This is a genomic window from Pseudomonas sp. NBRC 111130 (assembly GCF_001320485.1).
Classification (GTDB): Bacteria; Pseudomonadota; Gammaproteobacteria; order Pseudomonadales; family Pseudomonadaceae; genus Aquipseudomonas; species Aquipseudomonas vlassakiae.
On record NZ_BCBG01000004.1, the window covers coordinates 1 to 53,175 of the forward strand.

Sequence of the window (53,175 nt, forward strand, 5' to 3'; positions counted from 1 at the left end):
GCGAAGAGGCTGGCACAGGCAATGAATTTCTTCAGGCCTTGCGCGGGTTGAGTATCAGCAAGGTCAACACCCCCGCCACGATCCCCCAGAACGCCGAGCCGATCGAGAACAGGGTCAACCCCGAAGCCGTCACCATGAAAGTAATCAGCGCCGCCTCGCGCTCCCTGGCCTCGCTCATGGCCACGGTCAGCCCGTTCATGATCGAACCGAACAGCGCCAGCGCCGCAATCGACAGCACCAGCTCCTTCGGCAGCGCCGCGAACAAGGCCGCCAGGGTGGCGCCGAACGTGCCGGCAATGCCATAGAAAATCCCGCACCACACCGCTGCGGTATAGCGCTTGCCCGGGTCTTCATGGGCGTGCGGCCCGGTGCAGATCGCCGCACTGATCGCCGCCAGGTTGACCCCGTGCGAGCCGAACGGTGCCAGCAGCAGCGAAGCCAGACCCGTCGTTGAAATCAGCGGCGAGGCGGGTACCTGGTAGCCGTCCGCGCGCAGCACCGCCACGCCCGGCATGTTCTGCGAAGTCATGGCCACCACGAACAGCGGAATGCCGATGCTGATGGTTGCGGCCAGCGAGAAGCTTGGCGTGGTCCACACCGGGGTAGCCACCTCCAGCTTGAAGCCGCTGAAGTCGAGCAGGCCGAGGGCGCCGGACAATGCCGTGCCCACCAGCAAGGCGGCCAGTACGCAGTAGCGCGGCGACAGGCGCTTGACCAGCAGGTAGCTGAAGAACATGCCGAGCACCAGCAGCGTGCGGTGCTGGGCGGCCACGAAGATTTCGCTGCCGATCTTGAACAGGATCCCGGCCAGCAAGGCCGAGGCCAGCGACGCCGGGATGCGCTTGACCAGGCGCTCGAAGCTGCCGGTCAGGCCGCAGATCACCACCAGCAGCGCACAGGTGATGTAGGCACCGATGGCCTCGCCGTAGCTGACCCCACCCAGGCTGGTGATCAGCAGCGCCGCACCGGGGGTCGACCAGGCTACGGTGATCGGTGTGCGGTAGCGCAGCGACAAGCCGATACTGCACACCGCCATGCCGATCGACAGCGCCCAGATCCACGAAGAGATCTGCGCATTGGTCAGGCCTGCTGCCTGGCCGGCCTGGAACATCAGCACCAGCGAACTGGTGTAGCCAGTCAGCATGGCGATGAAGCCGGCGACCACCGCCGACGGGGAGGTGTCTGCCAGGGGCCGCAGGCGTGCGGAGGTGGCATCGGTCATTGGGTTGGGTCCTTGTCCATGTGTAAGCAGTTTTTTCAGACTAACGCGAGCCGAATTGATCCTTGCCATACAGCAGGCATTGCTTTTAGCCGTACAGTCGCCAACTATTGGGCAAGTTTTCGCAACTGCATGGGGAGGGGACGGGCGATGGTCAAGGTGTATGGTGATTACCAGTCAGGCAACTGCTACAAGGTCAAGCTGATGCTCAGCCTGCTTGACCGCCCGTATGAATGGCAGTCGGTGGATATCCTCAAGGGCGAGACCGAAACGCCAGAGTTCCTGGCCATGAACCCCAATGGCAAGGTGCCGGTGCTCAAGCTTGAGGACGGTACCTGCCTGTGGGAATCGAATGCGATCCTCAACTACCTGGCCGACGGCAGCGAGTTCCTGCCCAGCGAGCCGCGCCTGCGGACCCAGGTGTTGCAGTGGCAGTTCTTCGAGCAGTACAGCCATGAGCCATACATTGCCGTGGCGCGGTTCATCCAGTTCTACCTGGGGCTGCCGGACGAGCGCGTGGAGGAATACCGCAAGCTGCACAAGGGCGGGTACAAGGCGTTGAAGGTGATGGAGCGGCAGTTGCAGATGACGCCGTATCTGGTCGGGGACCAGTACTCGATTGCCGATGTGGCGCTGTATGCCTACACCCATGTGGCGCATCAGGGCGGGTTCGTCCTGGCCGATTACCCGGCGGTGCGCGCCTGGCTTGAGCGGGTGGCCAGCCATCCGCGGCATGTGCCGATGGTGGATTGAACACTGGGACTGCTTTTTGTGGGAGCGGCCTTGTGTCGCGAAAGGGCCGCAAAGCGGCCCCAGTAATATCAGCGTAAGTGCAAATACCCTGGGGCTGCTGCGCAGCCCTTTCGCGACACAAGGCCGCTCCCACAAGAGCCGCGCAGGGCTTACGCGAAGCGCTTGTCCAGATAGGCAATGATGGCCTTGGATTCATACATCCAGGTCACGTTGCCCGCTTCCTCGATGCGCAGGCACGGCACTTTCACCCGGCCGCCACCTTCGAGCAGCGCCTGGCGATGCACGTCGTCGTTCTTGGCATCACGCAGCGCCACCGGCACATTCAGGCGGTGCAGGGTACGGCGGGTCTTCACGCAGAACGGGCAGGCATGGAACTGGTACAGCGCGAGGCTCTTGGCCTCTTGCTCGACACGCGCCTGGGCCGCTGCATCACGCTTCTGCTTGGCCGGGCGGCTGATCCAGTCGCCGAACACGATGAGCTGGCCGAGGCCGACCCGCAGGGCTTTGACGATCATGGGCTACTCCTGAAATGAAAAAGCCGACCCCTGGGGGGCCGGCTCGGGTCATGCGCCGATCACTTGATCAGGCTGAGGAACTCGCTGCGCGTCGCGGCGTTTTCACGGAACTCACCCAGCATTACCGAGGTGAGCATGGTCGAATTCTGCTTCTCCACGCCACGCATCATCATGCACATGTGCTTGGCTTCGATGACCACCGCCACGCCAGCGGCACCCGTCACCTGCTGCACGGCCTCGGCGATCTGGCGGCTGAGGTTTTCCTGGATCTGCAGGCGGCGGGCGAACATGTCGACGATGCGCGCCACTTTCGACAGGCCCAGCACCTTGCCCTTGGGCAGGTAGGCGACGTGGGCCTTGCCGATGAAAGGCAGCATGTGGTGTTCGCACATCGAATACAGCTCGATGTCCCGGACCAGCACCATCTCGCTGTTGTCGGAGGTGAACAGCGCGCCGTTGGTGACTTCTTCCAGCGTCTGCTCGTAACCGCGGCAAAGGTACTTCATGGCCTTTGCAGCCCGCTTGGGCGTGTCGAGCAGGCCCTCACGGGAGACGTCCTCGCCAAGTTGGCTGAGGATCTCGGTGTAGTTCTGTTCCAGGGACATGTATCTACCTGTGGGTAAAAATCGCAAAAAGGAAGGGTACGGCGCCGCGCGCGGCGCTGCAAGCACGGCGTTACTCGTCGCGGCCTTCCATCATGGTCCGCTTGAGCATCACATACACCGCGCCAGTACCGCCATGGCGGGCCTGGCACGAGGTGAAACCGAGCACTTGCGGGTGCTGGCGCAGCCAGGTGTTGACGTGGCTCTTGATCATCGGACGCTTGCCGTCCAGGCGTGCGGCCTTGCCGTGGGTCACCCGTACGCAGCGGACTTCGAGCTTGGTGGCTTCGGCGATGAAGGCCCACAGGGTCTCACGGGCCTTCTCCACGCTCATGCCATGCAGGTCGAGGCTGCCCTCGAAGGCGATCTGGCCGAGCTTGAGCTTGCGGATCTGGCTTTCCTGCACGCCGTCGCGGCGCCACATCAACTCGTCCTCGGCGCCGACGTCGATGACGAACTGGTCGGACAGGCCGTCGATCACCAGGGCCTGGTCGCTGCGGATGGTTGCCGCCTGGCGCAGGCCCGCCAGCTGCTTGCGGTCGGTTTTCGGCTTGCCCACATCAGCGCGGTCGTGCTTGATCGGCTTGACGCCGCGCACTTCAGCGCTGAACAGGGAAAAATCGTCGTCTTGCATGGTGCCTCCACGTGGGCGGCGTAGTTTACGCGATCAACCCAGTGTCGTCAGTACCGGCCTCTTCGCGGGCTCGCCCGCTCCCACAGGATTGCATCGAGGTTGAGTGTTGCGCGGCCCCTGTGGGAGCGGGCGCGCCCGCGAAGGGCCGGCAGCACAAACGACTAATCATGCTTTTTCATCAGGTGTGGCGACAGGTTCAGCTCGCGCCCGCGGCGCAGGCGGATGCGGCTGCGCCGCCAGAAGCGCACGCCAAGGTACAGCAGCAACAGCCCGACCACGGCCACGATGCTGGCCAGCGGGCGGTTGGCATTGAGTTCGGCCAGGGCGGGGTAGTTGCCGAGCAGCCCGGCGATGCCGGCCATGGCCAGCAGCACGCCGAGCGTGGCGATCAGGGCCGACAGGCCGGCGGCAATACGCGCACCCCAGTTACGCGGTTCACGCGGGCGCAGACGCTTGGCGTCGAAACTGCCTTTGAGCTTCATTCCAGTTTCCTCTGTGGACATCCGGAATTCGACCTGGGCCCGGCCCTTGGGTTCCGCCCGGCTGCCGGGCGGTCATCGCAACGTCAGCTCAGATCAGGCTGGCGGTAGGGGCGACACAGGCGAAGTTGTCGGCCATCACGGCCATTTCGCACGCGTGGATCTGCGCGGCGGGGATCACCTGGTCCTTGAGCGCCAGGTCGCGAGTTGCCGAGGCGTCTTCCACCAAGGTGCAACGATAACCATAGTCCTTGGCGCGGCGCACGGTGGTGCTGACGCTGGAGTGGCTCATGAAGCCGCACACGATCAGGTCCAGGTGCCCCAGCTCCTGCAGGGTGTCGTGCAGCTTGGTGTTCTTGAAGGCGTTGGGCATGCGCTTTTCGATGACGATTTCACCTTCGCGTGGCTCCAGGCCGGGGATGAACTGGCCGGCCGGCCCCTGTGGGTCGAAGCGCCCGCCAACGGTACCGAGGTGGCGAACGTGGATGATCGGACGGCCGGCCTTGCGGGCGGCGTCGAGCAACCGGGCGATGTTGGCCACGGCCTCGTCCATGCCCGACAGTTGCAGAGGACCGCTCAGGTATTCCTTCTGCGCATCGATGATGATCAGGCTGGCTTGGCTCAGCTTGGCCGGCGGGTAATCGCGGCCAGTGAGGCGGAACATCGTGGTTGGAACGGACATCAAGGGCTCCTTGGGTCAGGGCTTTTGTATACCTATTCTCCCTTGCCTTGGCGCCAATGGGAATGGTTGACATCGCAAGCGGCATGTTTACTGGCCTGTGGCTTGCCGTCGAGGCATAGCGGGGAACAAATATGCGGGTGGGGCTGTTAGACTTTTGTACGGTCTGAATTAGGAGTACCCCGTGATCACATCTCGTCTGCGCACGTTGCGCGACCATATCCGCTGGGCGGTCAGCCGCTTCCATGAGCACGAGCTGTTCTTCGGCCATGGCGCCGACAATGCCTGGGACGAAGCCCGCCTGCTGGTGCTGGGCGCCGTGCACCTGCCGTGGGAAATCGCCGATAGCTACCTGGACTGCCAGCTGGAGGATGACGAGCGGGTACGCCTGCAGCACTTGCTCAAGCGCCGCATCGAGGACCGCGTGCCAACCGCCTACCTGCTCGGCGAAGCCTGGTTCTGTGGCATGTCGTTCATCGTCGACGAGCGCGTACTGGTGCCCCGTTCGCCGATCGGCGAGCTGATCGAAAAGCGCTTCGAACCCTGGTTGGCGCAGGAGCCGGCGCGCATCCTCGACCTCTGCACCGGCTCCGGCTGCATCGGTATCGTGGCTGCCGAAGTGTTCCCCGAGGCCGAAGTGGTGCTGGCCGACCTGTCGTTCGACGCGCTGGAGGTGGCCAACCAGAACATCGAGCGCCATGGCCTCGACGAGCGCGTGTTCACCGTGCAGGGTGACGGCTTTGCCGGCCTGCCGGGGCAGCGTTTCGACCTGATCCTGTCCAACCCGCCGTATGTCGATGCAGAGGACTTCGGCGACATGCCGGCCGAATATCACCACGAACCGGAAATGGGCCTGGCCTGCGGCAACGACGGCCTGGACCTGGTACGGCGGATGCTGGCCGAGGCAGGCGACCACCTGACCGACAAAGGTTTGCTGATCGTCGAGGTTGGCAACAGCCAGGTACATGTCGAGGCGCTGTACCCGGAAGTCGACTTCGCCTGGCTGGAGTTCGAGCGTGGCGGGCATGGCGTGTTCATGCTTACCGCCGAGCAGTGCCGTCAGCACCAGGAGCTGTTCAAGGCTCGCGTCTGACGCTGGATTGCCGGGGCTGCTGTGCAGCCCTTTCGCGACACAAGGCCGCTCCTACAGGAGTACGCGTTTTTCTGTAGGAGCGGCCTTGTGTCGCGAAAGGGCCGCAACGCGGCCCCAGCTGTTTACCGGGTAGCGATCCAGATCAGCAACCCCGCCTGGAACACGGCAAACGCCACCAGGCAGGTGATGGTGAAGCGCAACCCGCTGTCCTCACGCCGGTACTTGGCTACCCGTTCATCCCGTTCGCGCAGTTGCCCCTCTTTCTCCAGCAACTGTTGCTCGGCCTGCTGCAACATGCCCGCCGCATCCAGCATGCTCAACTGCTGCACCTTCTCGGTATTCCAGCCGCCCTTGAGCTGGCTCACCGTGGTGTCGAGGGTGCGACCCTTGAGGTGCTGCGGATCGGCGTATTCCACTTCCAGGCCGCTGGCGGTAATGAAACGGTCGCGGCGCAGGCGAGTGTCTTCGTTCAGCGCATCCTTGTTCGGCAACGCCATGCCTTCGACCCGGTAGTTCGACCAGCGACGCTGCAGCCACTGCACGGCCTGGCCGAGCATGAAGCGGCCGAGGCCACGGTTCAGCGGCTCCAGTTGCAGGCCGCTGTCGCTGCCGAGGGTCACCAGGCGCTCGGCGTGGTCTACCCGCACATCCAGTTGGTTCTGTTCCTTGCGTACCTTTTGCCCCGGAAGGCGGATTTCCATGCGCAGCAGGCTGTGGGCCTGGTCATGGCGCTCGGCGTAGGCGAACTCGACGAAGCGCAATGGCCGCGCACCGCTGTTGCGGTCGGTGGGCAAAGGCGCCAGGCGCAGCAGCTGGAAATGTTCGACGGCAAGGTCGGCCCAAGGCAGGGCAGCAGGTTCCGGAGCGTGCGGCTCTTCGGCCGGTTCGACGGCGGCAGGGGCATCGGTCATCTAGGCGTTTCCTCAGATACGGGCGGGTGCTGAAAAGGACCGAAAAACGCTCCCATTCAGCACCAATACCGCGTTATCGGCAGGTTTAGCCGATGTTTGAGGGTCAGGCCGAAGGCAACTGGTGAATGAAGCTGACCACCCGCTCGCCAAGCTCCCGGGCCAACGGCAATTCCGGGTTGAGGTAGCTGTCACGCTGCTGGTGCATGTCCTTGGGGCTGATGCGCAGCATGTGGTTCATGCCGTCGATCAGCACCAGCTGGGCGTCTGGCTTGGCCGCCTTGAGGCGTTCGGCGTCAGCCACGTCGACTTGCACGTCATTGCGGCCCTGGACGATCAGCGCCGGCATCGGCAGGCGGGCGAAGGCCTGCGCCGGGTCCTGCTGGAGCAGGGTGATCAGGTAGGGCTGCACGCTGGGGCGGAACACCTGGCGCAGCGGTGCTGGCACGTCCAGGCTGGTCTGCCCGGCCTGCAGGCGGTCGAGCAGGGCGCTGCCACCGGCCAGTAAAGCAGGCGACATGCGCTGGGCCAGTTGTTCGCGCAGCACGTCCGCCAGTGGCCGGCCCATGCCGGCCAGGGTGATCACCGCGCTGGCGCCGGCACGTTCGGCGGCCAGGCTGGCGATGAGCGCCCCTTCACTGTGGCCGACCAGGATCAGCGGGCCGAAGCGTGGGTCAGCCTTGAGCTTGCGGCTCCAGGCCACCACGTCGTCGACGTAGCGCTGCACGCTGAGGTCGCGCTCATCGGGCGTAGCCGGCTGGCTGGCGGCCACCCCGCGCTTGTCGTAGCGCACGCTGGCGATGTGCTCGTTGGCCAGCACCAGGGCCAGGCGCTTGAGGTTGTCGACGCGCCCCGAGGCCGGGTTGTTGCCGTCGCGGTCGGTGGGGCCGGAGCCGGCGATGATCAGCACCACCGGCGGTGGCGTGGCCTGTTGCGGCAGCAGCAGGCTGCCATGCAGCACGCCTTGACCGGTATCGAGGTCGATGGGGCGTTGCAGCACGGTGGGGGCAGCGGCCTGGGCCAGGCCCGTGCACAGCAGGAGGAACAAGGCGACGAGGCGCGACATCATGCGGTACTACAGTGGGGAGATGACGGTTCGACCCAATGTTTGCGGGAAGGTTCGCCAGTTGTATGTGGCAGGTCTGGCCTTTTCATGGGTAAACCTGCTGCAGGCTTTGTGCAGTCCCCGTGGCAGCGGGTCATCGAGGCGCCGAACCGCCGCGAAGACGTCAGCACAGGCAAGCAATCCATCTGTATACTGCCCGCTTTCGTTCATCTCAGGCAGATTTCGCGGAGCGTCCATGTCCGGCAATACCTACGGCAAGCTGTTCACTGTCACCACCGCTGGCGAAAGCCATGGCCCGGCGTTGGTCGCCATTGTCGATGGTTGCCCTCCTGGCCTGGAAATCTCCCTCGCCGACCTGCAGCATGACCTCGACCGGCGCAAGCCCGGCACCAGCCGGCACACTACCCAGCGCCAGGAAGCCGATGAAGTGGAGATTCTCTCCGGCGTATTCGAAGGCCGTACCACTGGCTGCTCGATCGGCCTGCTGATACGCAACACCGACCAGAAGTCCAAGGACTACTCGGCGATCAAGGACCTGTTCCGCCCGGCCCACGCCGACTACACCTACCACCACAAGTACGGTATCCGCGACTACCGCGGCGGTGGTCGCAGCTCGGCGCGGGAAACCGCCATGCGCGTGGCCGCCGGTGCCATCGCCAAGAAATACCTGGCCACCCAGGGCATCCAGGTGCGTGGCTACATGAGCCAGCTGGGCCCGATCGAAATCCCGTTCAAGAGCTGGGATTCGGTGGAGGACAACGCCTTCTTCAGCCCTGACCCGAGCAAAGTGCCGGAGCTCGAGGCCTACATGGACCAGCTGCGTCGCGACCAGGATTCGGTCGGGGCCAAGATCACCGTGGTGGCCGAAGGCGTGATGCCGGGCCTGGGCGAGCCGATCTTCGACCGCCTCGACGCCGAACTGGCCCACGCGCTGATGAGCATCAACGCGGTGAAGGGCGTGGAAATCGGCGCCGGTTTCGCCAGCGTTGCCCAGCGCGGCACCGAACACCGTGACGAACTGACCCCGGAAGGTTTCCTCAGCAACAACGCCGGCGGCATCCTCGGTGGTATCAGCTCGGGCCAGCCTATTGTCGCCCATCTGGCGCTGAAGCCGACCTCCAGCATCACCGTGCCTGGCCGTTCGATCGACGTCGACGGCAACCCGGTCGACGTGATCACCAAGGGCCGTCATGACCCGTGCGTCGGCATCCGCGCCACCCCGATCGCCGAAGCGATGATGGCCATCGTGCTGATGGACCACCTGCTGCGCCACCGTGCGCAGAACGCTGACGTGAAGGTCAACACCCCGGTGCTGGGCCAGCTCTGATCTAGCCAGGCCCGGCCTCTTCGCGGGCGCGCCCGCTCCCACAGGATCACCACAACCTTCGATATTGTGCGGTCCCTGTGGGAGCGGGCGAGCCCGCGAAGAGGCCGGAGCAGGCTCACACAAGGCCCACTCCATGTTCCCGATCCCCTACTGGCGCCTGTCCAGCTTCTACCTGTTCTACTTCGCCCTGCTGGGCTCCACCGCCCCGTTCCTGGCCCTGTACTTCGACCACCTGGGTTTTTCCCCGGCCCGCATCGGCGAGCTGGTGGCCATCCCCATGCTGATGCGCTGCGTTGCTCCCAACCTGTGGGGCTGGCTCGGTGACCGTAGCGGCCAGCGCCTGCTGATCGTGCGCTTGGGCGCCTTGTCGACCCTGGCCACCTTCTCGCTGATCTTCTTCGGCAAGAGCTACGCCTGGCTGGCGCTGGTCATGGCGCTGCATGCGTTCTTCTGGCACGCGGTGCTGCCGCAGTTCGAAGTCATCACCCTGGCCCACCTGCACGGGCAGACCTCGCGCTACAGCCAGGTGCGCCTGTGGGGTTCGATCGGCTTCATCCTCACCGTGGTCGGCCTGGGGCGGCTGTTCGAATGGCTGAGCCTGGATATCTACCCGGTGGCCTTGGTGACCATCATGGCCGGCATCGTCGCCGCCAGCTTGTGGGTGCCCAACGCGCAGCCGGTGGAGCAGGGCGAGCGACGGGAGGCGGGCGGTTTCCTGCGCCAATTGACCGCGCCGGGGGTGATCGCCTTCTATATCTGTGTGGCGCTGATGCAGCTCAGCCACGGCCCGTACTACACCTTCCTTACCCTGCACCTCGAACACCTGGGCTATAGCCGCGGTGCCATCGGCTTGCTGTGGGCCCTGGGGGTGGTGGCCGAAGTGCTGATGTTCATGGTGATGAGCCGCCTGTTCGCCCGCATCAGCGTGCAGCGGGTGTTGCTGGTCAGCTTCCTGCTGGCGGCGCTGCGCTGGCTGCTGCTGGGCAACCTGGCAAGTGAGCCCGCGGTGCTGGTGTTCGCCCAGTTGCTGCACGCGGCCACCTTTGGTTGCTTTCACGCTGCGTCCATCGCCTTCGTGCAGGCCAGTTTCGGTGCCCGCCAGCAAGGCCAGGGCCAGGCACTGTACGCGGCGCTGTCGGGTACCGGTGGTGCGCTGGGCGCCTTGTATTCAGGCTACAGCTGGAAACTGCTGGGGCCGTCCTTCACCTTTGGTATGGCCAGCGCCGCAGCGTTGGCGGCAGCCGTTATCATTGCCACTCGTTCGAAATCGACCAGGACCAGCAGCCGATGAGCATCCTCTGTGTTTTCCACCCGTCCAGCCCAGGCTTGCCGAACAAGGTGCTGACCCACCACGACGACATTACCGCGACCCTGGCCGAGCAGGGCGTGTGCTTCAGCCACAGCCCGCTGGCGCTGCGCGTGCGCCCCGGCAGTAGCGAGGCTGAAGTGCTCGAGGCCTGCCGTGAACACCTTGACCAATTGATGACGGCCCACGGCAGTGCGGCGTTCACGCTGCTCAACCGTGATGGCCTCGACGCGGCCCAGGTGGATGTACGTGACGAGCATGTGCACGCCAGCGACGAAGTGTTCAATGTGGTAAGCGGCCGCGCGCAGGTTGGCCTGCGCCTGGGCGAGTTTGTATATGCGGTGCTGTGTGAAAAGGGAGACCAGCTTGTGGTGCCGGCAGGGACGCGGCGCTGGGTGGAGCTGGGCGACAATCCGTTCTGCCTGGCGTTGCGCCTGTTTGGCAGTGAGCAGGGCGTGGAGCCGCGGTTTACCGGCGATGCGACTGCTCGGGCGTTTCTCGGGATCGACGAGCTGTAATGCCTGTCCCGGCCTCTTCGCGGCTAAAGCCGCTCCCACATGAACCCCGCCATCCCTAAGGGCAATGCAGTACCTGTGGGAGCGGCTTTAGCCGCGAAAGGGCCGGTGCAGACAAACGCTTAACGGTAGGTCGGCAGCGCAAACCGCTGCTGACTTTGCAGCATGGAAATCACAGGCAGTTCACTGGCCTGCTCGGCCAGGTCACGGCGGATGGCACTGATGGCCCAAGAGAGCTGCTCGGCACTGTGCAGTTGGCCGTAGGTCAGCACGCGGCGGGTCACTTTGCCATCGGCGGCGCGCAGGGTCAGCAGCACGCCACCGTCAGGGCGGGGCTGGGTAGCGACCTGGTAGGCCGGGAATACCGAGACGAATTTTTCCTGAATGAGGTCCATATCAACTCCTGACTGTTTGGGGGTGCAGACGTGAGTTGATTGTTGCAGTGACCGTGCCAGAAATTGAGAGTGGGAAAAATCTAGTAAATACAGTGAGTTAGGTAATTTTTCCACCAGCGATATCGTGCAGGCTGCATGGTCGTGCATTTTGCATAGTGCATTTTGCACGGCGCGGGTTGTTCCTATTGGCCCGATAGAATCTGAACCTTTGACCGCAATGGCATGCCTGACAAAGACTTGGGCAATCATTTATGCCAGGAGGTTCCCGATGTCCGCTCAACCCACCGCCACCGCCATGACCGAGGACGAGACCGCCGCGTTTGCCGAGCAGGTCTTCGAGCGTGCCCGCCAGGGCGACGCCGAGATGCTTGGCCGCCTGTTGGCCAGCGGCCTGCCGGCGAACCTGCGCAATCACAAGGGCGATACCTTGCTGATGCTGGCCAGCTACCACGGCCATCATGAAGCGGTGCGGGTGCTGTTGGCCCAGGGGGCCGACCCGTTGATCGCCAACGACAATGGCCAGTTGCCCATCGCCGGTGCGGCATTCAAGGGTGATCTGGCGATGATTCGCCTGTTACTGGAAAGCGGCGTCCCTGTGGATGCTGCTGCGCAGGATGGGCGCACCGCACTGATGCTGGCGGCGATGTTCAACCGCACAGAGATTGTCGACTATCTGCTGGCCCAGGGCGCCGACCCGGCGCACCAGGACGCCCGTGGCGCCACGGCGCTGATGGCGGCGCAGACCATGGGCGCGGTTGACGCTGCCGCACGCCTGCAAGCGCTGGCCGGCTAACCGCCCGGGGGCATTTGCGGCTATCCTTGGCGACTTTTCACCCGTCGCAGGCCCCCTTTCATGAAAAACCAGTTGCTCGAATTCATCAGCCTCGTCGGCGCCGGCTGCATGCGCGATGAGGATATCGAGCGCATCGCCGACGAGGCCGCCCAGGCCTACGCCGACCCCGCTGCCTTTCTCGCCGCCAACCCGGACATCAACTACGACGACAGCTTCCCGATCCCGCTGGGTGAGTGGGTCGTGCTCGGCAGCCTGCCAGACACCGTGGTATTCCAGGCCGACAGCTACCAGGAGCTGTTCCAGCGCATCAGCGATTCGTTCGACCAGAGCGTGCCGTTCACCCTCAAGCCCAAGCAGCTGGCGCGCACCGAGCCGCTGACCGCACTCAACCGCATCCAGGTGCAGATGGGCGCGTTGAACAAGGAAGCGGGCGGTTATGTACTGCTTAACTTCAGCCAGCTGCTCGATGACGAGTTGCAGATGGTGATGGTTGGCCAGCAGGACCTGGCGCGGGCGCTGGAGCTGGGGGCAGAGGTGGGGATCAAGGTGGAGCCGGCGCTGGAGGCTTTGAAGGTCGCGGTTCACGTCTGATTACACCGTTTGCTTCTTCCCGGGCTTGCCCGCTCCCACAGGGTCCGCACAATCTCGAAGCGTATGCCACCCTGTGGGAGCGGGCGAGCCCGCGAAGAGGCCAGCACAGGTAACCAATAAAATTCACCCCAGCGCGGTATCCAGAAACATCATCACCGCAAACCCACCCATCAACCCCAGGGTCGCCGACGTCTGATGCCCGTTACGGTGAGTCTCGGGAATCACCTCGTGGGACACCACGAAGATCATCGCCCCCGCCGCCAGCCCCATGCTGATCGGGTAGGCCAGGGCAAAGCCGGTGGAGATGCCCAGGCCGATCACCGCGCCCAAGGGCTCCATCAGCCCCGAACCAATCGCCACCAGCGCAGCCTTGAGGTTCGATAGCCCGGTTGCCCGCAGGGCCAGGGCCACGGCCAGGCCTTCGGGGATGTCCTGGATGGCGATCGCGCTGGTCAGCGGCAGGCCGATGTTCATGTCGCCATTGGCGAAGCTCACCCCGATCGCCATGCCTTCGGGCAGGTTGTGCAAGGTGATCGCCAGCACGAACAGCCAGACCCTGCTGATGCGCTCGGCCTCCGGCCCGCAAGGGCCGGTGCTCTCATGTTCGTGCGGGGTGAAGCGGTCGAGGCCGAGCATCAGCAGCACGCCCAGGCCCATGCCCAGCACCACGGTGAACGCCGCTGCCGGGCCATTGCCGGTGATTGCGCGGGCGGCATCCAGGCCTGGCAGGATCAGCGAGAACGAACTGGCAGCGAGCATCATGCCGGCGGCAAAGCCGAGCATCACATCCTGGCTGCGTGCGCTGACATCGCGCAGTACTACCGCCAGCACCGCACCCAAGGCGGTAGCGGCAAAACCGGAAAGCCCGCCGAGCGCAGCCAGGTGCAGGTTGTCGGCGTGGTCGCCGTTGATGGCGTTCCAGAAGCTGGCCACCAGCAGCACGACGACTGCCAGCAGGCTCACGCCCAGGCCCGCGCTGAGCCATGGGCTGCCGAGCAATTGCTCGCGCCAGGCGTTCAGCAGGGAGGGCGGGGTGGCGCTTTGGCTGTGAGCAGGGGGCATAAGAACCTCGAATGCAGGAATGCTTGCAGTGTAGGTAGTGACCTGCCCGGCAGGCCAAGGATTCACTTCTATCGCTCCAATAGAGGACTATGCTGAGCAACAGCCTTTCAAGGAGAACGTGGCATGGGCTCTACCTTCAATGGCCTGGTCGGCCTGATTATCCTCGCCCTCGACATCTGGGCAATTCTCAACGTGATCAAGAGCGGCAGCGAGGTAGGTATCAAGGTGTTGTGGATCCTGCTGATAGCCCTGCTGCCAGTGATCGGCCTGGTGATCTGGGCGATTGCCGGGCCGCGGGGCAATGTCCGTCCATGAAAGCTGCGTCCCAGACAAAATCAGCAATAGTGACGTGACAAAATTTTCACATTGGATTAAACAGAATCCGCTCCCGCATAATGCTTGCGTTGGGCCAGCCCCAACGCCACCTCCGCAAACCGCAATCCTAGGACCTTCCCATTCATGGCTAACACGGATGCCTTGAGGCAACAGGGCGCGCGAGCGTTCACGCCGACCTTGAAATCGCACCTGGCCTATACGCTGCTCAGCGGCCTGGTGATCATGTTGATGCTCAGCCTGGTGCGCCTGGCGCTACTGGTCTACAACAGCGACATGATCGGCGACACCCCTTACTCGACCGTCGCCGAAGGCTTTTTCAACGGATTGCGCTTCGACCTGCGGGTGGTGGTGTACCTGAGCATTCCTCTGCTGCTGGCGATGCTGAGCCCCTGGCTCATGGCCCGGCGCGGGCTGTTCCGCTTCTGGCTGACCCTCGCCTCGAGCGTGGTGATGTTCCTCGGCCTGATGGAGATGGACTTCTACCGTGAGTTCCACCAGCGCCTCAACGGCCTGGTTTTCCAGTACATCAAGGAAGACCCGAAAACCGTTCTGAGCATGCTCTGGTACGGCTTCCCGGTGGTCCGCTACCTGTTGGCCTGGGCCTTCGGCACCTGGCTGCTGAGCCTGCTGTTCAAGGGCATCGACCGCCTGACCCGGGGTACCGGCGAACAGCGCGTGGCGCCGTGGTACAACCGCCTGGCGGTGTTCATGGTGATCCTGCTGGTGGCGGTGGTCGCCGCCCGTGGCACCCTGCGCCAGGGCCCGCCGATGCGTTGGGGTGATGCCTTCACCACCGACTCCAACTTCGTCAACCAGTTGGGCCTGAACGGCACCCTGACCTTGATCGACGCTGCCAAGAGCCGCTTCGGCGAAGACCGCGCCAACATCTGGAAGCCGGTGCTGAAGCAAGAGCTGGCCACCGAGACCGTGCGCAAGCAGCTGCTGACCGCCAACGACACCCTGGTCGACGCCGACGAGGCCGCCGTACGCCGCGACTTCGTGCCGCCGGCCGACCGTACCCTGCCGATCAAGAACGTCGTGGTGATCCTCATGGAAAGCTTCGCCGGCCACTCGGTCGGTGCGCTGGGCAGCCCGAACAACATCACCCCGTACTTCGACAAGCTGGCCAAAGAAGGCCTGCTGTTCGACCGCTTCTTCTCCAACGGCACCCATACCCACCAGGGCATGTTCGCCACCATGGCCTGCTTCCCCAACCTGCCAGGCTTCGAATACCTGATGCAGACCCCTGAGGGTGGCCATAAGCTGTCGGGCCTGCCGGCACTGCTCAGCGCCCGCGACTACGACGACGTCTATGTCTACAACGGCGACTTCGCCTGGGACAACCAGTCCGGGTTCTTCGGCAACCAGGGCATGACCACCTTCATCGGCCGTAACGACTTCGTCAATCCGGTGTTCTCCGACCCGACCTGGGGCGTGTCCGACCAGGACATGTTCGACCGCGGTAACGAGGAACTGGCCAAGCACGACCAGAAGAAGCCGATCTACGCGCTGCTGCAGACCCTGTCCAACCACACGCCGTACGCGTTGCCAAGCAACCTGCCGGTGGAAAAGGTCACAGGGCTTGGTCGCCTGGACGAGCATCTGACCGCCATGCGCTACTCCGACTGGGCGTTGGGCCAGTTCTTCGAGAAGGCGCGTAAAGAGCCGTACTTCAAGGACACCCTGTTCGTGATCGTCGGCGACCACGGCTTCGGCAACCAGCAGCAGGTCACCGAGCTTGACCTGGGCCGCTTCAACGTGCCGCTGCTGCTGATCGCGCCGGGCATCCAGGAGAAGTTCGGTGCGGTCAACCACACTGTTGGTACCCAAGTCGACATCGTGCCGACCATCATGGGCCGCCTGGGTGGCGAAACGCGTCATCAGTGCTGGGGCCGCGACCTGCTCAACCTGCCTGAGGGTGACCCGGGCATCGGCATGATCAAGCCATCGGGCAGCGAGCAGATCGTCGGCCTGGTCAAGGGCGATCACCTGCTCATCGAGTCCAAGGACATGAGCCCGCGCATGTACCGCTACCAGCTGGGCAGCGAGTTCAAGGCCGAACTGATCGAAAGCCCGGAGCAGCCGCAGATGCTGCAGCAGCTCGAAGCCTTCATCCAGACGGCGACCAAGAGCTTGCTGGACAACACCGCCGGTGTCGTCCACGGTACGCCGAAGAAATAAGCATCAGGCAGCAATCAGTGAGTACAAAGGGGCCGCAATGCGGCCCTTTTTGTTGCCGGAACGAATGTCTGGGGCCAAGGTCTGCATCTACAGGCGTCACTCACCGGGTGTTCTTTGATCCAGAGGGCTAGTCAATGAAAGAGTGGGAAGTCATCTTTGCCGATCAGAAAGGCGAGCCAACCACCTTGCTGCTGCACGGTGAACAGTGCCCCAGCGAAGAGGAGGCGGCTCGCGCCATCCGTTCGCATCTGTTTCCGGTCATGGATGAGCTGGACCTCAACGACTTTCAGGACCGCGCCCCGTCACCCACTGCACGCTGGCTCAAGGAGCAGACCGGCGTGATTATCACCAGCATCCACGAAGCGCCCTGAACCACCGGTTGGCGTGGTGCCGGTGCAGGCACTACGCTGGTGGAAGGTGCCGGCCTTTTCTGCGGGCCTGCACCCATTCAATTCGCGTCTTGCATCAGCTCGATCTGTCGGCATTGCCGGCAGGTGCGTAGTGCACGGAAAGTCTATCCATCGCATTATTCGGGAGGACGATTCATGAGCAGCCTGAACGACGATATCAGCAGCAATGTCCTGCGCCAGATGAAAGCTGGCGGTTTCGACTTTACCCGCATCCACCCCATCGAGTTCTACGCGGTATTTCCAGATGAAGCCGGCGCGCGGCGGGCAGCCGGGCAGTTTCGTGGCGAATCGTTGAATGCTCAGGTGCGTGAACTGGACGATGGCGCGTGGCACCTGGAACTGAGCAAGGTCATGTATGCCACCTATGGCGGGATTGGTGATTTCGAGGAGGCCTTCGAGCAGGTCGTTTCACCTTGTGGCGGCGAAGTCGAAGGGTGGGGCGTCAAGCAGGAAAGGCTGACTGCCTGAAAACAATATGTGGCCTTCCTCGCGGGCCCGCCCGCGATGAAGGTCCCTCGATTTCAAGGCCTGCGCCCGGCCATATGCCCCAAATAAGCCAGCAATGCATCCAGCTCCTGCTCACTCAGCACACTCTCGGCAAACCCAGGCATTCGTGCCTGCGGCCATTGCCGCAAGCTCTGCGGATCACGAATGTACCTGCGCAGATACTCAGGCCGGAAATACTCGGTCGGGTTGTGCGGCACATTCAGGTCCGGCCCGAACTGGGCATCCCCCGCGCCATTGAGCCGATGGCAGGCCAGGCAGTTCTGCTGGAACAGGGCGAAGCCCTGGCGTACCGGGTCATTGGCTCCCAGCCTGGGGTCGGGCAGCAGTGCCGGGAAACGTTGTTCGACCGGCGCCAGGCGGCGGATCGTGGCGACCTGGAATGGCCATTGTTCGGGGCGAATGCCGCTGGCCTGCGGGTTGGTCCATACCAGGTAGAACGGCCCGGCGCTCGGCTTGCCGTCACCCAGCGCAGGCCACGGTTTGGCCGGGTCCTCGACTGCCAGCCAGGCGCGTGCCGGCGCCTGCTGCAGTAGCGGCCCGGCTGGCATTTCCGCGGCAAAACCGTCCAGCGCCACCGCCTGCAGATGGTCTTCGGGCTTTACCCCTTGCAGCAGCGCTGCCAGTGGCACGGCGCGAAAATGCATGGGCCGCTTGTACGAAACGTCCTGATCGATGTCGATATCGCGGGCCTGAGGGTGCCTCAACAGCGCTTCGCTGGACCATTGCCGGGCACTGTCACCCAGCTCCAGGTGCAACTGCGCCGCCGACAGCGGCAGGCTCAACAACAGGGCTAGCAGGGCCAGGCAATGACGCATGGGTAATCTCCGACCAGAAAACCGGAAGATTAACCCAAGCGAAGCATTGACGCTGTCAGCCGAACAACCGCGTGAGGTTGGGAAGAATCAGCAGCAAAGTCGTGGCGAAGAGGATGAGCCCGGCTTGGCGAAGTTTCGATTGTCTGAACATGGCGGACCGCCTTCTTGTTGTTATTCCTGAATACCCGGTGGCTTCCTTGTCGGGTCTGCTTGCCTCATGTATGTGGATATAAACCACCCACAGGGCGAACGTCATGCATTGTCGAGAACGCTTTGTTCTAAAGGGGTTATGTATGATGCTGTTTGGCTATGAGGCCTTTAGCCATCGCGCTGGCAAGCTCTGCCTAGACAGCCGCAGATCCCTCCCTGGATATTCGACAAATTGTGACCGTTCGTCAGTGCAGCCTACTTGCTTGTACGTGGCTTTCGCGTCAGTCTCTACAGCAGATTCCCACCCATGTCGTTCAGGACTATCCCTATGTCGTTACGCATCTGCATCCTTGAAACCGATGTCCTGCGACCGGAGTTGACCGCGCAGTATCAGGGCTACGGAAGGATGTTCGAGCAGCTCTTCTCGCGTCAGCCGATCGCAGCCGAGTTTCGTGTGTACAACGTGATGAACGGCGTGTACCCGCCCGACGGCGAACGCTTCGATGCGTACCTGGTGACGGGCAGCAAGGCCGACTCGTTCGGCAGCGACCCCTGGATCCAGACGCTCAAGGCCTACCTGCTCAAACTCTACGAGCGTGGCGAGAAGCTGCTGGGTGTGTGCTTCGGCCATCAGCTGCTGGCATTGACCCTGGGTGGCAAGGCCGAGCGCGCCGACCAGGGCTGGGGCGTGGGCGTGCACCGCTACTCGCTGGCGGCGCATGCACCGTGGATGGACCCGGAGGTTTCCGAGCTGACCTTGCTGATCAGCCATCAAGACCAGGTCACCGAGCTGCCGGAAGGCGCCACGGTAATTGCCTCCAGCGACTTCTGCCCGAATGCGGCGTATCACATCCGCGACCAGGTGCTTTGTTTCCAGGGCCACCCGGAGTTCGTCCACGACTACTCGCGGGCGCTGCTCGATGCGCGTCAGGAGTACCTCGGGGACGAGGTGTACCAAAAGGCGATTGCCAGCCTGGCCACCGAGCACCAGGGCGACCTAGTGGGCGAATGGATGCTGCGCTTCATCCAGCAGCCGGCCAAGGCCAGCGACAGCGCCGCCTGATCAAATGCCGGGGCGCAAAGCGCCCCCGGCAATCTAAAGCCAGCCGGCTTTCTTGAAGCTGGCAAACAACCCCGTACACCCCAGCGCGATCACACCCAGCACTGCGAAGTAGCCATAGTGCCACCCCAACTCTGGCATGTTCTGGAAGTTCATCCCGTAGATCCCGGCAATCGCCGTGGGGAAGGCCAGGATCGCCGCCCACGCGGCGAACTTGCGCTGCACGATGCTCTGCCGTGACGATTCCAGCAGCATGCCGATTTCGATGGTCTGGCTGGCGATGTCGCGAATCCCGGCCAGGTCCTCCATCTGCCGCGTCACGTGGATCTGCACATCACGAAAGTACGGGCGCATGTTCTTGTCGATGAACGGGAAGCTCAGGCGCTGCAGTTCCTCGCTGATTTCCACCATCGGCGCCACATAGCGGCGCAGGCGCAGGATGTCGCGGCGCAGGCCGTGCAGGCGCTGGATATCTTCCTCCTGCAGCGTGGTGCTCAGCACGCTCTGTTCCAGCTCCTCGATCTCGCCATGAATGGCCTCGCTGACCGGCTGGTAGTTCTCGGTGACGAAGTCGAGCAGGGCATACAGCACGAAGTCTTCGCCATGTTCCAGCAGCAGCGGGCGCGCCTCGCAGCGCTGGCGCACCAGCGCGTAGGATTTCGAGTGGCCATTGCGGCAGGTGATGATGTAGCCGTTGCCGGCGAAGATGTGAGTTTCGATGAACTCCAGCTTGCCCTGATGGCGGACTGGCGAATAGGTGACGATGAACAGCGCGTCACCGAACGTTTCCAGCTTGGGCCGGCTGTGTTTTTCCAGCGCATCCTCGATGGCCAGTTCGTGGAGGTTGAACTGGCACTGCAAGTTGGCCAGCTCCTCGGCGTTGGGTTCTTCCAGGCCAATCCACACGAAGTGCCCCGGCTTGCGCGCCCACTCGCTGCCTTCGTCGATATTGATGTTGGTGACCTTTCTGCCGGCGGCATACACCGCCGATGCCACGACTCGACCCATGGTTATCCACTTGTTCGGTTGTACACGGGTTACAGCTTGGGCTGTAGTTGGCTGTAGAGCAACTGGCGGCGCAAGCTGCTGGCGACGAAAGCAACCTAGGCCTTTGCCAGTTCGTTTTCCATGTTATCGATGCACAGCTGCATCTGTGTGCGGCACTGTTCGATCAGCGCGGGCAGGTCCTGCTGGCTGAGGCCGCGGGTGGCGATCGGCGGCAACGAGCGCACGATCACGGTCCGCCGCCGCCAGCTGTTCAGGCTCAGGCGCCGGGCATAGCGGCTGACGCACACCGGGACGATCGGCACGCCGGCCTCCACGGCCATGTGAAAGGCGCCTTTCTTGAACGCCAGCAACTGTTCGTCGGGGTTGCGCGTGCCTTCCGGGAAGATCCAGATCGAGGTGTCGTCTTGCAGGATGCGCGTGATGGTCTGCATGGCCTTGCGCGCCTGGTAGGCGTTTTTACGGTCGATCAGCACATTGCCACCGAGCCAGAACAGCTGCCCGAACAGCGGGATCCAGCCGAGGCTCTTTTTGCCAATGGCAACGGTGCGTTGCGGTACCACATGGCCGAGGATGAACAGGTCGAAGTTGGACTGGTGATTGGCGACGATCACGCAGCCGGGCGGCTGGTCCCACAGCGGGCCGACTTCGGCCTTGACCTTGATGCGCATCAGCCAGGTGGCTGGCACGCTGTAGAGGCGCGCGAAGACACGGCTGTTATCGCGGTTGAAGGGGCGCAGCAGGCCGATCAGCAGGCCGATGAAGCCCACCAGCAGAAAATGCAGCCCCAGCAGGAACATGCGAAGCGAGTAAAGCATGGTACGACTCACACCAGACAGTCGCGACGCAGTGTACGGCTGTGCACTGGCCGGGGCAAACCCTGGTGTGAGCCGGTGCGGCCTCTTCGCGGGTAATCCGCCCCCACAGCGACAGCGCTGCACCCATGGGCAGTGATACCTGTGGGAGCGGGTTTACCCGCGAAAGGGCCAGTACCGGTCAGCCCATGTGGCCCTGGTCGAGCAGGATCGCCTCGTCAAGGCTATCCAGCAGCGCCTTGCGCACCTTCAGCTTGGTGTTCTTGTGCGCCAGCATGTTCAGCTTCTTCAGCTCGCGCGCCACGCCCAGGGCGACCTCAAGCAGCTGCTCGGCTGGTACTACCTTGTCGAGGAAACCGGCATCCAGGGCATCCTTGGGCTCGAACATTTCGGCATTGATCACCGAGCGGTGGAAGGCCGAGCGACGCAGGCGGTCGCGGGCCAGTTCGATGCCGGCGTGGTGCATGGTCATGCCGATCTGCACTTCGTTCAGGCCGATCTTGTACGGCCCTTCGACACCGATGCGGTAGTCGGCCGACAGCAGCAGGAAAGCGCCCTTGGCCACGGCATGGCCGGGGCAGGCGACGATCACCGGGAACGGGTGCGAGAGCAGGCGGCGGGCCAGGGTGGAACCGGCGGTGACCAGGGCGACGGCTTCTTTAGGGCCCGAGGTCATCACCTTGAGGTCGTAGCCACCCGAGAGGATGCCTGGCTGGCCGGTGATGATCACCACGGCGCGTTCCTGCGTGGCGCGGTCGAGGGCGGCATTGAAGGCCGCGATGACATCCGGCGAGATGGCGTTGACCTTGCCGTTGTTCAGGGTCAGGGTGGCGATGCCGTCTTCGGCGTGGTAGGTAATCAGCTCGCTCATGGCGCAATCCTTAGGGTGACGTGGCGAAGACGTTACCCAGCACCGCGAGCCAGGTAAAGCAGCAAGGCTGACCGGCCAGTCAGCGTCGGGCTGCAATGCCTTGTGCGGCGAGGGTGCAGTGTTTGTGACGAGAAAAAGCGCTGGCCAGATTGGCCGCTTTGCCCTGGCAACCTCGGGTTTTCAGTGGGTTGGCTTAAATGCATGAAAAATTTGAAAAAAATGCTTGCCAAAGAAAAGCTCTTCCACTAAATTAGCGCGCCTCGACGGGGTGAAAGCCTTGAAGAGAAAACGGTGAAGTGTCCGAGTGGTCGAAGGAGCACGCCTGGAAAGTGTGTATACGAGAAATCGTATCAAGGGTTCAAATCCCTTCTTCACCGCCACATTCTGCGAAAGCCCCCGAGCTGAAAAGTTCGGGGGCTTTTTGCATTCTGGGGCCTTGTAGGAGCGGCCTTGTGTCGCGAAAGGGCTGCGAAGCAGCCCCAGGGTTTCAGCGCAGACGCACAAATTGCTGGGGCTGCTTCGCAGCCCTTTCGCGACACAAGGCCGCTCCTACAAGGCCGTCACTCGCTCCAGAGACTCAAAAGTTCACTGAGGCAGACAGCCGCGCCGTTCGCGGTGCCCCCTGGAACAGGTAGTTGTCGCCCAGGTAATCCCCCACATCGCGCCAGTAGCGCTTGTCGAAGACGTTATCCACCGTCAGCCGCAGCACGGTGTCATACCCACCGATCTGCGTGCGGTAGCGGCTACCGATGTCGAACACAGTGTACCCACCCACCTCGACGTTACCGGCCTGGCTCGCATACTTGCTGGCGCTGTAGCGTGCTCCACCGAGCAATGCCAGGCCCGGAACCGGCAGATTGTACTCGGCATGCAGGGCGGCGCGCAGTCGCGGCACGTTGATCGCCTGGTGGCCTTCATAGGCATCGGTGCCGCTGTTCTGCACCCGGGCGCGAATCGCCGCTGCGCTGGCCTGAAGTTGCAGGTTGGAGGTTGCCCAGCCGCTGGCACCCAGTTCAAGGCCGATGTTCTTCTGCTGGCCCTGTTGCACATAGGTGAAGCTGCCGTCGCCTTCCGGGCGTGCGTATTGGTACGCCTGGCGAATCTGGAACAGTGCGGCGCTGAAGCTCATGCCTTGCCAGTCGCGCTTGATGCCTAGCTCCAGCTGGTGCGAGAGGGTGGGGGCGAGGATCTCGGCCGCGTTGCTGGCATACCACGGGGCAGTGCCACCCGCCGACAAGCCCTTGGCATAGCTGGCATACACCGTGGTGTCCGGGCGTGGTTTGTAGATCAGGGCAGCATTGGGCAGCAACTGGTATTGCCGGGTATGGCGCCCGGCTACGCCGTCCTCGTCCCAGGTCTTTTCGTCCAGGCGCACTTCGCGGGCGCCAACAACGGTTTGCCATTGTTCGCTGAAGCTGATGCGATCGCTGACGAACAGGCCGTACTGGCGGCTGTCCAGGCGCCTTTCGCTGGCACCGACCTGTTGACTCGACGGCGCCACGGGCGGTGCGCCGGTGTAGATGTTGCCGCTGCCAACCCACTCGTTGTAATACGGGCGCTGATCGAGCGTGCGACGTCGGGCACTGCTGCCCACGGTCAGGTCGTGCTGCATGCCCAGCGCGTCGAAATGGCCATTGAGCATGGCCTGGGCCTCGTCGGTGCGGCGGGTATCGTCGGGGCTGCGGAAGTCATAGATGTCGTAGTCGCCTTCAGGGCTGAAGTGCGCTTGCCGGCCACCTTCGCTGCCCCAGGCGAAGGCACTGTAGTCGTCGATCACCACCTTGCTGCGCGACGCACTCAGGGTGCCGGTCCAGGCCTCGTTGAAGCGGTATTCGAAGCGTCCACCCAGATTCAACGCGTCGTTCTGCACGGGCTTCGCCCAGTGCTGGTAGGCCAGGCGGTCACTCGGGTCGATGGCGTGGGGCAGTGCGCTGCCCCCCAGCAGCTGGTAGCCCGGCACAGAACGTTGCTCGCGGTGCTGGTATTCGGCATCGAGCTGCAAGGTGGCATCAGGGTTGATCTGCCAGTCGAAGGCCAGCGAGGCGAAGTCGCGCTGGCCGTCGGCATGGTCGACGTAGGAGCGGATGTCCTCGTGCGCCAGGTTGGCACGCAGGCCGAACTGCCGCTCGCTGCCGAACCAGCCACCGAGGTCGGTGGCCAGGTAGCGCTCGCCTTGAGCGTTGGTCGAAATCGTCACGCTGCGCACGTCGGCAGCGCGCTTGGTCACGTAGTTGATCAGCCCGCCGGGCTCCGATACGCCGCTCTGCAACCCGGACAGGCCCTTGAGCAACTCGACCTGCTGCTTGTTTTCCAGCGCCACGTTCTGCTCGCCAGCGATGGTCTGGCCATTGATGCGGTAGCTGCTGGCGGCGTTGAGCTCGAAGCCGCGCACGTTGAAGTTTTCGTAGTAACCGATCGGGGCATAGCTGTCGCCCACCGAGGCGTCACTTTGCAGCACTTCGCTGAGCAGGCGGACCTGGCGGTCTTCCAGCAGTGGCTGGCTGAACACGCTGACCGAGGCCGGGGTGTCGAGCAGGGGGGCGGGCTGAAAGCCGCCGACTGACGCTTCGTGCACCTGATAGCCCTCATCCCCGTAGCTGTCGGAGACCTGCACCGGGGCCAGTTCGACACTGTCCTGTGCCAGGCCGTGGGGGGTGTGCAGGGCCAGGCCCAGGCTGAGCAGGCTCAGGGGCAGGTGAGGGCGAAGCAAGGGCATGCAGGGAGCGTCCTTGGGGCGAAAGACCGCGCAGGCCTGTTCGCGGGTAAACCCGCTCCCACAGGTATTGCACTGCCAGTGAGAGCAATGCAGTACCTGTGGGAGCGGGTTCACCCGCGAAAGGGCCGGAACAGGCAGAAAAAGGGGCGCTATCTTATCAGGCCCCAGTCCTGCGGGTCTTCAATCGGCAGGTGGCGGGCGGCGATGCTGGCGCCAGGTGTCGTCGATCTTCGACCAGGTCTTGCCGTCGGTGATGGCCATCAGTTTGCGCCCATCCTTGAAGGTGGCCAGGAAGGTGGCTTCTTCCTCTTTGCCGCCCAGCCAGAGCCCGGCAAGCAACCCCACCGGGCCGGCCACCAGCGCCCCGGCCACGCCCCAGCCGAGGGCGGTGCCCAGGCTGCGGCTGGACTCCAGGCTGGCCAGGCGCAGGTCAGCGATGCGGGCCAGTGAGATGCGCTCGCCGGGTGAAGGGCTACGCGGGGTCTTGAGTGTGAGCGATCCATTGCGAAACTCGCCTTCACCTTGCAAGAAATCGCCGGATTGCACCGTGAGTCTTGTCATTGAGTCGTCCTGTCAGCGAAAGGTCTGTGACCAGCGCTTACTGAGCGCCGCCGGGGCAGGCAAGTCAACGGCCAGGCGACGGAGGGTAATGCGGCGGGTTGTCACGTCCGCTGATGGCTTCAAGCCAGTTGCGCGGCGGCCTTGCGCTGCGAAACGCCCCATACCACCAAGGCCAGCGTGCCGATCACCAGGCCTGCCACCACGATGCCCATCCACCCTTGGCGCTGGAACAGTTGCGTGCCCAGCAACGAGCCTAGCGCACCGCCGATGAAGTAACAGGTGATGTAGCCGGCATTCAGCCGCGTGCGTGCTTCAGGGCGCAAGGCGATCACGGCATTCTGGTTGCTCACGTGTACCAGCTGCACGGCCAGGTCCAGGGCCAGCACGCCGATCAGCAACGCCAGCAGCGAGCTTTCGGCAAAACCCAGCGGGACCCACGACAGCAGCAGCGCCGCCAGGCCAACAGTGGTGCCCAGCGAGCCCTTGCCACGGTCAGCCAGGCGCCCGGCCCAGTTGGCCGCCAGTGCACCTGCGGCGCCGGCCAGGCCGAACAGCCCGATGGCCGCGTCGGTGTAGTGATAGGGCTCGCGTGCCAGCAGGAACGCCAGCGGTGTCCAGAACAGCGCGAACAGGCTGAACGCCAGCAGGCCGAGCAGCGAGCGCAGGCGCAGCACCGGCTCTTCGATGAACAGGCGAAACACCGAGCCGATCAGCGCCGGGTATTTCAAGCCTGCATGGCTATTGTGTTCGGGCAGGTTGCGGTACAGCGCCAGCGCGGTGAGTGCCATCAGCACGGCGGCCAGCACATAGATACTGCGCCAGCCGCCCAGCTCGGCCATGAAACCGGCGGCTGTACGCGCCAGCAGGATGCCGAGCAGCAACCCACTCATCAAGGTGCCCACTGCGCGGCCGCGCTGATGCGGCTCGCTCAGGGTCGCCGCCATCGGCACGAGGATCTGCGCTACCACCGAGAACAGGCCGGTAAGCGCGGTACCGAGCAGCAACCAGGGCAGGCTTGGGGCACACGCGCTGATGACCAGGCCCAAGGTGGAGATCGCGGTCATCACCACGATCAGCCGGCGCTGCTCGAACAGGTCACCCAGCGGTGCCAGCAGCAGCAGGCCGGCGCCGTAGCTCAGTTGTGCGGCGATGACGATGCTGCCGGCGCTGGCGGTACTCAGGCCGAACTGTTGCGCGATGCTGTGCAGCAGCGGTTGGGCGTAGTAATTGCTGGCCACGGCCAGGCCGGTGGCGGTGGCCATCAGCAGGATCAGGGCGCGGCTCAGGGAGGGGGATTTCATGGGCAATCTCGTCGCGGGCAGTAAGTGGTAACAAGTATCTGGAAGTGTCTTGAATGACGCCAATGTATAGTTTTCAGCTTATCAATCTTGAAAGCAGATAGATCGATGAACCTCAAGCAACTCGAATACGCTCTGGCCGTGGCCGACACCTGCAGTTTCACCCGTGCCGCCGAGCGTTGCCATGTGGTGCAGTCGGCCCTCAGCCACCAGGTGGCAAGGTTGGAAGCGCAGCTGGGTGTCAGCCTGTTCGAGCGTAGTTCGCGGCGAGTTCGCCTGACGCCTGCCGGTGAGGCGTTCGTGCTCAGTGCCCGGCCTGCCCTGGAGGCGGCCAGGCGCATTGCCGATGACGTGGCGGCGGCGTGCGGCCAGGTTCGGGGGCGATTGTCGATTGGCGAAATCAGCTCGCTGACAGCGTTGGACCTGGTCGATGTGCTGGCAGTGTTTCATGGCCGTTTCCCGGATGTGGACGTGCGTTGGCTTACCGCAAAAAGCGAACTGTTGATTGCCGATGTCTGCGAGCGCCGGCTGGATATCGGTTTCATTGGCTTGTGGCATGGCGAGGTGCTGCAAGGGGTGCAGCATCGCTTGCTGGCGCGGGAGGAACTGGTGGCCGTGTTGCCGCCGGGGCATGCGCAGGCGGGCAGGGCGCAGCTGGCTTTGGCAGACCTGGCGGATCAGGTGCTGGTGGATTTTCCTGAGGGTACCGGGGCGCGGCGCCAGACGGACGAGGCGTTTCAGGCGGCGGGGCTGGTAAGGCGCGTGCAGTTCGAGATCGGGCATATTCGCCTGGTGGAAAAGTTCGTGCAGCGGGGTATGGCGCTCGGGCTGGTGCCGGAGCGCGTGGCCCAAGGCTTCGAGGGAGTGGCTGTAGCGCGGCTGGTGGATGCGCCGGTGCGCCATCTGTATGCCGTTTGGGCGCAGAGCCCGACACCGGCGGCGCGGGCGTTTCTCGAGGTCATGGAGCAGAGCCTGGGGGTCAGTGGTTGATCTGTACCGGCCTCTTCGCGGGCTTGCCCCGCGAAGAGGCCGGTACAGGCTGAAATCAGGCCGCAAACCCACCATCGGCCAACAAGCTGGCCCCGGTGATGTAACCCGCCTCGGGCCCCGCGAGGTAGGCCACAAAGCTGGCAATTTCGTCCGCCTGCCCATACCGCCCGATCGCCATCAGCGGAATCAGGCTTTCGGCGAACTCGCCACTGGCCGGGTTCATGTCGGTGTCCACCGGCCCTGGCTGCACGTTGTTCACGGTAATCCCCTGCGGCCCGAGGTCGCGGGCCATGCCCTTGGTCAGGCCGACCAGCGCCGACTTGCTCATGGCATACGGGGCGCCACCGGCAAACGGCATGCGTTCGGCGTTGGTGCTGCCGATGTTGATGATGCGCCCGCCCTGGCCCATGTAGCGGGCTGCGGCCTGGCTGGCGACGAACACGCTGCGCACGTTGACCGCGAGGGTGCGGTCGAAGTCCGCCAGGTCGAACTCGGCCAGCGGTGCAACCGCCAGCACGCCGGCATTGTTGACCAGGATGTCGAGGCGGCCGAAAGCCTTCACCGCGTCGTCGATCGCCAGTTGCAGCGCGGCGGCGTCGGCGCTGTCGGCGCGCAAGGCCAGGGCCTGACCGCCAGCCGCCTTGACCTCATCGGCCAGCGCTTCGGCCGGGCCGGCAGAACTGACGTAGGTGAAGGCCACTTGTGCACCTTCTCGAGCCAGGCGCCGTACGATGGCCGCGCCGATACCGCGCGAACCGCCTTGGACGAAGGCGACTTTGCCTTCGAGGGTAAGTTGCTTGGACATGCTGATCTCCTGCTGGAAGCAAGGCCGGATGCCTTGGATGGACGCAGTATCGACTGCTGATTACCTGCTGATAAGATGGCAATCACTATTAGCAGAGTAAACCTTTGGTTGGTAATCAATGGCCATGGAATCCTTCAACGCCCTCGAGTGCTTCATCCGTAGTGCCGAGGTGGGCAGTTTCGCCGAGGCAGCCCGGCGCCTGAGCATCACCCCGGCGGCGGTGGGCAAGCACGTTGCCCAGTTGGAGGCGCGCCTCGGGGTGCGGCTGTTCCAGCGTAGTACGCGCAAGCTGACCCTGACCGAAGCCGGGCAGCGATTTCTGGGCGAGGTGAGCGACAGCTTCCGCACCATCCAGTACGCCGTGGCCAACCTGGCCAGCGCCGAGGGCCAGCCGGCCGGGCTGCTGCGGGTTAGCATGGGAACCGTGTTCGGCCGCTTGTACGTGCTGCCGCTGCTGGGTGAATTTCTGCGCCGCTACCCGGCAATCATCCCGGACTGGCATTTCGACAACCGCCAGGTCGACTTGATCGGCCAGGGCTTCGATGCGGCCATTGGCGGTGGTTTCGAGCTGCCGCTGGGCGTCGTGGCGCGCAAGCTGACCCCGGCCCATCGGGTGCTGGTGGCGGCGCCCGGCTACCTGGGCCGGCACGCTGCTATCGAAGATCCGCAGGTATTGCAGCGCCACGACGGAATTCTGATCCGTTCCCCACAGACCGGGCGGGTACGTTCCTGGCCCTTGACCAGTCGATGGCAGGAACAACAGCCATTGCTGTTGCGTCAGGCGATGACCATGAGCGATTCGGATGCGGCGTGTGCGGTGGCGCAGCAAGGGTTGGGCATCGCCCTGGTCAGCTTGCCGTTCGCCGTGCCGTACCTGGAGGCCCGGCAGCTACAGCGGGTGTTGCCAGACTGGTATGTGGATGATGGGCATATCAGCCTGTATTACGCCGAGCACAAGCTGTTGCCGGGCAAGACCCGGGCGTTTATCGATTTTGTGGTGGAGCAGTTTGCCGAGCGGGGGTTGGCGGGGAGGTTCGACGCTTTGGCCTAAAGGGGTGTCGCTTGTACCGGCCTCTTCGCGGGCACGCCCGCTCCCACAGGTACTGCACAGCCTTCAGATCTTGTGCTTATCTGTGGGAGCGGGCGTGCCCGCGAAGAGGCCAGGTCAGGCAGCATCAATGATGTAGAAAAGCTGATCCCCAAGCTTCACCTCGTCGTCGATCTTCTTGCCCACCAGCTGCTGTCCCAATGGCGAACGGGGGGTAATCACGGTCACCAACTCGTCCCCCTCGCCAATCTTCAAACCCGCCGCCTCAGGCCCGAGGAAAAGCAAGCGCCGCCCGCCATCGTCATCCTCCAGAGTCACCAGGTTGCTCACCTGCACCCCTCGCGCCGGGTCATACTCGCGCAACCGCAACTGCTGGTAAGTCAGCAGCGCCTGGCGAATCTCGGCCGTGCGCCGCGCCTGCCCGGTGGCCAGGTACGACGCCTCCAGCCCAAGGGTGTCGTACTTGTTCTCGGCGATGTTCTCTTCGGCGGTAGCGGCCTCGTAGGCGGTCAGCGCCGCACGGCGCAGCACCTCCATGTCGGTTTCCAGAGCAGTGACGATGCGGCTGAGCAGGGTGGCCTTGTCCATGGTCAGTAACAGAACTCCAGCACGTTGGCCTGGCTCTTCTCGGTCGGCGCGGTACGGTTCTGCGCAAGCCAGAACTGGCACTTGGGGCTATTGAGGTTGCGCGGGTTGCCTTGGGCAGCCTCAGCGGCCTGCTGGATTTCCTGCTTGTGCAGGATGTCCTTGTAGCGCTCGAACATCTCGCTTTGCGCGTCCACCGGCTGAGCGGGCGCAGTCGCCGGTGCAGGCTTGCTGTAGGCCGGCGCCACCGCCTGGGCCACGGGGGCCACCTGTTCGGGCCACAGCTGCAGCGCCAGCCACAGGCTCAGGCCAATCGCCACGGCGCCGAGCCACAAGCCCAAGGCCACGCAGAAAATCAGTTGCAGCGGTTTGAGGGTGATCTTCAATTCACGTTGGCGGGGCATGGCAGCTTCCTGGCAGAGCGGGCGAAGGGGGCATTGTCGCATGCTGCCGGAGAATTTTTGTGCGGCGCTTTTGTCGACGACAAATTATCCGCAGAATTCGCCCTTTTCGCGCAAGGCAAGGCAGGGCATATGAAAACCACCTGGGACATTTTCTGCAGTGTCGTCGACAACTATGGCGATATTGGCGTGACTTGGCGCCTGGCCCGGCAGCTGGTGGCCGAGCACGACCTGGCGGTGCGCCTGTGGGTGGACGACCTGAATGCCTTCGTGCCGCTGTGCCCGGGCGCCGATCCCGGTGCCGCGCAGCAATGGCAGCAGGGTGTCGAGGTGCGTGCCTGGCCTGCCGACTGGCAGCCCGCAGAGCCGGCCGACGTGGTGATCGGTGCCTTTGCCTGCCAGTTGCCGGCGGCCTACATCGAGGCGATGCGCGCTCGCCCGGCGCCGGTGCTGTGGCTGAACCTTGAATACCTCAGTGCCGAGGACTGGGTCGAAGGCTGCCATGGCTTGCCATCGCCCCAGCCCAATGGCCTGCGCAAGGTGTTCTTCTTTCCCGGCTTCACCGACAAGACCGGTGGGCTGTTGCGCGAGGCCAGCCTGCTGTCGCGCCGGCAAGCCTTTGAGCAGTCGGCCGAGGCGCGTGCGGCATTTCTCCAGAGCCTGGGCGTGCAGGCGCAGCCTGGCGCGCTGCTGATATCGCTGTTCGCCTACGAAAACGGGCAACTGGGGCGCTGGCTCGATGCGCTGGCCGAGGATGCCCGACCGGTTCACCTGCTGGTCCCGCAAGGGCGCATCCTCGGCGACCTTGGGGCCTGGCTGGGTGAGCAGCAGCTGCAAGCCGGCGCTGTGCACCAGCGCGGCACCTTGACCGTGCAAATCCTGCCGTTCGTCAGTCAGGATGACTATGACCGCCTGCTGTGGAGCTGCGATTTCAACGCGGTGCGCGGGGAAGATTCGTTCGTCCGCGCCCAGTGGGCCGGCCGGCCGATGCTCTGGCACATCTATGTGCAGGAGGAAAATGCCCACTGGGAAAAGCTCGAAGCCTTCCTCAGCCATTATCGACAGGGCTTGTCGGACGCCGCCAGCGAGGCGCTGATGGCCTTTTGGCGTGCCTGGAACATGAACCGCGACATGCACGCCGCCTGGCAAGGAGCCCGCAAACACTGGGCGGAACTGCAGCAGCACGCCCGTGATTGGGCCACTTGCCAGGCCGCTCGGCCGGACCTTGCCAAGGCGCTGGTACAGTTTTACCGAAATTGGCTATGATATGCGGCCTCGATTTTTATAAATCCATCCAGATTCGGATACTTCGTAATGAAAACTGGTAAAGAACTGAAACCCGGTACCGTACTGCGGATCGACAACGACCCGTGGCTGGTTCAGAAAGCCGAGTTCACCAAGTCGGGTCGCAACAGCGCGATCATGAAGACCAAGCTGAAGAACCTGCTGACCGGCTACAAGACTGAAACCGTCTACGGTGCAGACGACAAGCTGGACGACGTGATCCTGGATCGCAAAGAAGCGACCCTGTCGTTCATCAACGGTGACGAATACACCTTCATGGACACCACCGACTACACCATGTACGAGCTGAACGCCGAGGACATCGAAGCCGTTCTGCCGTACATCGAAGAAGGCATGGAAGACGTCTGCGAAGCCGTGTTCTTCGAAGGCCGCCTGGTATCGGTTGAACTGCCGACCACCATCAGCCGTCAGGTCGAGTACACCGAGAACGCTGCTCGCGGCGACACCTCGGGCAAGGTCATGAAGCCTGCCAAGCTGAAGAACGGTACCGAGATCTCGGTTGCCGACTTCATCGAAATCGGTGAGTTCATCGACATCGACACGCGCGACAACAGCTTCAAAGGCCGCTCCAAGAAGTAATCCTTCTTGCGAAACGCAAAAACCCGGCCTTGGCCGGGTTTTTTTGTGCCTGTGATTTACACGGTCACATGCAGGCGCACGTCCACATTGCCGCGGGTGGCGTTGGAGTAAGGGCAGACCTTATGAGCCTTTTCCACCAGCGCTTCGGCGTCAGCCTGAGCCAGGCCCGGCAGGTTGATGTTCAGGTCGATGTCCAGGCCGAAACCACCGGGGATCTGGCCTATGCCGACCTTGGCGGTGATCGAGGCATCCGCGGGCAGGGCTTTCTTCTCCTGGCTGGCAACGAACTTCAGAGCGCCGATGAAGCAGGCAGAGTAGCCGGCGGCGAACATCTGCTCAGGGTTGGTGCCGTCACCACCGGCGCCGCCGAGTTCCTTGGGGGTGCTCAGCTTGACTTCCAGCTTGCCGTCGCTGGAGCGGGATTTGCCGTCGCGACCGCCGGTGGAAGTGGCTTCTGCGATGTACAGCGGAGTGACCTTTTGCATCTTGAGCCTCGCTAGTGTGCTGTGCGCCCCTGGTGATCAGGTGGCGTCGAGTGGGTACGGGATTTAATTTAGCGCGCAATTAGTTAGCGCGCAAGATAAATATTTACCGTTTATCGGAACGGGCAGCACACAGCGTAGCCGTCAGAGGTTTTTTTGCAGGCTGTCGCGCAGTTCCAGCAGGTCAGTCTGCAGCTGTTGCAGGCGTTCGAGGCTGCGGCCGCTGGCCTTGAGAATGCACTGCGGCACTTCCCGAGCCTGCTGCTGCAGGGCGCGGCCCTTGTCGGTCAGTTGCACCAGCACCACCCGCTCATCCTCGCGGCTGCGGTTGCGCTGCAGCAGGCCTTCGCTTTCCAGGCGCTTGAGCAGGGGCGTGAGCGAACCGGGGTCGGTCAGCAGGTGCTGGCTGATTTCGCCTACGGTAAGACCGTCCTGCTCCCACAGTACGAGCATGGCCAGATACTGCGGGTAGGTCAGGCCCAGTGCTTGCAGCAGAGGCTTGTAGACCTTGGTCATCAGCAAGGAGGTGGAGTGCAGAGCAAAGCAGACCTGGTTGTCCAGCAGCAGCTCGTCACAAGAGGCTTGAGTGTTGGCGTTCATGCAGGTCCTTGAATGTCATCAATGGAGAAATCTAGCACGCTGAAGGTTGGGGCGCTTACTGCCAGCGCAGTTCACTGCGCAGCGCCAGGTCCCAAGGTGGAACCGGGCTGAAGCGGCTCTTGAGAAATTCGAGCAGCAAACGGCTGCGAGAGTTCGTTTCATGTTCAAGGCGCAGTGCATAAATGCCGCTGGTTTCGGCTTCGGGCAGGCCGCTATCGCAGAACAGCGGCAGCAGTTCGCCGCGCAGCAGGTAGTCGCTGATCAGCCAGGTAGGCAGGTGGGCGATGCCGAGGCCGGCGAGCGCGCCGAACAACAGGGTCTCGGCGTTGTTGGCAGCCATGCGCATGCGCGCCGGGCGGTACAGGCGCATCTGCCCGTCGACCGCAAAGCGCCAGGCGAACGGTGGTGCCAGGCCGTCCCAGTCGAGGCCGTCATGACCGGGCAGCTCGCTGGGGCAGCTGGGCATGCCGCGGCTGGCCAGGTAGGCCGGGCTGGCGCAGGCGATGCGTACCATGTGCGCCAGCTTGGTTGCCACCAGCCGGGTATCGGCCAAGGGGCCGGCGCGCAGCACCAGGTCGACCTCGCCCAAGTGGCTGCCATGCAGGTCGACGAAACTGTCGATCAGGCGCAATTGCACGTCCAGGCCCGGATAGGCCACCAGGAAATCGGCGATTGCCGGCGCCAGGTGACGGCGACCGAAGGCGGCCGGGGCATCGATGCGGATCAAGCCTTCCGGGGCACTGCTCAGCGATACGGCCTCGGCGCGGGCCAGGCGCAGCTCTTCGAGAATGCGCCGGGCGCGTTCGGCGAAGGCATTGCCCGCCGGGGTGGCGCGTACGGCATGGGTGCTGCGAGTGAACAGGCGGCTACCGACTGCGCTCTCCAGGTTGTCGATGCGCCGAGCCACGGCGGACGGGGTCAGTGGATGGCGGCGAGCGGCAGCAGAGAAGCTTCCGCTCTCCAGCACATCCAGAAACAGGCTCAACTGGTCGGTCAGGGTATCGGGGTTCATGAGCATCCGCTTTTGCAAGAAACGCATAGCCATTGTGCGTTGCTGTGCGTTTCCCCGCCAGAGCGCAATCGTTAGCATGCCCGCATTACCAACGCAGGCGGATGAGGCCCTGATGATCGAGTGGTTGTTGTATATCGTACTGGGCGCAGGCCTTGGCACCATGGGTGGGTTGTTCGGTATTGGCGGCGGGCTGATCGCCATCCCGGCACTGGGCGTGCTGTTTGGCCTCGACCAGCAGTTGGCGCAAGGCACGGCGCTGGTCATGGTGGTGCCGAACGTGCTGCTGGCGCTGTGGCGTTATCACCAGCGCAACCGCATCGAGCTGCGCCATGCCGTGCCGCTTTCGCTGTGCAGCTTCCTGTTCGCCTGGCTCGGCTCGGTCTGGGCGGTGGGTATCGATGCCCACTCGATGCGCCTGGGCTTTGTCGGCTTCCTGGTAGCGCTGGCCATCTGGAACGTGGCGCGTATGTTCCTCAAGGTCTCGCCGCCCAGCGCCGAGCTGCGTTACGCCTGGCCCTGGCTGGGCGTGCTGGGCAGCTTTGCCGGCACCATGGGCGGCCTGTTCGGCGTGGGTGGGGCGGTAGTGGCCACGCCTATTCTGACCAGTGTGTTCGGTACCACCCAGGTGGTGGCGCAGGGGTTGTCACTGGCGTTGGCGGCGCCGAGTACCTTGGTGACCTTGGTGACCTACGGGGTGCACCACAGCGTGGACTGGACCGTGGGCATTCCATTGGCGGTCGGTGGGCTGCTGAGCATCAGCTGGGGGGTGAAACTGGCCCATGCACTGCCAGAGAAAGTATTGCGGGCGATGTTCTGTGTGTTTCTGGTGGCGTGTGCGGTGATGCTGGGGTTCGAGCTGTGAGATCGCCGGGGCCGCTTTGCGGCCCTTTCGCGACACAAGGCCGCTCCTACAGAAGCGCGCGATCCTCTGTAGGAGCGGCCTTGTGTCGCGAAAGGGCTGCACAGCAGCCCCAGATCAAAGGAACCCTTCAACGATGTAATCGGCCATGCAGTCGGTGATCGGCGACTGGCCCTGGCTGTTGCGCAGCAGCATCACGTTTGCCAGTGGTAACTGCGGCAACCCGTCGTTCTCGCCGAGAATGCGGATGTTGCCACCAACCAGGCTCTGCAATTGCGCCGTCACTGCAAGCCCTGCGGTGACGATGGCAAAGATCGCCGCCAGGCTGGGGCTGGTATAGGCAATGCGGTAGTCGATGCCCTGGGCCTCCAGAGCGTTGCAGGTCCAGGCGCGGCAGAAGCAGTCAGTGTTGAACAGCGCCAGCGGCATTGGCCGTTGTTCCTGCGGGCAGAAGCCTTCGGCGGCTGCCCATACCAGGCGTTCCTGGCGCAGCAACTGGCCAACCTCGTTGCCCGGCTCGCGGGTGACGATGGTCAGGTCCAGGTCCTGGCGCAGCATCAGCTGTTTGGACGAGTCGCAATGCACCTCCACCTGCACCAGCGGGTAAGCCTGGGCGAAGCTGGAGAGGATGGTCGGCAGAAAGCGCATGGCGTAGTCATCCGGCGTGCCGATGCGCACCAGCCCGACCATGTGCGGCATGCGCAGGGTATTGAACACTTCGCCATGCAGCTTGAGGATGCGCCGGGCATAGCCAAGCAGCACCTGGCCCTCGGCGGTAAGCCGGACCTGACGGCCGTCACGCTCGAACAACTGGCGCTGCAGGATGTCTTCTTCCAGGCGTTTCATCTGCATGCTCACCGCCGACTGGGTGCGGTTGACCACTTCACCGGCGCGGGTGAAGCCACCTTGTTCGGCGATGGCGACAAAGGTGCGCAGCACGTCGGCATCAAGGCTCTGATATTGGGACATTGCATCAATCTCCGAGATGCATGGCATCAGAAACATTCGTTGGATTGATCTTAAACCTGGGCAGAGACTGGAGCCATCAACACGGAGGGCTTCACGATGAAAGGTCATGTCAGCAGCATCCAGCAACCTGCCTTTTCCTTGAACCACCTGTGGCATGTGGCCCTGGACCGCCCGGCCCGGTGGCTGCAGCTGTACCGCCAGCGCCAGGAACTGGCCAGCCTGAGTGATGCGACCCTGCATGACCTGGGCTTGAGCCGGGCGGACATCCAGCAAGAGGCTGAGCGGCATTTCTGGGATGATCCGTTGCGCAAATAGGCTAAACCTGTAAAGGCCTCTTCGCGGGCACGCCCGCACAGGTTATGTGCGATCCCTGTGGGAGCGGGCGTGCCCGCGAAGAGGCCGGAACAGACAATAAAAGGAGATCAGGCTTGCCGCTCAAGTTGTCCATAAGCCAGGCCCGCCGTCTGGCCCTGTCAGCCCAGGGATTCGGCAAACAGCCTGACGCCCCACCGACCCTTCCCGCACTGAAACGCATGCTGCAACGCCTGGGTGTGGTGCAGATCGACTCGGTCAACGCCGTGGTCCGCTCCCATTACCTGCCGCTGTTCTCCCGCCTTGGCGACTATCCAACAGCCATGCTCGACCAACTCGCCTGGGGCCGTGGCCGCCAGCGCCAGCTGTTCGAATACTGGGGCCACGAAGCTTCGCTGCTACCCCTGAACCTCTACCCATTGCTGCGCTGGCGCATGGCCCATGCCGCTGATGGCCGCGGCATCTACCGTCAACTCGCGCAGTTCGGCCGCGAACGCCAGGACGTGATTGCCCGCGTGCTGGCCGCCGTGCGCGAACAGGGCGCCCTGGGCGCAGGCAGCCTGTCCACCCGTCAGGAGCGGGCCGGCCCATGGTGGGACTGGAGCGAAGAAAAACACGCACTGGAATGGCTATTCGCCGCCGGTGAAGTCACGGTCGCGGGGCGTCGCGGCTTCGAGCGGCTCTACGACGTACCGGAAAAGGTCTTGCCCAAGGCGATCCTCGATCAGGCGCTGCCAAGCGAAGCCGAAGCCCATCAAGGCCTGATGCTGCATGCCGCCACGGCCTTGGGCGTGGCTACCGAGCGTGACCTGCGCGACTACTTCCGCCTTGAGCCCGGCCAGGGCAGGGCGGCGCTCGATGAACTGGTCGCCGATGGCCGATTGCAGCCGGTCGAAGTGCAGGGCTGGAAGCAGCTGGCCTACTGTGCCGGCACCCCACGCATCCCTCGGCGTATCGACGCCAGCGCACTGTTGTCGCCGTTCGATTCGCTGGTCTGGGAGCGCAACCGCACCGAGCGGCTGTTCGATTTCCACTACCGCCTGGAGATCTACACCCCGGCGCACAAGCGGGTGTACGGCTACTACGTGTTGCCGTTTCTGCACCGCGAACGCATCGCCGCGCGCCTGGACCTGCGCGCCGAGCGCGCCCAAGGGCAACTGGCGGTGCATGCCGTGCACGCGCAATCGATAGCGTTGGACGCGGAGGGCTATCAGGCCCTGGCGGGGAATCTGCTGCGCATGGCCCAGTGGCTGGGCCTGGAGCGGGTGCAACTGAACTGCCCTCGGGCAGAGGGCAGCCAGCTGCGTGAGGCCCTGCTCAGCGCCGCACCTGCTTGAGGGTTTCGGCGATCAGGAAGGCCAGTTCCAGCGACTGATCGGCGTTCATCCGTGGGTCGCAGTGGGTGTGGTAGCGGTCGGACAGGGCATCTTCGGTGATCGGCCGGGCGCCGCCGATGCACTCGGTGACGTTCTGCCCGGTCATTTCGATATGGATGCCGCCGGCATGACTGCCCTCGGCCTGGTGCACCTGGAAGAACTGCTTCACCTCGTCGAGGATCTGCGCAAAGTCTCGGGTCTTGTAACCGCTGCTGGCCTTGATGGTGTTGCCATGCATCGGGTCGGAGCTCCACAGCACCTTGCGGCCCTCGCGCTCGACGCTGCGGATCAGCCCAGGCAGGTGCGCGCCGACCTTGCCGGCGCCCATGCGCACGATCAGGTTGAGGCGGCCAGGGTCGTTGGCCGGGTTGAGGGTGTCGATCAGGCGGATCAGCTCTTCGGGGTTCATGCTCGGGCCAACCTTGACCCCGATCGGGTTGTGCACGCCGCGCAGGAATTCGACATGGGCGCCGTCGAGCTGGCGGGTGCGGTCGCCGATCCACAGCATGTGCGCGGAGCAGTCGTAATAGTCGCCGGTCAGGCTGTCCTGGCGCACGAAGGCTTCTTCATAGTTGAGCAGCAGCGCCTCGTGGGCCGTGAAGAAACTGGTTTCGCGCAGTTGCGGCGCACTGTCCAGGCCGCAGGCGCGCATGAACGCCAGGGTTTCGTCGATGCGGTTGGCCAGCTGGTGGTATTTGTCGGCCAGCGCCGAGTTGGCGATGAAGTCGAGGTTCCACTTGTGCACCTGGTGCAGGTCGGCGAAACCGCCCTGGGCGAAGGCGCGCAGCAGGTTGAGGCTGGCGGTGGCCTGGTGGTAGGCCTGCAGCAGGCGCTCCGGGTCCGGCACGCGGCTCTTTTCGTCGAAGCCGATACCGTTGACGATGTCGCCACGGTAAGCCGGCAGGGTGAGGTTGCCGATGGTTTCGTCGCCTGAGGAGCGCGGCTTGGCAAACTGCCCGGCCATGCGCCCGACCTTGACCACCGGGCAACCGGCGGCGAAGGTCATGACGATGGCCATCTGCAGCAATACCTTGAAGGTGTCGCGGATCTTCGCTGCCGAGAACTCGGCGAAGCTCTCGGCGCAGTCGCCACCCTGCAGCAGGAAGGCGCGGCCCTCGGTAACTTCAGCGAACTGCCGGCGCAGCTCGCGGGCCTCGCCGGCGAACACCAGGGGTGGGTAGCTGGCCAGGGTCTGCTCGACCTTGTGCAGGTGCGCGGCGTCGGGGTAGGTCGGTTGCTGCTGGATCGGCAGGGCACGCCAGCTGTCGGGGCTCCACGGTCGGTTCATCACAGGCTCGGTTTTGGCTGTTATAGGCTGCCTGCCATGGTAACAGCGGCGCCGAGCTTGTTGCATCCGGGGCGTTGGCGGACAATGCGTGTTTTGTGCGGGTGGGTGGCAGGTAGATGGCGACGGAGCGGGAAGAGAAGCTGTTGGCCCGGGTCGAGGATGCCTTTGGCGTCATCAGCGTGTACGAGGTGGAGGATTACCGCTTCCTCGAGTTCGGTGATGCCATCGAGCAGAGCTGCGTATTCACCGCTGACCCCAGCTGGCTGGAGTACGACTACACCCGCGCCATGCTGGTCGGTGCGCTGTGCCATGAACAGCCGGAAAGTGCGCTGTTTCTTGGCTTGGGCGCCGGTACCCTGACCCAGGCCTGCATGAAATTCCTGCCGCTGGAGGACATCGAGGCCATCGAGCTGCGTGCCGACGTGCCGCGTCTGGCCATGCAATACATGGGGCTGGACGATGATCCGCGGTTGTACGTGCGCATTGGCGACGCCCTGGAGCTGTTGCCCACGGCCGAGCAGGCCGACCTGCTGTTCGTCGACCTGTACACCGACCATGGGCCGGGTGTCGGGCACCTGGCGTGGAACTTCCTCGAGAACTGCCAGAAGCAACTCAACCCTGGTGGCTGGCTGGTGATCAACCAGTGGGCCAACGACGACGGCAAGCCGTTGGGCGCGGCGCTGCTGCGCGGGTTGTACCACCGGCATTACTGGGAGCTGCCGGTGAAGGAGGGCAATGTCATCCTGCTGGTGCCGGCGGACCTGGACCAGCACCTGGACCTCGATGGCCTGCGGGCGCGGGCCGAGGCCCTGGCGCCGCGGTTGGGGTATAGCCTGGAAGGGCTGATTCGCGAGATCCGTCCAGCCACCTGAATACCGTGTCGCCTGCTTCGCGGATAAAACCGCGAAGAGGCCAGCACGAAGCCTCGGAAGAAAACCGATTCAGCTGCCGCGGCTTGATGGCCGGATACTGGCTAACCGGCCAGAAAAATTTACTCACTCCCCGGCATTAATTCGGGTATAGTACGCGCCGGTCTTTTAGCGGACCTCAAAATCAGGTGGTGCAAATCCTCCGAGTCCAGCTTCGGCTGCACGTCCGCTAGGCGGACCTTCTCAAGTTTTTCTTTTTCAATCGTTTTCGCAAATCCCCGCCGACAAAGCTGCCTGGGTGACCGTTCCGGTCTTTCAAGGCATGTGCAGCTTTGCAGCATGGGTCTTTGCGGATGCACTTAGAGGCAGACCCATGACCCAGGAAACCGGCGGCTTCGCCGCTCTCGATCTCAATCAGAACATTGTTGCTGCCGTACTGGCTACCGGCTACGAAGAGCCGTCGGCCATTCAGCAACAATCGATCCCGATCATCCTCGCCGGTCACGACATGATCGGCCAGGCGCAGACTGGCACCGGCAAGACCGCTGCCTTCGCCCTGCCGATCCTCAACAAGATCGATGTGAGCAAGCGCGAACCGCAAGCCCTGATCCTGGCGCCAACCCGTGAGTTGGCGCTGCAAGTTGCTACCGCTTTCGAAACCTACGCCAAGCAGATGCCAGGCGTAAATGTAGTGGCCGTCTACGGTGGTGCCCCGATGGGCCCACAGCTGCGCGCCATTCGCAACGGCGCGCAAATCGTCGTCGCCACCCCGGGCCGTCTGTGCGACCACCTGCGTCGTGACGAGAAAGTCCTGTCGACCGTGCAGTACCTGGTGCTGGACGAAGCCGACGAAATGCTCAAGCTGGGCTTCATGGACGACCTCGAAGTGATCTTCGATGCAATCCCGGCCAGCCGCCAGACCGTGCTGTTCTCCGCCACCCTGCCGTCGTCGATCCGCTCGATCGCCGAACGCCACCTGCGCGAGCCCAAGCACGTCAAGATCCAGAGCAAGACCCAGACCGTCACCGCGATCGAGCAGGCCCACCTGATGGTCCACGCCGACCAGAAGATCCCGGCTGTGCTGCGTCTGCTGGAAGTCGAAGAGTTCGACGCGCTGATCGCCTTCGTGCGCACCAAGCAAGCCACCCTGGACCTGGCCGCCGCGCTGGAAGCCAAGGGCTACAAGGCTGCCGCGCTGAACGGCGACATCGCTCAGAACCAGCGTGAGCGGGTGATCGACTCGCTGAAGGATGGCCGCCTGGACATCGTCGTCGCCACTGACGTCGCTGCCCGTGGTCTGGACGTACCGCGCATCACCCACGTGTTCAACGTCGACATGCCGTACGACCCGGAATCCTACGTGCACCGTATCGGCCGTACCGGCCGTGCCGGCCGCGATGGCCGTGCGCTGCTGCTGGTCACCCCGCGTGAGCGCCGCATGCTGCAGGTGATCGAGCGCGTGACCGGGCAGAAGGTTGCCGAAGCCCGCCTGCCGAACGCCCAGGCTGTGCTGGATGCCCGCATCAAGAAGCTGACCAACAGCCTGGCGCCGCTGGTTGCCGAAGCAGAAGCCACCCATGGCGAGCTGTTCGACCGCCTGACTGCCGACCTCGGCTGCAGCGCACGCGCCCTGGCTTCGGCCCTGCTGCGCAAGGCCACCAACGGCCAGGCGCTGGACCTGGCGACCGTCGAGCGCGAGCAGCCGCTGGTACCAAGCTTTGCCCCGCGTGGCGAGCGTACCGAGCGTGGTGAGCGCAGCGATCGTGGCGATCGCGGTGGTGACCGTGAGCGTCGTGCGCCAATGCCGCTGGCCGAAGGCCGCGTGCGCTGCCGTACTGCCCTGGGTGCCCGTGACGGTATCGCTGCCAAGAACCTGCTGGGCGCGATCCTCAACGAAGGTGGCCTGGCCCGTGACGCCATCGGCCGCATCCAGGTGCGCGACAGCTTCAGCCTGATCGAGCTGCCGGAAGATGGCCTGGAGAAGCTGCTGTCCAAGCTCAAGGACACTCGCGTAGCCGGCAAGCAGCTGAAGCTGCGCCGTTATCGCGAAGATTGATCCTGATGCTATGAAAAAATCCCCGGCCTAGGTCGGGGATTTTTTTTTGCCTGTGCCATTTTGGGGCTGCTGCGCAGCCCTTTCGCGACGCAAGGCCGCTCCTACAAGAGAGCGCGGTCCCCTGTAGGAGCGGCCTTGTGTCGCGAAAGGGGCGCAAAGCGCCCCCGGCGTTATTCAGTCGAACCGGTAAATGTCCATCCCCAACGCCCCCAGTGTGAACCCCTGGTGCACGATCCCGAACCTGTCCCCAGCCCCCATGGCAAAGAACAGCGGCAGCAAATGCTCATCACTGGGATGGTTACGCGCTGCAAACGGCGCCTGTTTCCGGTAATCCAGGAGCGCAGCCTGGTCATCTGCCTTCAGCCGCTCCACTACCCAGTCCCGGAACGCCAGGGCCCACGGCTCGATCGCATCCGGCCCGGCGTGCCAGTCCAGTTCACCGAGGTTGTGGGTAATGCTGCCGGAGCCAATCAGCAGGATGCCTTCGTTTCGCAGCCCAGCCAGCGCCTGGCCGACCTTGACCTGCATCCCGGGCCCCATCTGGCTGGGCAGCGATACCTGAATGACCGGGATGCTCGCATCCGGATACATCAGCGACAGCGGCACCCAGGCGCCATGATCGAACGGTCGTTGTGGGTCCAGGCGGGCCTGCAACAGTTCAGCGACCCGGCGGGCCAGGGCCGGTTCGCCAGGCGCCGGATACTGCACCGCGTACAGCGCCGGCGGGAAGCCGTAGAAGTCGTGCCAGGTCTCTGGCTGCGGGCCGCTGCTCACCAGCAGCTCGCGGCTTTCCCAGTGCGCCGACACCACCACGATCGCCTTCGGTCGTGGCAGGGCGTTGGCCAGCCCGGCCAATGCCGGCCCGCTGGCGCCGGGTTGCAAGGCGAGCATGGGAGAACCGTGGGAAATGAACAGGCTGGGCAGCATGACGGGGGTCCTGAGGGGTTAAGATGCAATCATCTTCGATCAAGTACAGATCGAAATCCAAACCAAGTTTTACCCTCAATCCATCTAAAAATCGGGAGTGATCATGGAACCAGCGTTCTGGCAAAAGCGATGGGCCGATAATCAGATCGGTTTTCACCGCACGGACGTCAACCCCTTCTTGCTGGCGCACTGGCCCAGGCTGGCGCTAGCCGAGGGCACGCGCGTGCTGGTGCCGCTGTGCGGCAAGAGCCTGGACATGGCTTGGCTGGCAGGTCAGGGGCACCGGGTGCTGGGTGTGGAGCTGTCGCGGCGGGCGGTCGAGGACTTCTTCCGGGAGCAGGGGCTGACGGCGCAGGTCTCGACGCAGGGGGCTTTTGAAGTTTGGCGCAGTGCTGATGTGGAAATCTGGTGTGGCGATTTCTTTGCCCTGCAGGCGCAGGATGTGGCCGATTGCAGAGGGCTCTATGACCGTGCTGCGGTGATTGCCTTGCCATCGCAGATGCGGGCGCGGTACATGGCGCATCTGACGAAGGTGCTGCCGGCAGGCTGCCAGGGGCTGCTGCTGACCATGGATTACGATCAGCAGCTGCTGGACGGGCCGCCGTTTTCGGTGCCTGATGCCGAAGTGCGCCAGGGGTATGCGGGGGGCAGGGTGCAGGTGCTGGATGAGCGGGAGGTGATCGAAGAGAGCCCGAAATTCCTCCAGGCCGGTGTGGCCAGCGTGCTGGAGCGGGTGTACCTCGTGAATTTCTGATGGTGTGGCTGCCTGTGCCGGCCTCTTCGCGGGTAAACCCGCTCCCACAGGTTTTGCACTCATCTTGAAGCCTGTGCAGTACCTGTGGGAGCGGGTTCACCCGCGAAGAGGCCGGTGCAGGCGTATGAAAAAGGGCGACCGAGGTCGCCCTTTCCTTTACCGGTTGGATCAACCGCGGCGGCGCAGCGCCTCGATGCGGTCTTCCAGTGGCGGGTGGCTCATCAGCAGGCCAGCCAGGCCGTGCTTGAGGCCGCCATTGATGCCGAAGGCCTTCATGGTGTCGGGCATGTGCACTGGCAGGCCTTGCTCCACGCGCAGGCGCTGCAGGGCGCCGATCATCGCGGCGGTACCGGCCAGTTGGGCACCGGCTTCGTCGGCACGGTATTCGCGGCGGCGCGAGAACCACATGACGATCATGCTGGCCAGAATGCCCAGGATCAGCTCGGCAACGATGGTCGCCACGTAGTAGGCGATGCCCTGGCCTTCTTCGTTCTTGAAGATCACCTTGTCGACGAAGTTGCCGATGATGCGGGCGAAGAACATCACGAAGGTGTTGACCACACCCTGCACCAGCGCCAGGGTGACCATGTCACCGTTGGCCACGTGGCCGATCTCGTGGGCCAGCACGGCGCGCACTTCATCGGGCGAGAAGCGCTCCAGCAAGCCTTGGGACACGGCTACCAGCGCGTCGTTGCGGTTCCAGCCGGTGGCGAAGGCGTTGGCCTCGTAGGCCGGGAAGATACCCACTTCGGGCATCTTGATGCCGGCCTCGCGCGACAGCTCTTCGACCGTTTGCAGCAGCCACTGCTCGTGGCGGGTACGCGGCTGGCTGATGATCTGGGTGCCGGTGGTCATCTTCGCCATCCACTTGGAGATGAACAGCGAAACCAGGGAGCCGGCGAAGCCGAACACGGCGCAGAACACCAGCAGGCTGCTGAGGTTGAGGTCAACCCCGTTGGCGGCCATGAACCCGTTGAAGCCGAACAGGCTCAGGGTAATGCTTGCAACCAGCACCACCGCGAGGTTGGTGGCTACAAACAACAGAATGCGCATCATGGTTGTTACGTTCTCCTGACGGATGAGTTGTTGCTTACTGCGGGGTATATAAGGTGCCGGTCGCTGGGTTTCAATCGGGCGACTATTTCAAACTGTGTACGGCGGAGTATGGCAGAGGATTTTGCGCGGGCTGTGAGATAGAGCGTTGCAGGATGTAAGAAAAGGTCCATGCCATGAGATTTGTGGTGGTATTGAGATCGAGCGCCGCCCGCGCGGCGCATCGCGGGCAAGTCGGATCGCCGCACCGCCGCTCCCACATCTGTTTCGGGCCAGTCACTCCTGTGAAGCCAACAGGGACCGCCTTGGTGCATGACTGGAGACAGGTGGAGCCACCGAGATGTATCGCCATGCCAACAAGGCGGATCCTGTTGGCGGCACAGGAATAACTGGCCCGAAACAGATGTGGGAGCGGGCTTGCCCGCGATGCGCCGCGCGGGCGGCGCGCGATCTCGGCGCCACCGCAAATATCCCGTCGAACCTTACTGCGAATAAGTCCGCAGGAAATTGCCAATCCGGCCAATCGCCGCTTCCAGGTCATCCACCCGCGGCAAGGTCACCACGCGGAAGTGGTCCGGCCACGGCCAGTTGAACGCCGTCCCCTGAACAATCAGCAGTTTTTCCGACAGCAGCAGGTCGAGGGCGAACTTCTCGTCGTTGAGGATCGGGCAGACTTTCGGGTCGATCCGCGGGAACGCATACAGCGCGCCCATCGGCTTGACGCAGCTGACGCCCGGGATGTCATTGAGCAGCTCGTAGGTGCGGTTGCGCTGCTCCAGCAGGCGGCCCGGCGGCAGCACCAGGTCGTTGATGCTCTGGTAGCCGCCCAGGGCGGTCTGGATGGCGTGCTGGGCCGGCACGTTGGCGCACAGGCGCATGTTGGCCAGCATGTCGATGCCTTCGATGTAGCTCTGGGCGTGGTGCTTGGGCCCGGAGATGATCAGCCAGCCGGAACGGAAACCGGCCACCCGGTACGACTTGGACAGGCCGTTGAAGGTCAGGCACAGCAGGTCCGGGGCCAGCGAGGCGGTGCTGATGTGCACGGCTTCGTCATAGAGGATCTTGTCGTAGATCTCGTCGGAGAACACCACCAGGTTGTGCTGGCGCGCCAGCTCCAGCATGCCCAGCAGCAACTCCTTGGAGTACACCGCGCCAGTCGGGTTGTTCGGGTTGATGATCACCAGCGCCTTGGTGTTCGGGGTGATCTTGGCCTTGATGTCTTCCAGGTCCGGGAACCAGTCGGCCTGCTCGTCGCACAGGTAGTGCACCGGCTTGCCACCGGCCAGGCTCACGGCCGCGGTCCACAGCGGGTAGTCAGGGGCCGGGATCAGCACTTCGTCGCCGTTGTTCAGCAGCGCCTGCATCGACATCACGATCAGCTCGGACACACCGTTGCCGAGGTAGATGTCCTCGATGGTGACGCCTTCGATTTCCTTCTGCTGGCAGTACTGCATCACTGCCTTGCGCGCGCTGAACAGGCCCTTGGAATCGCTGTAGCCCTGGGCGGTGGGCAGGTTGCGGATCACATCCTGGAGAATTTCGTCCGGCGCCTCGAAGCCAAACGGCGCCGGGTTGCCGATGTTCAGCTTGAGGATGCGGTGGCCTTCCTCTTCCAGGCGTTTGGCGTGCTTGAGCACCGGGCCGCGAATGTCGTAGCAGACATTGGCGAGCTTGTTCGATTTGCTGAACTGCATGATGTGGTCCCGATTGAGAATACGCACTGCGGCCCTCCGAAACGTTCGAAAGGTTTGAAAGGGCAGGAAGCGGGTGCCAGACTGGAAGCCTTGCACACGAAGCCAACTAATATACGTGCCACCCGCGCTACGGAAAAGACGGCGCGAGGTGAAATTCAGCCTGCCGAGGTCCCCACATGCAAAAGATCGACAAGACACTTGAAGAATGGCGCGAAATGCTCGACCCCGCCCAGTATCAGGTGTGCCGCCTCAAGGGCACCGAGCGGCCGTTCAGCGGCAAGTACAACAGCGAGCGCCGTGCCGGCGTGTACCACTGCATCTGCTGTGATCTGCCGTTGTTCGACTCGCAGACCAAGTTCGATTCCGGCTGCGGCTGGCCAAGCTTCTACGCGCCGATCGAAGAGAGCGCGATGATCGAGATCCGCGACACCTCCCACGGCATGATCCGCACCGAGGTCACCTGCGCCCAGTGCGATGCACACCTGGGTCACGTGTTCCCCGACGGCCCGCCACCGACCGGCCTGCGCTACTGCATCAACTCGGTATGCCTGGACTTCAAACCCCGCGACGGAGCCTGAAAATGGCCGGATCGATGCTGGATATCCCCTGCGTGACCCTGGGCGGCGAGCAGAAAAAGCTTGGCGACTTCGCCGGCAAGGCGCTGCTGGTGGTCAACACCGCCAGCCAGTGCGGCTTCACCCCGCAGTACCAGGGGCTGGAGCAGCTGTGGCGGGACTACCGCGAACGTGGCCTGGTGGTGCTGGGCTTCCCTTGCAACCAGTTTGGCCAGCAGGAGCCAGGTGATGCGCGGGACATCGCGCAGTTCTGCGAGGCCAATTTCGGCGTGAGTTTCCCGCTGTTTCGCAAGATCGAAGTCAATGGCCCCGGCGCCCACCCGCTGTTCGTCGAACTCAAGCAGCGTGCACCAGGCTTGCTTGGCACGCAGAAGATCAAGTGGAACTTCACCAAGTTCCTGGTCGACCCGGCCAGCGGCAAGGTCACTCGCTACGCGCCGACCACCAAGCCACAGGCACTGCAAGCCGACATCGAGCGCCTGCTCAGCCGCTGAGCGGCACCCAGTGGTCGATCAGCGCCAGTAGCTCCTCGCGGCGGAACGGCTTGGCCAGGTAGTCGCTCATGCCTGCCGCGCGGCAGCGCTCGCGTTCTTCAGGCATGGCGTTGGCGGTCAGGGCGACGATCGGCAGCTGGGGCCAGCGCCCGCTCTGGCGAATCCGCCGGCTGGCCTCGTAGCCGTCCATCACCGGCATGTTGCAGTCCATCAGCACCAGGTCGAAGTCTTCTCGCTCCAGCCATTCCAGAGCCTCGGCGCCTTGGGTGGCGACTTCTACCCGGCAGCCGAGCTTGGCCAGCATGCCCTTGGCCACCAGCTGGTTCACCGGGTTGTCCTCCACCAGCAGGATGCGCGCACGGCCTTCGGTGGCGGTGAGCAGCGGGGTGGCCAGGGGGTGCTCCGGGGCATGCCCCTGCAAGGTGCGGCGCAGGGTCTGATACAGCGCGTTGCGCGCCAATGGCCGGGCCAGTTGGTGCAAAGGCGCCAGTTGCGCCGATTGCTCGCCGGGCAGGAAGTTGCCATAGGCGGTCACCAGCAGGATCGGCGCCTTCAGCGCCGGGCGTAGCTGGAACAGCTGCTCCAGGTCGTCGGTGATCAGCAGGTCGACGCTGCCGTCGAGCGTGGCGCGGCCGTCGTGCCGTTGATAGTCCAGCCCCCAGCCCGGCAGCAGGCCCTGCAGCAGCTCGCTGAGGCCGCTGCCGGCGTCGCTGAGGGCGACGACCTTGCCCTGCAGGGCGGCCGGTGCGATGGCCTCGGTGTGAGTGGGCAATGGCAGCTCGGCGCTGAAGCGGCTGCCAAAGCCAGGCTCGGACTGGATGTGCAGATGCCCCTGCATGGCCTTGCACAGGTTGCGGGTCAGGGCCAGGCCCAGCCCGGTGCCGCCGTACTGGCGGGTGATGCCGGCGCCGGCCTGGGTGAACGGCTGGAAGATCCGCGCCTGGGCCGCTTCGGGAATGCCGATGCCGGTGTCGCGCACTTCCAGGCGCACACCGCCGACGATGCGTGCCAGGCGCACGTCGACGCGGCCGAAGCGGGTGAACTTCAGGGCGTTGGACAGCAGGTTGCTGACCACCTGGCGTACCCGCGTGGGGTCGCCGAGCACCGAACTCGGGAAGTCGCCAGCGATCAGGCAGGTCAGCTCGACGTTCTGCGCGGCATTCTGCGACAGCAGGTTGGCGGTGTCCTCGACCATGGCGCCCATGTCGAAGGGGATGCGCTCCAGTTCCAGCTGCCCGGCATCGAACTTGGACAGGTCGAGAATATCGTTGAGCAATTCCACCAGCACCTTGCCCGAATCGTGGGCAATCGACAGCTGCTGGCGCTGTTCCCCGGCCAGTGGGCTGTCCAGGGCCAGGGCGATCATGCCGAGCATGCCGTTGAGCGGGGTGCGGATCTCGTGGCTCATGTTGGCCAGGAACGCAGCGCGCGCCTGGGCCATGTCCAGGGCACGTTGGCGGGCCTCTTCCAGCTCCTGATTGGACTGGCTGAGGCGATTGTTGCTGGCCTTCAGCTCTTCGGTGCGGGCCGAGACGATGTCTTCCAGTTCGTTGAGGTACTGCGTCAAGCGGTTTTCCGCGGTGCGCCGCTGCTGGATCTCGGTGGCCATGCTGACGAACTGCTGGTTGGCGACCCGCACCAGCACGCCGATCTCGTCCTGTTCGTGCCCGGGCGGGCAGTCCACCCGGGTTTGCCCCGGCTGGCGCGGGTCGCGCCCGGTGAGGGCTGCGATCACAGTGACCAGCGGTTTGGTCAGCATCATGTAGAACAGCGCCAGGAGGATGCCGGTCAGCACCAGGCTGCGGGCGAAACCATTGAGCAGGGTAACCCCGGCGCGGTCGAGGAAGCGGCTGCCGAAGGTGAAGGTGTCGACGTCCAGGTACAGCGTGCCGAGGTATTCCTCGGGCATGTGGGTCAGGTACAGGCGTTCCTTGAACTGGCGCTTTTCACCGAACAGAAAGTCGCTCAGCGGCCGGTAGCGGTCCTCGAGCCGTGGCCGTTCGACATCGGCCAGCACCGTTTCGTTGTTGTCGATCAGCCGCGCACGGATGACGGCTGGCGACTCCAGCAGGCCGCGGGTGAGTTCCAGCGCCAGTTCCGCATCGATGTTGTAGGCGATGCGCGAGGCCGGGTTGTGGCTGATTTGCAGCAACGCCTGCACTTCACGGTTGATGGATGCGTCTTCGCTGGCATAATCGATGCCGATCTGGATGAGACTGAGCAATGTTCCCAGGATGAAGCCGACCAGGACTGTCAACCGGGCTTGCTTGTATGACAGGCGATTGGTGAACTTGATATCCATGAGTCCCGAGCCGGTTTAACGTCCCTTGCGCTGCGCAAGCATAGCCGATCAGCCCCGGCTGCTGGCGGGTCTGTCTTTTCATTTCAGTTAATCGCCAAGCGGGGGCAGCTTTGCGGCCCCAAAAAAACTGAAATCCGTAGGAGTCGTCATGGACGCTCGCTTGAATGCTTTCCTGGAACGTGCCGAATCGGTGCTGGCGCGTCTCGAACCTTTGTTGCCGGCGCCGCGCCCGCACATCGACTGGAGCACCACCCTGGCTGCACGCTGGCAGCGCGACGGCCGCACGGGCTACCTGATGCCGCTGGAAGTCAGCCTGGACATCCGCCTGAGCGACCTGATCGGTGTCGACAAGCAACGTGACCAGTTGGGCCGCAACACCCACCAGTTCATCAATGGCATGCCGGCCAACCACGCCCTGCTGTGGGGCTCGCGTGGCACCGGCAAATCGTCGCTGGTACGCGCCCTGTTGGCCGAGCATGCTGGTGCCGGCCTGCGTCTGATCGAGATCGAGCGCGACCACCTGGCCGACCTGCCGCGCGTCGTCGAGCAGCTGCAGAAGCTGCCGCAACGCTTCATCCTGTTCTGCGACGACCTGTCGTTCGAAGCCGGGGAGGGCGATTACCGGGTGCTCAAGAGCGTGCTCGACGGCTCGCTGGAGCAGGCCCCGGACAACGTCCTGCTGTACGCGACGTCCAACCGCCGCCACCTAGTGCCGGAAAAACAGAGCGACAACGAAAACTGGAAGATGGTCGACGGCGAGCTGCACCCCAACGAAGCGGTGGAGGACAAGATCGCCCTGTCCGACCGTTTCGGCCTGTGGCTGTCGTTCTACCCGTTCAGCCAGGAGCACTTCCTCGACGTGGTCGAACACTGGATCGGCCAGCTGGCCCGCCCTGCAGGCCTGGCCTGGCAGCGTGACGAAGCCTTGGAAATTCTCGCCGTGCGCTGGGCCACCGGGCGCGGCAACCGTAATGGCCGTTGTGCCTATCAGTTCGCCCGCTACTGGGTCGGGCTGCAATTGCTGGAGCAAAAGTAAACATGATCGACCTCAATGCCAGTGGCACCGGCCTCGACGGCTACAACCTGCTGGCCGCGCAAGTGCAGGCGCTGTTCGCCGACGAGCGCGACTTCATCGCCAATGCCGCACAGTTTTCGGCGTTTCTCTACAACCAGGTGGATGACCTGAACTGGGCGGGGTTCTACCTCAACCGCAATGAAGAGCTGGTGCTTGGCCCGTTCCAGGGCCAGGTGGCTTGTGTGCGCATTCCGTTCAGCAAGGGTGTGTGTGGCGCGGCCGCGGCCACCCGGCAGACCCAGCGGGTCGAGGATGTGCATGCGTTCCCGGGGCATATCGCCTGTGACAGTGCGTCCAACAGCGAGCTGGTGATTCCGCTGGTGAAGGAAGGACGGTTGATTGGCGTGCTGGACCTGGACAGCCCGAAACTGGCGCGCTTCAGTGAGGCAGATCAGCTGGGGCTGGAACGGCTGGCGGCGATCTTTCTGCAGTTGACCGACTGCTAACCCTGCGCCAATCCCTGTGGGAGCGGCCTTGTGTCGCGAAAGGGGTGCGAAGCGCCCCCGAGGGTTTCAGCTTCGCAGCAAGAATTGCGGGGGCCGCATTGCGGCCCTTTCGCGACACAAGGCCGCTCCCACAGGGCCGGTGCAGGCTTGAAGATCAGTCGTAGATCACCCGCTTTTTCCAGGTCTCGTCGTCATCGGTCTTGAGCCCCTGGGTCAGTTCGTTCTGCTCGTTCTCCGCCGGCTCCATCTTGTCCAGCACCTGGGCATTGGCCCGCGCCAGCAGCTTCTCCAGATAGGTCAGCTGCTCTTCATACACTTTCGGTTCCGGCTGCTTGCGCAGGTATTGCACGCCGCGTTCGAAAGCCAGGCGCGCCTGGCCGGGCTGCTCCTGCTGCAGGGCCTGCTGGCCAAGGTTGTTGAAGAACTCTATGTGCAGCAGCACCAGCATGTGGCGGATTTCCCTGACCCAGTGCTTGCCTTCGTTGGTCTGCAGGACGTTTTCCTGGGTGCCTTTGACGATCTGGGTGTGCAGGGCTTCTAGCAAGAACCGCACATCCTTGGCCTTGGCCTCGGTCTGGATCGGGCAGGGCGGGTTGTTCACCGGAATCCGCTCGCCTTGGGCAATCAGCCCTTCGAGTTCGGCGATGCGTGCCTTTAGTTGCGCATTGTGCTTGTCCAGCGCCAGTTGCCGCTGGTTGAGGTTCAGCTCCAGGCGTGCCAGCAGCAGCTTGAGCGCCGGGGTCATGAACTGGCCCGGGAAGGTCTCGGTGATTTCGCCGCAGCGGCGCACCCGGTCGGCGAGTTCGACTTTCAGCCGGGCGCGTTCAAGCTTGCTGTTTTCGACCACGTTGTTGAGGTAGCCGATCACGATCAGCAACGCGATACCCGCCACGATGAGCAGAGTGATCAGAAGTGGTGTCACCGTTAACGCCTCATTGAAGAAGAATTACAGCTTTGAGTGTAGTGAGTTTGCCAAGGTGCGAATAGCAGCACAGGCAAACCCTTTCTCTATATCGACCACGCCGCCCACATCTGCACCCCAACGAACCCGGAAGTCATTGATTTAAATAAATTTCTACAAAGGGGTTGACGCCTCTTCCAACCCTCCCTAGAATGCGCGCCACTTGCAGCGTAAAGCACACAGCGAAACGCGGCAGGGAGTGAAAGCAGGCAGCAATGCCAGCAGCGTGTCCCCTTCGTCTAGTGGCCTAGGACACCGCCCTTTCACGGCGGTAACAGGGGTTCGAGTCCCCTAGGGGACGCCAATGCGGGAATAGCTCAGTTGGTAGAGCACGACCTTGCCAAGGTCGGGGTCGCGAGTTCGAGTCTCGTTTCCCGCTCCAAATTCTCCGGCAACGCTTGACGGCGGGGCAGGAAATAGAAATCCAGTCTGAATCGTGAGGTTCAGGTGCTGGTGCACTGAAAAGTGTTGTGTGTCCCCTTCGTCTAGTGGCCTAGGACACCGCCCTTTCACGGCGGTAACAGGGGTTCGAGTCCCCTAGGGGACGCCAAATGCGGGAATAGCTCAGTTGGTAGAGCACGACCTTGCCAAGGTCGGGGTCGCGAGTTCGAGTCTCGTTTCCCGCTCCAGTTTAAATACTGTGGCGTTCGCACGGTGCAGTGGTGGTGAGGGTCTTCAGGGCGCCTTACGCCGATT

General features: G+C 63.6%; 55 protein-coding genes, 5 tRNA genes and 1 pseudogene. 31 read left to right on the forward strand and 30 right to left on the reverse strand.

Annotated features, from left to right (window positions below):
* Positions 1 to 31: 31 nt before the first annotated feature.
* Positions 32 to 1,222, reverse strand: a complete 1,191-nt coding sequence (locus APH33_RS02680) for a benzoate/H(+) symporter BenE family transporter (RefSeq protein WP_054883668.1) — start codon at positions 1,220 to 1,222, stop codon at positions 32 to 34.
* A 147-nt stretch (positions 1,223 to 1,369) separates the two neighbouring features.
* On the opposite strand from APH33_RS02680, the gene APH33_RS02685 reads away from it, so the two are divergent.
* Positions 1,370 to 1,972 (forward strand): glutathione S-transferase family protein, encoded by a 603-nt coding sequence (locus tag APH33_RS02685; protein ID WP_054883669.1) that lies wholly within the window; start codon positions 1,370 to 1,372, stop codon positions 1,970 to 1,972.
* 149 nt (positions 1,973 to 2,121) lie between these two features.
* On the opposite strand, the gene APH33_RS02690 is transcribed toward APH33_RS02685, so the two are convergent.
* From APH33_RS02690 to APH33_RS02710, 5 genes are all read right to left on the reverse strand, one after another.
* Complete coding sequence (locus tag APH33_RS02690) at positions 2,122 to 2,487, reverse strand: glutaredoxin (protein ID WP_054883670.1); 366 nt, start codon at positions 2,485 to 2,487, stop codon at positions 2,122 to 2,124.
* A 59-nt stretch (positions 2,488 to 2,546) separates the two neighbouring features.
* Entirely contained in the window at positions 2,547 to 3,092 is a 546-nt protein-coding gene (gene folE, locus APH33_RS02695; RefSeq protein ID WP_054883671.1) for a GTP cyclohydrolase I FolE, read from the reverse strand.
* A gap of 70 nt (positions 3,093 to 3,162) precedes the next feature.
* Positions 3,163 to 3,723, reverse strand: coding sequence for a Smr/MutS family protein (locus tag APH33_RS02700; RefSeq protein WP_027919524.1), 561 nt, complete (start codon positions 3,721 to 3,723; stop codon positions 3,163 to 3,165).
* 161 nt (positions 3,724 to 3,884) lie between these two features.
* The gene (locus tag APH33_RS02705) at positions 3,885 to 4,205 is read right to left on the reverse strand and encodes a hypothetical protein (protein WP_054883672.1); all 321 of its coding nucleotides are present in this window, start codon (positions 4,203 to 4,205) and stop codon (positions 3,885 to 3,887) included.
* An 88-nt stretch (positions 4,206 to 4,293) separates the two neighbouring features.
* Positions 4,294 to 4,884 carry a cysteine hydrolase family protein gene (locus APH33_RS02710; protein WP_054883673.1) on the reverse strand — a complete coding sequence of 197 codons (591 nt, stop codon included), beginning with the start codon at positions 4,882 to 4,884 and terminating at the stop codon, positions 4,294 to 4,296.
* 181 nt (positions 4,885 to 5,065) lie between these two features.
* Between APH33_RS02710 and prmB the strand changes: the two genes are divergently transcribed.
* The gene (prmB, locus tag APH33_RS02715) at positions 5,066 to 5,974 is read left to right on the forward strand and encodes a 50S ribosomal protein L3 N(5)-glutamine methyltransferase (RefSeq protein ID WP_054883674.1); all 909 of its coding nucleotides are present in this window, start codon (positions 5,066 to 5,068) and stop codon (positions 5,972 to 5,974) included.
* Positions 5,975 to 6,096: 122 nt separating this feature from the next.
* On the opposite strand, the gene APH33_RS02720 is transcribed toward prmB, so the two are convergent.
* The gene (locus tag APH33_RS02720) at positions 6,097 to 6,885 is read right to left on the reverse strand and encodes a hypothetical protein (protein ID WP_054883675.1); all 789 of its coding nucleotides are present in this window, start codon (positions 6,883 to 6,885) and stop codon (positions 6,097 to 6,099) included.
* Positions 6,886 to 6,988: 103 nt separating this feature from the next.
* The gene (locus tag APH33_RS02725) at positions 6,989 to 7,951 is read right to left on the reverse strand and encodes an alpha/beta hydrolase (RefSeq protein WP_054883676.1); all 963 of its coding nucleotides are present in this window, start codon (positions 7,949 to 7,951) and stop codon (positions 6,989 to 6,991) included.
* Positions 7,952 to 8,183: 232 nt separating this feature from the next.
* Between APH33_RS02725 and aroC the strand changes: the two genes are divergently transcribed.
* From aroC to APH33_RS02740, 3 genes are all read left to right on the forward strand, one after another.
* A complete protein-coding gene (gene aroC / locus APH33_RS02730) occupies positions 8,184 to 9,275 on the forward strand; it encodes a chorismate synthase (protein WP_054883677.1) in 1,092 nt (363 codons plus the stop codon).
* Positions 9,276 to 9,408: 133 nt separating this feature from the next.
* On the forward strand, positions 9,409 to 10,566 hold the full coding sequence (locus APH33_RS02735) for an MFS transporter (protein ID WP_054883678.1): 1,158 nt from the start codon (positions 9,409 to 9,411) through the stop codon (positions 10,564 to 10,566).
* A complete protein-coding gene (locus tag APH33_RS02740; RefSeq protein ID WP_054883679.1) occupies positions 10,563 to 11,099 on the forward strand; it encodes an oxidase in 537 nt (178 codons plus the stop codon). The genes APH33_RS02735 and APH33_RS02740 overlap by 4 nt, the downstream gene beginning before the upstream one ends.
* A 119-nt stretch (positions 11,100 to 11,218) precedes the next feature.
* Here APH33_RS02740 and APH33_RS02745 read toward each other — a convergent pair whose 3' ends face one another.
* A complete protein-coding gene (locus APH33_RS02745; protein ID WP_054883680.1) occupies positions 11,219 to 11,491 on the reverse strand; it encodes a DUF3509 domain-containing protein in 273 nt (90 codons plus the stop codon).
* Between the two features lie 268 nt (positions 11,492 to 11,759).
* On the opposite strand from APH33_RS02745, the gene APH33_RS02750 reads away from it, so the two are divergent.
* Both APH33_RS02750 and APH33_RS02755 read left to right on the forward strand, forming a co-directional pair.
* The gene (locus APH33_RS02750) at positions 11,760 to 12,284 is read left to right on the forward strand and encodes an ankyrin repeat domain-containing protein (protein ID WP_054883681.1); all 525 of its coding nucleotides are present in this window, start codon (positions 11,760 to 11,762) and stop codon (positions 12,282 to 12,284) included.
* 60 nt (positions 12,285 to 12,344) lie between these two features.
* On the forward strand, positions 12,345 to 12,875 hold the full coding sequence (locus APH33_RS02755; protein ID WP_054883682.1) for a hypothetical protein: 531 nt from the start codon (positions 12,345 to 12,347) through the stop codon (positions 12,873 to 12,875).
* A 123-nt stretch (positions 12,876 to 12,998) separates the two neighbouring features.
* Here the strand turns inward: APH33_RS02755 and APH33_RS02760 are convergent, their stop codons facing one another.
* Positions 12,999 to 13,937 (reverse strand): ZIP family metal transporter, encoded by a 939-nt coding sequence (locus tag APH33_RS02760; protein WP_054883683.1) that lies wholly within the window; start codon positions 13,935 to 13,937, stop codon positions 12,999 to 13,001.
* A gap of 123 nt (positions 13,938 to 14,060) precedes the next feature.
* Between APH33_RS02760 and APH33_RS02765 the strand changes: the two genes are divergently transcribed.
* From APH33_RS02765 to APH33_RS02780, 4 genes are all read left to right on the forward strand, one after another.
* On the forward strand, positions 14,061 to 14,252 hold the full coding sequence (locus APH33_RS02765) for a PLDc N-terminal domain-containing protein (RefSeq protein ID WP_054883684.1): 192 nt from the start codon (positions 14,061 to 14,063) through the stop codon (positions 14,250 to 14,252).
* A gap of 144 nt (positions 14,253 to 14,396) precedes the next feature.
* On the forward strand, positions 14,397 to 16,454 hold the full coding sequence (locus APH33_RS02770; protein ID WP_054883685.1) for an LTA synthase family protein: 2,058 nt from the start codon (positions 14,397 to 14,399) through the stop codon (positions 16,452 to 16,454).
* A gap of 134 nt (positions 16,455 to 16,588) precedes the next feature.
* Positions 16,589 to 16,825: a hypothetical protein gene (locus tag APH33_RS02775; protein ID WP_054883686.1), complete on the forward strand. Its 237-nt coding sequence runs from the start codon at positions 16,589 to 16,591 to the stop codon at positions 16,823 to 16,825.
* Positions 16,826 to 16,999: 174 nt separating this feature from the next.
* Positions 17,000 to 17,332: a ribonuclease E inhibitor RraB gene (locus APH33_RS02780; protein ID WP_054883687.1), complete on the forward strand. Its 333-nt coding sequence runs from the start codon at positions 17,000 to 17,002 to the stop codon at positions 17,330 to 17,332.
* A gap of 53 nt (positions 17,333 to 17,385) precedes the next feature.
* Here the strand turns inward: APH33_RS02780 and APH33_RS02785 are convergent, their stop codons facing one another.
* Positions 17,386 to 18,186 carry a cytochrome c gene (locus tag APH33_RS02785; RefSeq protein ID WP_054883688.1) on the reverse strand — a complete coding sequence of 267 codons (801 nt, stop codon included), beginning with the start codon at positions 18,184 to 18,186 and terminating at the stop codon, positions 17,386 to 17,388.
* A 478-nt stretch (positions 18,187 to 18,664) separates the two neighbouring features.
* Between APH33_RS02785 and APH33_RS02790 the strand changes: the two genes are divergently transcribed.
* Positions 18,665 to 19,399 carry an amidotransferase gene (locus tag APH33_RS02790; protein ID WP_054883689.1) on the forward strand — a complete coding sequence of 245 codons (735 nt, stop codon included), beginning with the start codon at positions 18,665 to 18,667 and terminating at the stop codon, positions 19,397 to 19,399.
* 33 nt (positions 19,400 to 19,432) lie between these two features.
* Here APH33_RS02790 and APH33_RS02795 read toward each other — a convergent pair whose 3' ends face one another.
* The 3 genes from APH33_RS02795 to APH33_RS02805 all read right to left on the reverse strand — a co-directional run bounded on the left by APH33_RS02795 (position 19,433) and on the right by APH33_RS02805 (position 22,087).
* Positions 19,433 to 20,404: a magnesium and cobalt transport protein CorA gene (locus APH33_RS02795; protein ID WP_054883690.1), complete on the reverse strand. Its 972-nt coding sequence runs from the start codon at positions 20,402 to 20,404 to the stop codon at positions 19,433 to 19,435.
* Positions 20,405 to 20,499: 95 nt separating this feature from the next.
* Positions 20,500 to 21,219, reverse strand: a complete 720-nt coding sequence (locus tag APH33_RS02800) for a 1-acyl-sn-glycerol-3-phosphate acyltransferase (RefSeq protein WP_054883691.1) — start codon at positions 21,217 to 21,219, stop codon at positions 20,500 to 20,502.
* Between the two features lie 178 nt (positions 21,220 to 21,397).
* The gene (locus tag APH33_RS02805) at positions 21,398 to 22,087 is read right to left on the reverse strand and encodes a crotonase/enoyl-CoA hydratase family protein (protein WP_054883692.1); all 690 of its coding nucleotides are present in this window, start codon (positions 22,085 to 22,087) and stop codon (positions 21,398 to 21,400) included.
* Positions 22,088 to 22,377: 290 nt separating this feature from the next.
* Between APH33_RS02805 and APH33_RS02810 the strand changes: the two genes are divergently transcribed.
* Positions 22,378 to 22,467, forward strand: a tRNA-Ser gene (locus APH33_RS02810).
* A gap of 197 nt (positions 22,468 to 22,664) precedes the next feature.
* On the opposite strand, the gene APH33_RS02815 is transcribed toward APH33_RS02810, so the two are convergent.
* The 3 genes from APH33_RS02815 to APH33_RS02825 form a co-directional block, all read right to left on the reverse strand.
* Positions 22,665 to 24,803 carry a TonB-dependent siderophore receptor gene (locus tag APH33_RS02815; RefSeq protein ID WP_054883693.1) on the reverse strand — a complete coding sequence of 713 codons (2,139 nt, stop codon included), beginning with the start codon at positions 24,801 to 24,803 and terminating at the stop codon, positions 22,665 to 22,667.
* 180 nt (positions 24,804 to 24,983) lie between these two features.
* Positions 24,984 to 25,364 carry a hypothetical protein gene (locus tag APH33_RS02820; protein WP_054883694.1) on the reverse strand — a complete coding sequence of 127 codons (381 nt, stop codon included), beginning with the start codon at positions 25,362 to 25,364 and terminating at the stop codon, positions 24,984 to 24,986.
* A 119-nt stretch (positions 25,365 to 25,483) separates the two neighbouring features.
* Positions 25,484 to 26,665, reverse strand: coding sequence for an MFS transporter (locus tag APH33_RS02825; RefSeq protein WP_054883695.1), 1,182 nt, complete (start codon positions 26,663 to 26,665; stop codon positions 25,484 to 25,486).
* A gap of 105 nt (positions 26,666 to 26,770) precedes the next feature.
* Between APH33_RS02825 and APH33_RS02830 the strand changes: the two genes are divergently transcribed.
* Complete coding sequence (locus APH33_RS02830; protein ID WP_054883696.1) at positions 26,771 to 27,652, forward strand: LysR family transcriptional regulator; 882 nt, start codon at positions 26,771 to 26,773, stop codon at positions 27,650 to 27,652.
* Between the two features lie 55 nt (positions 27,653 to 27,707).
* On the opposite strand, the gene APH33_RS02835 is transcribed toward APH33_RS02830, so the two are convergent.
* The gene (locus APH33_RS02835) at positions 27,708 to 28,457 is read right to left on the reverse strand and encodes a 3-oxoacyl-ACP reductase family protein (RefSeq protein WP_054883697.1); all 750 of its coding nucleotides are present in this window, start codon (positions 28,455 to 28,457) and stop codon (positions 27,708 to 27,710) included.
* A 118-nt stretch (positions 28,458 to 28,575) separates the two neighbouring features.
* Here APH33_RS02835 and APH33_RS02840 point away from each other — a divergent pair, with 118 nt between their 5' ends.
* Positions 28,576 to 29,508, forward strand: a complete 933-nt coding sequence (locus tag APH33_RS02840) for a LysR family transcriptional regulator (RefSeq protein WP_054883698.1) — start codon at positions 28,576 to 28,578, stop codon at positions 29,506 to 29,508.
* Between the two features lie 114 nt (positions 29,509 to 29,622).
* On the opposite strand, the gene APH33_RS02845 is transcribed toward APH33_RS02840, so the two are convergent.
* Positions 29,623 to 30,093 (reverse strand): GreA/GreB family elongation factor, encoded by a 471-nt coding sequence (locus APH33_RS02845; RefSeq protein WP_054883699.1) that lies wholly within the window; start codon positions 30,091 to 30,093, stop codon positions 29,623 to 29,625.
* A gap of 2 nt (positions 30,094 to 30,095) precedes the next feature.
* Positions 30,096 to 30,494: a hypothetical protein gene (locus APH33_RS02850; protein ID WP_054883700.1), complete on the reverse strand. Its 399-nt coding sequence runs from the start codon at positions 30,492 to 30,494 to the stop codon at positions 30,096 to 30,098.
* 129 nt (positions 30,495 to 30,623) lie between these two features.
* Here APH33_RS02850 and earP point away from each other — a divergent pair, with 129 nt between their 5' ends.
* Both earP and efp read left to right on the forward strand, forming a co-directional pair.
* Positions 30,624 to 31,757, forward strand: coding sequence for an elongation factor P maturation arginine rhamnosyltransferase EarP (earP, locus tag APH33_RS02855; protein WP_054883701.1), 1,134 nt, complete (start codon positions 30,624 to 30,626; stop codon positions 31,755 to 31,757).
* Positions 31,758 to 31,805: 48 nt separating this feature from the next.
* Positions 31,806 to 32,375, forward strand: a complete 570-nt coding sequence (gene efp, locus APH33_RS02860) for an elongation factor P (protein ID WP_054883702.1) — start codon at positions 31,806 to 31,808, stop codon at positions 32,373 to 32,375.
* A gap of 56 nt (positions 32,376 to 32,431) precedes the next feature.
* On the opposite strand, the gene APH33_RS02865 is transcribed toward efp, so the two are convergent.
* The 3 genes from APH33_RS02865 to APH33_RS02875 form a co-directional block, all read right to left on the reverse strand.
* The gene (locus tag APH33_RS02865; protein WP_054883703.1) at positions 32,432 to 32,860 is read right to left on the reverse strand and encodes an organic hydroperoxide resistance protein; all 429 of its coding nucleotides are present in this window, start codon (positions 32,858 to 32,860) and stop codon (positions 32,432 to 32,434) included.
* Positions 32,861 to 33,001: 141 nt separating this feature from the next.
* Positions 33,002 to 33,457 (reverse strand): MarR family winged helix-turn-helix transcriptional regulator, encoded by a 456-nt coding sequence (locus tag APH33_RS02870; protein WP_054883704.1) that lies wholly within the window; start codon positions 33,455 to 33,457, stop codon positions 33,002 to 33,004.
* A 55-nt stretch (positions 33,458 to 33,512) separates the two neighbouring features.
* A complete protein-coding gene (locus tag APH33_RS02875; RefSeq protein WP_054883705.1) occupies positions 33,513 to 34,469 on the reverse strand; it encodes a LysR family transcriptional regulator in 957 nt (318 codons plus the stop codon).
* Between the two features lie 112 nt (positions 34,470 to 34,581).
* On the opposite strand from APH33_RS02875, the gene APH33_RS02880 reads away from it, so the two are divergent.
* Complete coding sequence (locus tag APH33_RS02880) at positions 34,582 to 35,331, forward strand: sulfite exporter TauE/SafE family protein (RefSeq protein ID WP_054883706.1); 750 nt, start codon at positions 34,582 to 34,584, stop codon at positions 35,329 to 35,331.
* A gap of 114 nt (positions 35,332 to 35,445) precedes the next feature.
* On the opposite strand, the gene APH33_RS02885 is transcribed toward APH33_RS02880, so the two are convergent.
* On the reverse strand, positions 35,446 to 36,297 hold the full coding sequence (locus APH33_RS02885) for a LysR substrate-binding domain-containing protein (protein ID WP_054883767.1): 852 nt from the start codon (positions 36,295 to 36,297) through the stop codon (positions 35,446 to 35,448).
* 96 nt (positions 36,298 to 36,393) lie between these two features.
* On the opposite strand from APH33_RS02885, the gene APH33_RS02890 reads away from it, so the two are divergent.
* Together APH33_RS02890 and APH33_RS02895 are read left to right on the forward strand one after the other, a co-directional pair.
* On the forward strand, positions 36,394 to 36,612 hold the full coding sequence (locus APH33_RS02890) for a DUF1127 domain-containing protein (RefSeq protein ID WP_027919490.1): 219 nt from the start codon (positions 36,394 to 36,396) through the stop codon (positions 36,610 to 36,612).
* A 113-nt stretch (positions 36,613 to 36,725) separates the two neighbouring features.
* A complete protein-coding gene (locus tag APH33_RS02895) occupies positions 36,726 to 37,946 on the forward strand; it encodes a winged helix-turn-helix domain-containing protein (RefSeq protein ID WP_054883707.1) in 1,221 nt (406 codons plus the stop codon).
* Here the strand turns inward: APH33_RS02895 and APH33_RS02900 are convergent.
* On the reverse strand, positions 37,927 to 39,273 hold the full coding sequence (locus tag APH33_RS02900; RefSeq protein WP_054883708.1) for a class II 3-deoxy-7-phosphoheptulonate synthase: 1,347 nt from the start codon (positions 39,271 to 39,273) through the stop codon (positions 37,927 to 37,929). The two genes, APH33_RS02895 and APH33_RS02900, sit on opposite strands and share 20 nt — an antisense overlap.
* Positions 39,274 to 39,389: 116 nt before the next feature.
* Between APH33_RS02900 and APH33_RS02905 the strand changes: the two genes are divergently transcribed.
* Entirely contained in the window at positions 39,390 to 40,145 is a 756-nt protein-coding gene (locus APH33_RS02905) for a spermidine synthase (RefSeq protein ID WP_054883709.1), read from the forward strand.
* Between the two features lie 336 nt (positions 40,146 to 40,481).
* A pseudogene (locus APH33_RS02910) lies at positions 40,482 to 42,198 on the forward strand (DEAD/DEAH box helicase).
* Between the two features lie 174 nt (positions 42,199 to 42,372).
* Here the strand turns inward: APH33_RS02910 and APH33_RS02915 are convergent.
* The gene (locus tag APH33_RS02915; RefSeq protein ID WP_054883711.1) at positions 42,373 to 43,125 is read right to left on the reverse strand and encodes a class III extradiol ring-cleavage dioxygenase; all 753 of its coding nucleotides are present in this window, start codon (positions 43,123 to 43,125) and stop codon (positions 42,373 to 42,375) included.
* A 103-nt stretch (positions 43,126 to 43,228) separates the two neighbouring features.
* Here APH33_RS02915 and APH33_RS02920 point away from each other — a divergent pair, with 103 nt between their 5' ends.
* Positions 43,229 to 43,879, forward strand: coding sequence for a thiopurine S-methyltransferase (locus APH33_RS02920; RefSeq protein WP_054883712.1), 651 nt, complete (start codon positions 43,229 to 43,231; stop codon positions 43,877 to 43,879).
* A gap of 168 nt (positions 43,880 to 44,047) precedes the next feature.
* On the opposite strand, the gene htpX is transcribed toward APH33_RS02920, so the two are convergent.
* Entirely contained in the window at positions 44,048 to 44,935 is an 888-nt protein-coding gene (gene htpX / locus APH33_RS02925; RefSeq protein ID WP_003259721.1) for a protease HtpX, read from the reverse strand.
* Between the two features lie 479 nt (positions 44,936 to 45,414).
* A complete protein-coding gene (locus APH33_RS02930; RefSeq protein WP_012313392.1) occupies positions 45,415 to 46,626 on the reverse strand; it encodes a pyridoxal phosphate-dependent aminotransferase in 1,212 nt (403 codons plus the stop codon).
* Positions 46,627 to 46,802: 176 nt separating this feature from the next.
* Here APH33_RS02930 and msrB point away from each other — a divergent pair, with 176 nt between their 5' ends.
* Positions 46,803 to 47,204 carry a peptide-methionine (R)-S-oxide reductase MsrB gene (msrB, locus tag APH33_RS02935; RefSeq protein ID WP_054883713.1) on the forward strand — a complete coding sequence of 134 codons (402 nt, stop codon included), beginning with the start codon at positions 46,803 to 46,805 and terminating at the stop codon, positions 47,202 to 47,204.
* A 2-nt stretch (positions 47,205 to 47,206) separates the two neighbouring features.
* Entirely contained in the window at positions 47,207 to 47,695 is a 489-nt protein-coding gene (locus APH33_RS02940) for a glutathione peroxidase (RefSeq protein WP_054883714.1), read from the forward strand.
* Here the strand turns inward: APH33_RS02940 and APH33_RS02945 are convergent.
* The gene (locus APH33_RS02945) at positions 47,685 to 49,997 is read right to left on the reverse strand and encodes a response regulator (RefSeq protein ID WP_054883715.1); all 2,313 of its coding nucleotides are present in this window, start codon (positions 49,995 to 49,997) and stop codon (positions 47,685 to 47,687) included. The two genes, APH33_RS02940 and APH33_RS02945, sit on opposite strands and share 11 nt — an antisense overlap.
* Positions 49,998 to 50,145: 148 nt before the next feature.
* On the opposite strand from APH33_RS02945, the gene APH33_RS02950 reads away from it, so the two are divergent.
* Both APH33_RS02950 and APH33_RS02955 read left to right on the forward strand, forming a co-directional pair.
* Positions 50,146 to 51,033, forward strand: a complete 888-nt coding sequence (locus tag APH33_RS02950; protein WP_054883716.1) for an ATP-binding protein — start codon at positions 50,146 to 50,148, stop codon at positions 51,031 to 51,033.
* A gap of 2 nt (positions 51,034 to 51,035) precedes the next feature.
* Positions 51,036 to 51,518: a GAF domain-containing protein gene (locus tag APH33_RS02955; protein ID WP_054883717.1), complete on the forward strand. Its 483-nt coding sequence runs from the start codon at positions 51,036 to 51,038 to the stop codon at positions 51,516 to 51,518.
* Between the two features lie 154 nt (positions 51,519 to 51,672).
* On the opposite strand, the gene APH33_RS02960 is transcribed toward APH33_RS02955, so the two are convergent.
* Positions 51,673 to 52,440 (reverse strand): hypothetical protein, encoded by a 768-nt coding sequence (locus APH33_RS02960; protein WP_054883718.1) that lies wholly within the window; start codon positions 52,438 to 52,440, stop codon positions 51,673 to 51,675.
* 267 nt (positions 52,441 to 52,707) lie between these two features.
* Here APH33_RS02960 and APH33_RS02965 point away from each other — a divergent pair.
* The 4 genes from APH33_RS02965 to APH33_RS02980 all read left to right on the forward strand — a co-directional run bounded on the left by APH33_RS02965 (position 52,708) and on the right by APH33_RS02980 (position 53,108).
* Positions 52,708 to 52,783 (forward strand) — tRNA-Glu (locus tag APH33_RS02965).
* A gap of 2 nt (positions 52,784 to 52,785) precedes the next feature.
* Positions 52,786 to 52,861 (forward strand) — tRNA-Gly (locus APH33_RS02970).
* A 92-nt stretch (positions 52,862 to 52,953) separates the two neighbouring features.
* Positions 52,954 to 53,029, forward strand: a tRNA-Glu gene (locus APH33_RS02975).
* A gap of 3 nt (positions 53,030 to 53,032) precedes the next feature.
* Positions 53,033 to 53,108 (forward strand) — tRNA-Gly (locus APH33_RS02980).
* Positions 53,109 to 53,175 lie beyond the last annotated feature (67 nt).

Excerpts from the sequence above, each read along its gene's own strand:
- APH33_RS02680 (WP_054883668.1), bottom strand. The coding sequence starts at position 1,222 with ATGACCGATGCCACCTCCGCACGCCTGCGGCCCCTGGCAGACACCTCC.
- APH33_RS02685 (WP_054883669.1), top strand. The coding sequence starts at position 1,370 with ATGGTCAAGGTGTATGGTGATTACCAGTCAGGCAACTGCTACAAGGTC.
- APH33_RS02690 (WP_054883670.1), bottom strand. The coding sequence starts at position 2,487 with ATGATCGTCAAAGCCCTGCGGGTCGGCCTCGGCCAGCTCATCGTGTTC.
- folE (WP_054883671.1), bottom strand. The coding sequence starts at position 3,092 with ATGTCCCTGGAACAGAACTACACCGAGATCCTCAGCCAACTTGGCGAG.
- APH33_RS02700 (WP_027919524.1), bottom strand. The coding sequence starts at position 3,723 with ATGCAAGACGACGATTTTTCCCTGTTCAGCGCTGAAGTGCGCGGCGTC.
- APH33_RS02705 (WP_054883672.1), bottom strand. The coding sequence starts at position 4,205 with ATGAAGCTCAAAGGCAGTTTCGACGCCAAGCGTCTGCGCCCGCGTGAA.
- APH33_RS02710 (WP_054883673.1), bottom strand. The coding sequence starts at position 4,884 with ATGTCCGTTCCAACCACGATGTTCCGCCTCACTGGCCGCGATTACCCG.
- APH33_RS02720 (WP_054883675.1), bottom strand. The coding sequence starts at position 6,885 with ATGACCGATGCCCCTGCCGCCGTCGAACCGGCCGAAGAGCCGCACGCT.
- APH33_RS02725 (WP_054883676.1), bottom strand. The coding sequence starts at position 7,951 with ATGATGTCGCGCCTCGTCGCCTTGTTCCTCCTGCTGTGCACGGGCCTG.
- aroC (WP_054883677.1), top strand. The coding sequence starts at position 8,184 with ATGTCCGGCAATACCTACGGCAAGCTGTTCACTGTCACCACCGCTGGC.
- APH33_RS02735 (WP_054883678.1), top strand. The coding sequence starts at position 9,409 with ATGTTCCCGATCCCCTACTGGCGCCTGTCCAGCTTCTACCTGTTCTAC.
- APH33_RS02740 (WP_054883679.1), top strand. The coding sequence starts at position 10,563 with ATGAGCATCCTCTGTGTTTTCCACCCGTCCAGCCCAGGCTTGCCGAAC.
- APH33_RS02745 (WP_054883680.1), bottom strand. The coding sequence starts at position 11,491 with ATGGACCTCATTCAGGAAAAATTCGTCTCGGTATTCCCGGCCTACCAG.
- APH33_RS02750 (WP_054883681.1), top strand. The coding sequence starts at position 11,760 with ATGTCCGCTCAACCCACCGCCACCGCCATGACCGAGGACGAGACCGCC.
- APH33_RS02755 (WP_054883682.1), top strand. The coding sequence starts at position 12,345 with ATGAAAAACCAGTTGCTCGAATTCATCAGCCTCGTCGGCGCCGGCTGC.
- APH33_RS02760 (WP_054883683.1), bottom strand. The coding sequence starts at position 13,937 with ATGCCCCCTGCTCACAGCCAAAGCGCCACCCCGCCCTCCCTGCTGAAC.
- APH33_RS02765 (WP_054883684.1), top strand. The coding sequence starts at position 14,061 with ATGGGCTCTACCTTCAATGGCCTGGTCGGCCTGATTATCCTCGCCCTC.
- APH33_RS02770 (WP_054883685.1), top strand. The coding sequence starts at position 14,397 with ATGGCTAACACGGATGCCTTGAGGCAACAGGGCGCGCGAGCGTTCACG.
- APH33_RS02775 (WP_054883686.1), top strand. The coding sequence starts at position 16,589 with ATGAAAGAGTGGGAAGTCATCTTTGCCGATCAGAAAGGCGAGCCAACC.
- APH33_RS02780 (WP_054883687.1), top strand. The coding sequence starts at position 17,000 with ATGAGCAGCCTGAACGACGATATCAGCAGCAATGTCCTGCGCCAGATG.
- APH33_RS02785 (WP_054883688.1), bottom strand. The coding sequence starts at position 18,186 with ATGCGTCATTGCCTGGCCCTGCTAGCCCTGTTGTTGAGCCTGCCGCTG.
- APH33_RS02790 (WP_054883689.1), top strand. The coding sequence starts at position 18,665 with ATGTCGTTACGCATCTGCATCCTTGAAACCGATGTCCTGCGACCGGAG.
- APH33_RS02795 (WP_054883690.1), bottom strand. The coding sequence starts at position 20,404 with ATGGGTCGAGTCGTGGCATCGGCGGTGTATGCCGCCGGCAGAAAGGTC.
- APH33_RS02800 (WP_054883691.1), bottom strand. The coding sequence starts at position 21,219 with ATGCTTTACTCGCTTCGCATGTTCCTGCTGGGGCTGCATTTTCTGCTG.
- APH33_RS02805 (WP_054883692.1), bottom strand. The coding sequence starts at position 22,087 with ATGAGCGAGCTGATTACCTACCACGCCGAAGACGGCATCGCCACCCTG.
- APH33_RS02815 (WP_054883693.1), bottom strand. The coding sequence starts at position 24,803 with ATGCCCTTGCTTCGCCCTCACCTGCCCCTGAGCCTGCTCAGCCTGGGC.
- APH33_RS02820 (WP_054883694.1), bottom strand. The coding sequence starts at position 25,364 with ATGACAAGACTCACGGTGCAATCCGGCGATTTCTTGCAAGGTGAAGGC.
- APH33_RS02825 (WP_054883695.1), bottom strand. The coding sequence starts at position 26,665 with ATGAAATCCCCCTCCCTGAGCCGCGCCCTGATCCTGCTGATGGCCACC.
- APH33_RS02830 (WP_054883696.1), top strand. The coding sequence starts at position 26,771 with ATGAACCTCAAGCAACTCGAATACGCTCTGGCCGTGGCCGACACCTGC.
- APH33_RS02835 (WP_054883697.1), bottom strand. The coding sequence starts at position 28,457 with ATGTCCAAGCAACTTACCCTCGAAGGCAAAGTCGCCTTCGTCCAAGGC.
- APH33_RS02840 (WP_054883698.1), top strand. The coding sequence starts at position 28,576 with ATGGCCATGGAATCCTTCAACGCCCTCGAGTGCTTCATCCGTAGTGCC.
- APH33_RS02845 (WP_054883699.1), bottom strand. The coding sequence starts at position 30,093 with ATGGACAAGGCCACCCTGCTCAGCCGCATCGTCACTGCTCTGGAAACC.
- APH33_RS02850 (WP_054883700.1), bottom strand. The coding sequence starts at position 30,494 with ATGCCCCGCCAACGTGAATTGAAGATCACCCTCAAACCGCTGCAACTG.
- earP (WP_054883701.1), top strand. The coding sequence starts at position 30,624 with ATGAAAACCACCTGGGACATTTTCTGCAGTGTCGTCGACAACTATGGC.
- efp (WP_054883702.1), top strand. The coding sequence starts at position 31,806 with ATGAAAACTGGTAAAGAACTGAAACCCGGTACCGTACTGCGGATCGAC.
- APH33_RS02865 (WP_054883703.1), bottom strand. The coding sequence starts at position 32,860 with ATGCAAAAGGTCACTCCGCTGTACATCGCAGAAGCCACTTCCACCGGC.
- APH33_RS02870 (WP_054883704.1), bottom strand. The coding sequence starts at position 33,457 with ATGAACGCCAACACTCAAGCCTCTTGTGACGAGCTGCTGCTGGACAAC.
- APH33_RS02875 (WP_054883705.1), bottom strand. The coding sequence starts at position 34,469 with ATGAACCCCGATACCCTGACCGACCAGTTGAGCCTGTTTCTGGATGTG.
- APH33_RS02880 (WP_054883706.1), top strand. The coding sequence starts at position 34,582 with ATGATCGAGTGGTTGTTGTATATCGTACTGGGCGCAGGCCTTGGCACC.
- APH33_RS02885 (WP_054883767.1), bottom strand. The coding sequence starts at position 36,297 with ATGTCCCAATATCAGAGCCTTGATGCCGACGTGCTGCGCACCTTTGTC.
- APH33_RS02890 (WP_027919490.1), top strand. The coding sequence starts at position 36,394 with ATGAAAGGTCATGTCAGCAGCATCCAGCAACCTGCCTTTTCCTTGAAC.
- APH33_RS02900 (WP_054883708.1), bottom strand. The coding sequence starts at position 39,273 with ATGAACCGACCGTGGAGCCCCGACAGCTGGCGTGCCCTGCCGATCCAG.
- APH33_RS02905 (WP_054883709.1), top strand. The coding sequence starts at position 39,390 with ATGGCGACGGAGCGGGAAGAGAAGCTGTTGGCCCGGGTCGAGGATGCC.
- APH33_RS02915 (WP_054883711.1), bottom strand. The coding sequence starts at position 43,125 with ATGCTGCCCAGCCTGTTCATTTCCCACGGTTCTCCCATGCTCGCCTTG.
- APH33_RS02920 (WP_054883712.1), top strand. The coding sequence starts at position 43,229 with ATGGAACCAGCGTTCTGGCAAAAGCGATGGGCCGATAATCAGATCGGT.
- htpX (WP_003259721.1), bottom strand. The coding sequence starts at position 44,935 with ATGATGCGCATTCTGTTGTTTGTAGCCACCAACCTCGCGGTGGTGCTG.
- APH33_RS02930 (WP_012313392.1), bottom strand. The coding sequence starts at position 46,626 with ATGCAGTTCAGCAAATCGAACAAGCTCGCCAATGTCTGCTACGACATT.
- msrB (WP_054883713.1), top strand. The coding sequence starts at position 46,803 with ATGCAAAAGATCGACAAGACACTTGAAGAATGGCGCGAAATGCTCGAC.
- APH33_RS02940 (WP_054883714.1), top strand. The coding sequence starts at position 47,207 with ATGGCCGGATCGATGCTGGATATCCCCTGCGTGACCCTGGGCGGCGAG.
- APH33_RS02945 (WP_054883715.1), bottom strand. The coding sequence starts at position 49,997 with ATGGATATCAAGTTCACCAATCGCCTGTCATACAAGCAAGCCCGGTTG.
- APH33_RS02950 (WP_054883716.1), top strand. The coding sequence starts at position 50,146 with ATGGACGCTCGCTTGAATGCTTTCCTGGAACGTGCCGAATCGGTGCTG.
- APH33_RS02955 (WP_054883717.1), top strand. The coding sequence starts at position 51,036 with ATGATCGACCTCAATGCCAGTGGCACCGGCCTCGACGGCTACAACCTG.